This is a genomic window from Pseudomonas sp. P4_B4 (assembly GCF_056402255.1).
Genome location: NZ_JBFUHS010000007.1, coordinates 227175 through 273002 on the forward strand (window position 1 = coordinate 227175; position 45828 = coordinate 273002).

43 protein-coding genes and 2 pseudogenes are annotated in these 45828 nt (G+C 60.2%); 21 read left to right on the forward strand and 24 right to left on the reverse strand.

What is annotated here, in order from left to right; translation table 11 throughout:
• Positions 1-78: 78 nt before the first annotated feature.
• Together hutC and AC1DVE_RS11295 are read left to right on the forward strand one after the other, a co-directional pair.
• Positions 79-789 (forward strand): histidine utilization repressor, encoded by a 711-nt coding sequence (hutC, locus tag AC1DVE_RS11290; protein WP_173677901.1) that lies wholly within the window; start codon positions 79-81, stop codon positions 787-789.
• On the forward strand, positions 786-1355 hold the full coding sequence (locus AC1DVE_RS11295; protein WP_223457525.1) for a HutD/Ves family protein: 570 nt from the start codon (positions 786-788) through the stop codon (positions 1353-1355). Before hutC ends, AC1DVE_RS11295 begins: the two co-directional genes overlap by 4 nt.
• Before the next feature lie 218 nt (positions 1356-1573).
• Here AC1DVE_RS11295 and AC1DVE_RS11300 read toward each other — a convergent pair whose 3' ends face one another.
• The 4 genes from AC1DVE_RS11300 to AC1DVE_RS11315 form a co-directional block, all read right to left on the reverse strand.
• Entirely contained in the window at positions 1574-1858 is a 285-nt protein-coding gene (locus AC1DVE_RS11300) for a hypothetical protein (RefSeq protein ID WP_223457748.1), read from the reverse strand.
• Between the two features lie 347 nt (positions 1859-2205).
• A complete protein-coding gene (locus tag AC1DVE_RS11305) occupies positions 2206-2493 on the reverse strand; it encodes a hypothetical protein (protein ID WP_223457527.1) in 288 nt (95 codons plus the stop codon).
• Positions 2490-3215, reverse strand: coding sequence for an N-acetylmuramoyl-L-alanine amidase (locus tag AC1DVE_RS11310; RefSeq protein WP_223457537.1), 726 nt, complete (start codon positions 3213-3215; stop codon positions 2490-2492). Before AC1DVE_RS11310 ends, AC1DVE_RS11305 begins: the two co-directional genes overlap by 4 nt.
• Positions 3212-3760, reverse strand: a complete 549-nt coding sequence (locus AC1DVE_RS11315) for a PAAR domain-containing protein (protein WP_223457539.1) — start codon at positions 3758-3760, stop codon at positions 3212-3214. Before AC1DVE_RS11315 ends, AC1DVE_RS11310 begins: the two co-directional genes overlap by 4 nt.
• A 629-nt stretch (positions 3761-4389) precedes the next feature.
• Here AC1DVE_RS11315 and hutU point away from each other — a divergent pair.
• The 15 genes from hutU to mdoH all read left to right on the forward strand — a co-directional run bounded on the left by hutU (position 4390) and on the right by mdoH (position 24439).
• Positions 4390-6072 (forward strand): urocanate hydratase, encoded by a 1683-nt coding sequence (gene hutU, locus AC1DVE_RS11320; RefSeq protein ID WP_223457541.1) that lies wholly within the window; start codon positions 4390-4392, stop codon positions 6070-6072.
• Between the two features lie 233 nt (positions 6073-6305).
• Positions 6306-7274 carry an ABC transporter substrate-binding protein gene (locus AC1DVE_RS11325; protein ID WP_046039590.1) on the forward strand — a complete coding sequence of 323 codons (969 nt, stop codon included), beginning with the start codon at positions 6306-6308 and terminating at the stop codon, positions 7272-7274.
• Positions 7275-7344: 70 nt separating this feature from the next.
• Entirely contained in the window at positions 7345-8196 is an 852-nt protein-coding gene (locus tag AC1DVE_RS11330) for an ABC transporter permease (RefSeq protein WP_046039591.1), read from the forward strand.
• Complete coding sequence (locus AC1DVE_RS11335; protein WP_052960551.1) at positions 8193-9023, forward strand: quaternary amine ABC transporter ATP-binding protein; 831 nt, start codon at positions 8193-8195, stop codon at positions 9021-9023. Before AC1DVE_RS11330 ends, AC1DVE_RS11335 begins: the two co-directional genes overlap by 4 nt.
• 152 nt (positions 9024-9175) lie before the next feature.
• Positions 9176-10699 carry a histidine ammonia-lyase gene (gene hutH, locus AC1DVE_RS11340; RefSeq protein ID WP_223457543.1) on the forward strand — a complete coding sequence of 508 codons (1524 nt, stop codon included), beginning with the start codon at positions 9176-9178 and terminating at the stop codon, positions 10697-10699.
• A gap of 113 nt (positions 10700-10812) precedes the next feature.
• On the forward strand, positions 10813-12345 hold the full coding sequence (hutH, locus tag AC1DVE_RS11345; protein WP_223532763.1) for a histidine ammonia-lyase: 1533 nt from the start codon (positions 10813-10815) through the stop codon (positions 12343-12345).
• Between the two features lie 109 nt (positions 12346-12454).
• On the forward strand, positions 12455-13861 hold the full coding sequence (locus AC1DVE_RS11350; protein ID WP_223457546.1) for an amino acid permease: 1407 nt from the start codon (positions 12455-12457) through the stop codon (positions 13859-13861).
• Between the two features lie 17 nt (positions 13862-13878).
• Positions 13879-15084, forward strand: coding sequence for an imidazolonepropionase (hutI, locus tag AC1DVE_RS11355; protein ID WP_223457548.1), 1206 nt, complete (start codon positions 13879-13881; stop codon positions 15082-15084).
• Positions 15085-15094: 10 nt separating this feature from the next.
• Positions 15095-15898: an N-formylglutamate deformylase gene (gene hutG / locus AC1DVE_RS11360; protein WP_477783925.1), complete on the forward strand. Its 804-nt coding sequence runs from the start codon at positions 15095-15097 to the stop codon at positions 15896-15898.
• Between the two features lie 270 nt (positions 15899-16168).
• The gene (locus AC1DVE_RS11365; protein WP_223457552.1) at positions 16169-17125 is read left to right on the forward strand and encodes a choline ABC transporter substrate-binding protein; all 957 of its coding nucleotides are present in this window, start codon (positions 16169-16171) and stop codon (positions 17123-17125) included.
• 199 nt (positions 17126-17324) lie between these two features.
• The gene (locus AC1DVE_RS11370) at positions 17325-18230 is read left to right on the forward strand and encodes an alpha/beta hydrolase (RefSeq protein ID WP_223457554.1); all 906 of its coding nucleotides are present in this window, start codon (positions 17325-17327) and stop codon (positions 18228-18230) included.
• 104 nt (positions 18231-18334) lie between these two features.
• Positions 18335-19306, forward strand: coding sequence for a prolyl aminopeptidase (gene pip, locus AC1DVE_RS11375; protein WP_150726550.1), 972 nt, complete (start codon positions 18335-18337; stop codon positions 19304-19306).
• On the forward strand, positions 19303-19740 hold the full coding sequence (dtd, locus tag AC1DVE_RS11380; protein WP_223446469.1) for a D-aminoacyl-tRNA deacylase: 438 nt from the start codon (positions 19303-19305) through the stop codon (positions 19738-19740). Before pip ends, dtd begins: the two co-directional genes overlap by 4 nt.
• Before the next feature lie 321 nt (positions 19741-20061).
• The gene (locus tag AC1DVE_RS11385; protein ID WP_223457556.1) at positions 20062-21876 is read left to right on the forward strand and encodes a glucan biosynthesis protein G; all 1815 of its coding nucleotides are present in this window, start codon (positions 20062-20064) and stop codon (positions 21874-21876) included.
• A complete protein-coding gene (mdoH, locus tag AC1DVE_RS11390; RefSeq protein WP_223457558.1) occupies positions 21869-24439 on the forward strand; it encodes a glucans biosynthesis glucosyltransferase MdoH in 2571 nt (856 codons plus the stop codon). The genes AC1DVE_RS11385 and mdoH overlap by 8 nt, the downstream gene beginning before the upstream one ends.
• A 157-nt stretch (positions 24440-24596) precedes the next feature.
• Here the strand turns inward: mdoH and AC1DVE_RS11395 are convergent, their stop codons facing one another.
• From AC1DVE_RS11395 to ubiE, 11 genes and pseudogenes are all read right to left on the reverse strand, one after another.
• Entirely contained in the window at positions 24597-25469 is an 873-nt protein-coding gene (locus AC1DVE_RS11395; RefSeq protein WP_411741622.1) for a methyl-accepting chemotaxis protein, read from the reverse strand.
• A pseudogene (locus AC1DVE_RS11400) lies at positions 25452-26513 on the reverse strand (methyl-accepting chemotaxis protein); the annotation flags it as partial. The gene AC1DVE_RS11395 and the pseudogene AC1DVE_RS11400, both read right to left, overlap by 18 nt.
• A gap of 237 nt (positions 26514-26750) precedes the next feature.
• Positions 26751-27458: a 16S rRNA (uracil(1498)-N(3))-methyltransferase gene (locus tag AC1DVE_RS11405; protein WP_223457561.1), complete on the reverse strand. Its 708-nt coding sequence runs from the start codon at positions 27456-27458 to the stop codon at positions 26751-26753.
• The gene (tatC, locus tag AC1DVE_RS11410; RefSeq protein WP_046039611.1) at positions 27455-28249 is read right to left on the reverse strand and encodes a twin-arginine translocase subunit TatC; all 795 of its coding nucleotides are present in this window, start codon (positions 28247-28249) and stop codon (positions 27455-27457) included. Before tatC ends, AC1DVE_RS11405 begins: the two co-directional genes overlap by 4 nt.
• Positions 28246-28698, reverse strand: coding sequence for a Sec-independent protein translocase protein TatB (gene tatB, locus AC1DVE_RS11415; RefSeq protein WP_223457562.1), 453 nt, complete (start codon positions 28696-28698; stop codon positions 28246-28248). Before tatB ends, tatC begins: the two co-directional genes overlap by 4 nt.
• Positions 28699-28708: 10 nt before the next feature.
• On the reverse strand, positions 28709-28981 hold the full coding sequence (locus tag AC1DVE_RS11420) for a twin-arginine translocase TatA/TatE family subunit (RefSeq protein ID WP_223457564.1): 273 nt from the start codon (positions 28979-28981) through the stop codon (positions 28709-28711).
• Between the two features lie 25 nt (positions 28982-29006).
• Positions 29007-29339, reverse strand: coding sequence for a phosphoribosyl-ATP diphosphatase (locus AC1DVE_RS11425; protein WP_223534693.1), 333 nt, complete (start codon positions 29337-29339; stop codon positions 29007-29009).
• Positions 29332-29733, reverse strand: coding sequence for a phosphoribosyl-AMP cyclohydrolase (hisI, locus tag AC1DVE_RS11430; RefSeq protein WP_085725456.1), 402 nt, complete (start codon positions 29731-29733; stop codon positions 29332-29334). The genes AC1DVE_RS11425 and hisI overlap by 8 nt, the downstream gene beginning before the upstream one ends.
• A gap of 81 nt (positions 29734-29814) precedes the next feature.
• Positions 29815-31419, reverse strand: a complete 1605-nt coding sequence (ubiB, locus tag AC1DVE_RS11435; RefSeq protein ID WP_223457568.1) for a ubiquinone biosynthesis regulatory protein kinase UbiB — start codon at positions 31417-31419, stop codon at positions 29815-29817.
• Positions 31416-32039, reverse strand: coding sequence for a ubiquinone biosynthesis accessory factor UbiJ (locus AC1DVE_RS11440; RefSeq protein WP_223457570.1), 624 nt, complete (start codon positions 32037-32039; stop codon positions 31416-31418). The genes ubiB and AC1DVE_RS11440 overlap by 4 nt, the downstream gene beginning before the upstream one ends.
• Positions 32039-32809 (reverse strand): bifunctional demethylmenaquinone methyltransferase/2-methoxy-6-polyprenyl-1,4-benzoquinol methylase UbiE, encoded by a 771-nt coding sequence (gene ubiE / locus AC1DVE_RS11445; RefSeq protein WP_053153319.1) that lies wholly within the window; start codon positions 32807-32809, stop codon positions 32039-32041. Before ubiE ends, AC1DVE_RS11440 begins: the two co-directional genes overlap by 1 nt.
• A 155-nt stretch (positions 32810-32964) precedes the next feature.
• Here ubiE and AC1DVE_RS11450 point away from each other — a divergent pair, with 155 nt between their 5' ends.
• From AC1DVE_RS11450 to AC1DVE_RS11460, 3 genes are all read left to right on the forward strand, one after another.
• Complete coding sequence (locus AC1DVE_RS11450; RefSeq protein WP_223457572.1) at positions 32965-33240, forward strand: polyhydroxyalkanoic acid system family protein; 276 nt, start codon at positions 32965-32967, stop codon at positions 33238-33240.
• Between the two features lie 249 nt (positions 33241-33489).
• Positions 33490-33912 carry a phasin family protein gene (locus AC1DVE_RS11455; protein ID WP_223457574.1) on the forward strand — a complete coding sequence of 141 codons (423 nt, stop codon included), beginning with the start codon at positions 33490-33492 and terminating at the stop codon, positions 33910-33912.
• A 10-nt stretch (positions 33913-33922) separates the two neighbouring features.
• Positions 33923-34738: a phasin family protein gene (locus AC1DVE_RS11460; protein ID WP_223457576.1), complete on the forward strand. Its 816-nt coding sequence runs from the start codon at positions 33923-33925 to the stop codon at positions 34736-34738.
• A gap of 188 nt (positions 34739-34926) precedes the next feature.
• On the opposite strand, the gene AC1DVE_RS11465 is transcribed toward AC1DVE_RS11460, so the two are convergent.
• The 9 genes from AC1DVE_RS11465 to argS all read right to left on the reverse strand — a co-directional run bounded on the left by AC1DVE_RS11465 (position 34927) and on the right by argS (position 45366).
• Positions 34927-35547 (reverse strand): TetR/AcrR family transcriptional regulator, encoded by a 621-nt coding sequence (locus AC1DVE_RS11465; RefSeq protein ID WP_223447394.1) that lies wholly within the window; start codon positions 35545-35547, stop codon positions 34927-34929.
• A gap of 59 nt (positions 35548-35606) precedes the next feature.
• Positions 35607-37289: a class II poly(R)-hydroxyalkanoic acid synthase gene (gene phaC, locus AC1DVE_RS11470; protein ID WP_223457584.1), complete on the reverse strand. Its 1683-nt coding sequence runs from the start codon at positions 37287-37289 to the stop codon at positions 35607-35609.
• Between the two features lie 115 nt (positions 37290-37404).
• Entirely contained in the window at positions 37405-38259 is an 855-nt protein-coding gene (gene phaZ, locus AC1DVE_RS11475) for a poly(3-hydroxyalkanoate) depolymerase (protein ID WP_223457586.1), read from the reverse strand.
• Between the two features lie 66 nt (positions 38260-38325).
• Positions 38326-40005: a class II poly(R)-hydroxyalkanoic acid synthase gene (gene phaC, locus AC1DVE_RS11480; protein ID WP_223457588.1), complete on the reverse strand. Its 1680-nt coding sequence runs from the start codon at positions 40003-40005 to the stop codon at positions 38326-38328.
• Between the two features lie 259 nt (positions 40006-40264).
• The gene (locus AC1DVE_RS11485) at positions 40265-40636 is read right to left on the reverse strand and encodes a gamma-butyrobetaine hydroxylase family protein (RefSeq protein WP_223457590.1); all 372 of its coding nucleotides are present in this window, start codon (positions 40634-40636) and stop codon (positions 40265-40267) included.
• A gap of 79 nt (positions 40637-40715) precedes the next feature.
• Positions 40716-42053, reverse strand: a complete 1338-nt coding sequence (gene hslU, locus AC1DVE_RS11490; RefSeq protein ID WP_008047842.1) for an HslU--HslV peptidase ATPase subunit — start codon at positions 42051-42053, stop codon at positions 40716-40718.
• 54 nt (positions 42054-42107) lie between these two features.
• Positions 42108-42638 carry an ATP-dependent protease subunit HslV gene (gene hslV / locus AC1DVE_RS11495; protein ID WP_046031180.1) on the reverse strand — a complete coding sequence of 177 codons (531 nt, stop codon included), beginning with the start codon at positions 42636-42638 and terminating at the stop codon, positions 42108-42110.
• A 276-nt stretch (positions 42639-42914) separates the two neighbouring features.
• On the reverse strand, positions 42915-43628 hold the full coding sequence (locus tag AC1DVE_RS11500; protein WP_007975583.1) for an SPOR domain-containing protein: 714 nt from the start codon (positions 43626-43628) through the stop codon (positions 42915-42917).
• Position 43629: 1 nt separating this feature from the next.
• Entirely contained in the window at positions 43630-45366 is a 1737-nt protein-coding gene (gene argS / locus AC1DVE_RS11505) for an arginine--tRNA ligase (RefSeq protein ID WP_223457592.1), read from the reverse strand.
• A gap of 291 nt (positions 45367-45657) precedes the next feature.
• Here argS and AC1DVE_RS11510 point away from each other — a divergent pair.
• Positions 45658-45828, forward strand: a pseudogene (locus tag AC1DVE_RS11510) (IS110 family transposase); the annotation flags it as partial.

A 45828-nucleotide genomic window follows, 5' to 3' on the forward strand; every position in this document is an offset into this window, starting at 1 on the left:
ACGGGCCACGCACATCAACTAAATGACCAAGGATTAACCGTGCCGACTCCGCCTCCAGTCTCTCCGTTGGCCGCGAACATGGGCGACAGTCCGGCGCCCTTGTACGCCCGCGTCAAACAAATGATCACCCAGCAAATCGACAGTGGAAACTGGCCGCCGCACTACCGCGTTCCGTCGGAAAGCGAACTGGTCAGCCAGTTGGGCTTCAGCCGCATGACCATCAACCGCGCCCTGCGCGAGATGACTGCCGATGGCCTGCTGGTGCGCATGCAAGGCGTCGGCACGTTCGTCGCCGAGCCGAAAAGCCAGTCCGCCTTGTTCGAAGTCCACAACATCGCCGATGAAATCGCCTCTCGCGGCCATCGGCACACCTGCAAGGTCATCACCCTCGAAGAAGAGGCCGCCGGCTCCGAGCGCGCCCTGGCCTTGGACATGCGCGAAGGGCAGAAGGTGTTCCACTCGCTGATCGTGCATTTCGAAAACGATATTCCGGTGCAAATCGAAGACCGTTTCGTCAATGCGCTGGTGGCGCCGGACTACCTCAAACAGGACTTCACCCTGCAAACGCCATACGCCTACCTGAACCAGGTCGCGCCGCTGACCGAAGGCGAGCACGTGGTCGAGGCGATCCTGGCCGAGTCGTCCGAATGTAAATTGTTACAGATTGAAAAAGGCGAGCCGTGCCTGCTGATCCGTCGCCGCACCTGGTCCGGTCGTCAGCCAGTGACTGCTGCTCGCTTGATCCACCCAGGTTCCCGTCATCGTCTGGAAGGTCGGTTCCATAAATGAGTAACGCAAAGGTTTTACGCGCCAAAGACTACCCACGCATGCCATGGAAAAACGGCGGCGGCAGCACCGAAGAAATCACCCGTGATGCCGGCACCGGCCTGGATGGCTTTGGCTGGCGCCTGTCGATTGCCGACATTGGCGAATCGGGTGGTTTTTCCACCTTCGCCGGTTACGAGCGGGTGATCACCGTGCTGCAGGGTGATGGCATGACCTTGACGGTTGACGGGCAGGTGACGCGGCCGCTGTTACCCATCGATCCATTTGCCTTCAGCGGCGAGAGCCAGGTGTCCTGCACCTTGCTGGGTGGGCCGATCCGCGATTTCAACCTGATCTACGCGCCGAGGCGTTGCAGCGCGCGGTTGCAGTGGCTCGGGGGCGAACAGCGGTTTTTTAGCGAGGCAGGGACCGTGCTGGTGTTCAGTGTCAGCGATGCGCTGGAGGTGAAGGTCGGTAACAGTGCCCAGCAATTGGGTCGCCATGATTGCCTGCAACTGGACGGTAACACCAGCCTTCTCGAAATCTCCGTCAGCGGGCCATGCTGTGTGATTGAACTGACTGAACGTTGACTTACATGAAATCTTCGGCAGCTCCGACGTGTCGCAGCTTGCAACCGAAACGGTCTGCTCCCAGTCAATGTAACTTACGGCTTACATTGACTGGGAGCAGACGATCTGGCTCAGATCGGCAAGACTGATGCGAGCGCCTTGTCGTTTAGCCTGTTAGCCTCACTGCTTAGAAAAAAACCCTAAAGGGCTTTTTTATTTGACCTCGAATAACGCACCTACTAATTGGCGCACATCACAATGTCGGCCTGTGTTTTCACCTCTGTTTCTATACCCAATCGGTACTTGCAGTAGTCCTTGATCTTCTGCCGTCGCTCATCGCTCAATGTTTCTATTCGCCGATAGTCTCCGTCATTGGCATGAATGTTGAAAAACTTTACTCTTAATGTAGGCGTCTTTTTTACAAAGAAAATGGTATATATTTCATGCTCGGAGTGTTCCTCGTAATAGCCAACTTTTAGAATCGCCAGCAAGGCAAGCACACCCGCTAATATGAAGTACTTCATTCTGCGACGGCCCGAGGGGGTGGCAGTATCTGCGTTTGAGTACGAATATTTCTCACCAGTTTCATACCGATATTTCCAGGACAAATTTTTCCATCGTTGTCCTGACCTGGAAACTCTCGGTGCCCGCCAAATCGCTCGATGACAAAAACACTTTTCAAGGCTTCCACTAGGTGCAGCAGAGCATCGATTTGTGTGCCGGTTATCACGTTTGATGTGTTGTTGCCGTAGTACCCATGTGGTCGGCTTGAACGCCCTGCATTTGCTTGACTCCCCCTGGAGAGCACCTTGTCGCCTAACTCATCGGTGCGAGCCGTATCAAGCAAAACCACCCTTGGGCGAAAACTTTGCTACATTTTTGCGCATGTCTCCACATCGGATTGCGTTTTTACCTCTGTTTCAATGCCCAATCTGTATTTGCAATAATCAATTATGTCCTGTCGTAACTCGTTGCTTAGTTTGTCCACTTTGCGATACTCACCATCATTAGCGTGAATGTTGTAAAACTTTATCTGAAATGTCGGGTATTTCTTGATGAACAAAACGGTCTCAATATCGCCATCTTCAAGGGCTTCGTAGTAGCCGATGTAAAGCACAGCCAGCACAACCAGCACTGCCGCAGTCAATAATTTTTTCATTCTTGCGGCGCCGGTGGAGGCAATAGTTGGGTCTTGGCTCTAAGGTTTCTCACCAACTCCATCCCAATATTACCGGGGCAGATTTTTCCTTCGGAAGCCTGCCCTGGGTATTCCCTGTGACCACCAAAATGCTTGATAACGAAAACGCTTTTCAGTGATTTGATCAAGTGCATCAGCGCGACAATTTGAGCTGCCGGAATTACGCTTGTGGTGCTGTAGCCGATGCTGTCGAGGGCGACGCGCCCCTTGGCGACCCAGTCACCCCCCTCGTCCGGTGTTGTCAAATTTTCCAGTAGTACAATACCGATCAACCCAGTGTTGAACTTCAAAACGCTTGAACCCTGGAGTCGAATGTCGCGACCTTCGAAAATCTGTCCGGTGCAATCGATCCCGTAGTGATAGCCGATATCGTCATACTTCTGACTCAGATGGCTTTTTTGAACCTCCTGCATCTTTTCTGCACCGGGAGCGCAGCTATGGCTTCGTCCGGCATGGTGCAGGGCAATCATGGTGTAGTCCCAATCCATGACCATGTCTGGTTTTCCTTTCACAGCCCCCCAAGATGATCGCTCGACGAATATAGCGTCCATTGATCGCACCTTTTTAATGATTGCCTCGCGTGTAGCGGCGCGGTCGTTTACGGTGATAGAGACAGCGGTTACCGGCTGGCCGGGCTTCACTTCCTGTGCCTTGGCTGTTGTCGTGAAGGTTGTTCCGCTCATACGATTGCCTCCGAAAACTCAGCCAGATCACGAGCAGGCGCTTGGAAAATCACGTGAAGCTCGATCTCGGAGTCCGCTGTCGGTGCTTCGACGATCGCGACGCCATTGGCGTCAGTCAGCCCTACCTTTCGATGCCCATCCACCAGGGCAATGTATGCCCGACTGGCGAGTGGCTGCCCGGTGTGGCTATCAGTGACGACAAAAGATTTAGCGAAACCGGTCGAGCTTGAGGTGGCTTCGCTGAGGCTCGGAGTCTGGTCTGTGGCAGGCATCGAGCTAACTGCAGTAGCGGTGTATTGAGTGGTTGAGCCATAAACCACATGGTCAGGACATCCACAGAGCACTCGGTCACCCGTAGCAACAAAGGGCTGTTGTTCACACCAATCGAAAACTGTCCCAAAAATTGGAAACGCTCCTTGGCACTTGCGACATTGAGCGAGGTCGCCCGATTGAGCTATCGCTTTGTCGCCTTCAAACCATGTTGTCGAGGCCGTTATGATCTCACCGTATTTGGTTTTGTCTCCAAGACAGGCTAATGCTCTCAATCTGAGTCCCTCCGGGTGAAGTATTGAATCCATTTTTGACCAGGTGATCAGTCGATTTCGACAGTTCTGGGCCGTACGTAAACCACGGCGATTAAGTAAAAAAAACAGCCATTTGTTCGAACGATATCGCCTGGATCACCCAAAGTAAGTAGGACGCTTCTGAAACTGCCTGTTGGAATGCAGCGTCCACTCAATGTGCCGCCGAAGATCGGCTCGATATATGCACCTAGGCCGGTTTTTTCGCTTAGTCGTTGAGTCCGAGCGTTTCAAGGTCGCCGTGACCAGCGTTTCCCTGTGCGCACCACGTTGTTACCGAACGCCCCAGCGTGGCGCAAAACCACGCTCAAGTAACAAAACCCCCTCGCCACAAAAGTCCCCCCGAAAATTTTTCATCTTCGCCAGAACCCTTGTTCCAGGCGCTCTCCAGCCATTTCAGATTTTTTCTTGAATGCCCATCCAACAAGTTGGCCGCTTGATTGCATATGCTTGTATGTACAAGTAAAGACGTATGCGTATGAGTCACGAGGACTCAACCATCGTCCACTGATTCGCCGGTGTGCATTGATGCCCATTGGCTTGCTCGCCCACTGCCTGGGTTGGTTTGGATTGATTGCTGAGGAGTCTTTTTCGTGACTGACATTAAACCTACTAAGTTTCGTGACGTTGAAATCCGTGCCGCACGCGGTAACAAGCTGACCGCCAAGAGCTGGCTGACCGAAGCGCCGCTGCGTATGCTGATGAACAACCTCGACCCGGAAGTCGCCGAGAACCCAAAGGAACTGGTGGTTTACGGTGGTATCGGTCGCGCTGCACGTAACTGGGAATGCTACGACAAGATTGTCGAAAGCCTGACCAACCTGAACGACGACGAGACCCTGCTGGTGCAATCCGGCAAGCCGGTCGGCGTGTTCAAGACCCACAGCAACGCCCCGCGCGTGCTGATCGCCAACTCCAACCTGGTGCCACACTGGGCGAGCTGGGAACACTTCAACGAACTGGACGCCAAAGGCCTGGCCATGTACGGCCAGATGACCGCCGGCAGCTGGATCTACATCGGCAGCCAGGGCATCGTCCAGGGCACCTACGAAACCTTCGTCGAAGCCGGTCGCCAGCACTACAACGATGACCTGAAAGGTCGTTGGGTCCTGACTGCAGGCCTCGGTGGCATGGGCGGCGCTCAGCCTCTGGCCGCGACCCTGGCCGGCGCCTGCTCGCTGAACATCGAATGCCAACAGGTCAGCATCGATTTCCGTCTGAAAAGCCGCTATGTCGATGAGCAAGCTACCGACCTCGACGACGCTCTGGCCCGCATCGCCAAATACACCGCTGAAGGCAAGGCGATTTCCATCGCGCTGCTGGGCAACGCCGCTGAAATCCTACCGGAACTGGTCAAGCGCGGCGTGCGCCCGGACATGGTCACCGACCAGACCAGCGCCCACGACCCGCTCAACGGCTACCTGCCGGCCGGCTGGACCTGGGACCAGTACCGCGCTCGCGCCAAGACTGAACCTGCCGCTGTGATCAAGGCTGCCAAGCAATCGATGGCCGTGCACGTCAAAGCGATGCTCGACTTCCAGAAAATGGGCGTACCGACCTTCGACTACGGCAACAACATCCGTCAGATGGCGCAAGAAGAAGGCGTGGAAAACGCATTCGACTTCCCGGGCTTCGTACCGGCCTACATCCGTCCGCTGTTCTGCCGTGGCATCGGCCCGTTCCGTTGGGCTGCACTGTCGGGCAACGCTGAAGACATCTACAAGACCGACGCCAAGGTTAAAGAGCTGATCCCGGACGACGCCCACCTGCACAACTGGCTGGACATGGCCCGCGAGCGCATCAGCTTCCAGGGTCTGCCGGCACGTATCTGCTGGGTTGGCCTGGGTCTGCGCGCCAAGCTGGGCCTGGCGTTCAACGAAATGGTACGCAGCGGCGAGTTGTCCGCGCCAATCGTGATCGGTCGCGACCACCTGGACTCCGGTTCGGTATCGAGCCCGAACCGCGAAACCGAATCGATGCAGGACGGTTCCGATGCTGTCTCCGACTGGCCACTGCTCAACGCCCTGCTGAACACCGCGAGCGGCGCGACCTGGGTGTCCCTACACCACGGCGGCGGCGTTGGCATGGGCTTCTCCCAGCACTCGGGCATGGTGATTGTCTGCGACGGTACTGACGAAGCGGCCGAGCGTATCGCTCGCGTGCTGCACAACGACCCAGCCACTGGCGTCATGCGTCACGCCGATGCCGGTTACCAGATCGCCATCGACTGCGCCAAGGAACAAGGGTTGAACCTGCCGATGATTACCGGCAAGTAACGCCTGATTTGTGGGAGCTGCTTTTATGTGAGAGCGAGCCTGCTCGCTCTCACTGGCCACGCAGCGGCATTGCGCAATACCAGACCGTTTGATCCTGCCGCTTCGAGCAGGACGCTGTCACCGAACAAAAGCTGAATGTCGGTCGCGCTGCGGCGCAGGCCTGATTGGACGTGGACAGGGCTGGATGCCTCTTGACTGCCGTAAGCCAATTCATGATTAGGAGCGTCACAACAATGAAATCGAACAAGACCCTGCTGACCACATTGCTTTCCATGGGCCTGCTGGCCAGCGCTGGCGCCACTCAGGCGGCGAGTTGGTGCGAGTCGGGCAAACCGGTGAAATTCGCCGGTTTGAACTGGGAAAGCGCCATGCTGCTGACCGACGTGATGCAAGTCGTGCTGGAGAAAGGCTACGACTGCAAGACTGACAGCCTGCCAGGCAACTCCATCACCATGGAAAACGCCCTGAGCAGCAACGATATTCAAGTGTTTGCCGAAGAATGGGTCGGCCGTAGCGAAGTCTGGAACAAGGCCGAGAAGGCCGGCAAGGTCGTTGGTGTCGGCGCGCCGGTTGTTGGCGCGATCGAAGGCTGGTACGTGCCGCGCTACGTGATCGAAGGCGACGCCAAGCGCAAACTGGAAGCCAAGGCTCCGGACCTGAAAAACATTGCTGACCTGGGCAAATACTCGGCGATCTTCAAGGACGCCGAAGAGCCGTCCAAGGGCCGTTTCTACAACTGCCCGGCCGGTTGGACCTGCGAGCTGGACAACAGCGAAATGCTGAAGAGCTACGGCCTGGAAAGCACCTACACCAACTTCCGCCCAGGCACCGGCCCGGCGCTGGATGCCGCCGTGCTGTCGAGCTACAAGCGTGGCGAGCCGATCCTGTTCTACTACTGGTCGCCAACGCCGCTGATGGGCCAGATCGACGCGGTGAAACTCGAAGAGAAACCAGGCGTGAACAAGACCGTGGATATCAAGGTCGGCCTGTCCAAGACTTTCCACGACGAAGCGCCTGAATTGGTTGCCGTGCTGGAAAAGGTCAACGTGCCAATCGACCTGCTGAACCAGAACCTGGGGCGCATGACCAAAGAGCGGATCGAATCACCAAAACTGGCCAAGATCTTCCTGAAGGAACATCCTGAAGTCTGGCACGCATGGGTGAGCGAAGACGCAGCCAAGAAAATCGACGCGGCCTTGTAGGTTGAGCTTCTCCGGCTGTCGGCAACGGCAGTCGGATGCTTGATCGCAACCCCTTGATTGAGAGTCTCTTATGTTTCCCGAAAGCTTTACCTTTTCCATCGCCGACTGGGTCAACGGTTGGGTCGATTCGCTGGTCACCAACTACGGCGACGTGTTCCGGCACATCTCCGACACCCTGTTGTGGGCCATCGTCAATCTCGAAGGCCTGCTGCGCGCCGCACCCTGGTGGCTGATGCTGGCAATCGTGGCCGGTGTGGCCTGGCACGCGACCCGCAAGGTCGTGACCACTGCCGTCATCGTTGGTTTGCTGTTCCTGGTGGGTGCGGTTGGCCTCTGGGACAAACTGATGCAGACCCTGGCGCTGATGATGGTGGCGACGATCATCTCGGTGTTGATCGGCATTCCGCTGGGCATTCTCTCGGCGCGCAGCAACCGCCTGCGTTCGATACTGATGCCTTTGCTGGACATCATGCAGACCATGCCGAGCTTCGTGTACCTGATCCCGGTGCTGATGCTGTTTGGCCTGGGCAAGGTCCCGGCGATTTTCGCCACGGTGATCTACGCCGCGCCGCCGCTGATCCGCCTGACCGATCTGGGCATTCGCCAGGTCGACGGCGAAGTGATGGAAGCGATCAACGCCTTCGGTGCCAACCGCTGGCAGCAACTGTTCGGCGTGCAACTGCCGCTGGCCCTGCCGAGCATCATGGCCGGGATCAACCAGACCACCATGATGGCCCTGTCGATGGTGGTGATCGCCTCGATGATCGGTGCCCGTGGCTTGGGTGAAGACGTGCTGGTGGGGATTCAGACCCTCAACGTCGGACGTGGCCTTGAAGCCGGTCTGGCGATCGTGATTCTGGCTGTGGTGATCGACCGCATTACACAGGCGTACGGTCGCGCACGGCATGAGGTGAGCAAATGAACAACGCAACCGTGAGCAAGATCGAAGTCAAGAACGTCTTCAAGATTTTCGGCAACCGTGCCAAGGACGCGCTGGCCATGGTCGGCCAGGGCAAGACCAAGGACCAGGTGCTGGCCGAAACCGGCTGCGTGGTCGGCGTGAACGACCTGTCCCTGAGCATCGGCAGCGGCGAGATCTTCGTGATCATGGGCCTGTCGGGTTCCGGCAAGTCGACCCTGGTCCGCCACTTCAACCGCCTGATCGACCCGACCAGCGGCGCGATCCTGGTGGACGGCGTGGACATCCTGCAATACGACATGGAAGCCCTGCGCGAATTTCGTCGGCGCAAGATCAGCATGGTGTTCCAGAGCTTCGGCCTGCTGCCGCACAAGAGCGTGCTGGACAACGTCGCCTACGGCCTGAAAATCCGTGGCGAAACCAAAGCCATGTGCGCCGAGCGTGCGCTGCACTGGATCAACACCGTGGGCCTCAAGGGCTACGAAAACAAATACCCGCACCAGCTCTCCGGCGGCATGCGCCAGCGTGTGGGCCTGGCCCGCGCCTTGGCGGCGGACACCGACATCATCCTGATGGACGAAGCGTTCAGTGCCCTCGACCCGCTGATCCGCGCGGAGATGCAGGACCAGTTGCTGGAACTGCAAAAGACCCTGCACAAGACCATCGTCTTCATCACCCACGACCTCGACGAGGCCGTACGCATCGGCAACCGCATCGCAATCCTCAAGGACGGCCGCCTGATCCAGGTCGGTACGCCGAGAGAGATCCTGCATTCGCCGGCGGATGAGTATGTCGACCGCTTTGTGCAGCGTCGGGCGGCGGTGGTTTAAAAGGTTTGTGCCGGCTGTGCTGGCCCCATCGCGAGCAAGCTCGCTCCCACAGGGATTTTGTGAACACCGGAGATCCATTGTGGGAGCGAGCTTGCTCGCGATGAGGCGGGTGAAGCTGCATCAAAATTCAGGTTTGTACGCAGAGGTTGAAGATGTCCCAGGCTGAAAAAATCGTTATCACCGAGGCGCAGGTCAGTTGGCAGGACGTGGTCGCCGTTGCTCGTCATGGCGCACAGCTTGAGCTGTCGGCGCCGATCTGGGCGCGCATCGAAAACGCGCAGGCCATCGTCCAGCGCATCGTCACCAGCGGCGAACGCGCCTACGGCATCAACACCGGCCTGGGCGCGCTGTGCAACGTCTCGCTGCAGGACGAACAACTCAGCCAGTTGTCGCGCAACACCTTGCTCAGCCACGCTTGCGGCGTTGGCGCGCCACTGACCAACGAGCAGACCCGCTCGATCATGTGCGCCGCCATCGTCAACTACAGCCATGGTAATTCCGGCTTGCACCGTCAGGTCGTCGAAGCACTGCTGGCGCTGCTCAACCGTGGCATCACCCCGCAAGTGCCGTCCCAGGGTTCCGTGGGCTACCTGACCCACATGGCGCACATCGGCATCTCGCTGCTGGGTGTCGGTAATGTCAGCTATCGCGGCGAGGTCGTTTCCGCGCAGCAAGCGCTGGCCGAAGCAGGCCTGCAACCGGTCAAGCTCGGTGCCAAGGACGGTTTGTGCCTGGTCAACGGTACGCCGTGCATGACTGGCCTGAGCTGCCTGGCGATTGCCGATGCCACGCGCCTGCTGGAATGGGCTGACGTGATTGGTGCCATGAGCTTTGAAGCCCAGCGCGGGCAGATCGACGCGTTCGATGCCGAGATCATCGCGCTGAAGCCGCACCCGGGCATGCAACAGGTCGGGATCAACCTGCGGGCCTTGCTCGACGGCAGCGAAGTGATTGCCCAGAGCAAAGGGATTCGCACGCAAGATGCCCTGAGCATTCGCTCGATCCCGCAGGTGCACGGCGCCGCTCGCGACCAATTGGTACACGCGACCAGGCAGATCGAAACCGAACTCAACGGCACCACCGATAACCCGATGGTGCTGGGCACCGCTGACAATTACCGCGTGGTGTCCCAGGCCAACCCCCACGGCCAGTCCGTGGCAATGGCGGCGGACCTGCTGGCGATTGCCATGGCGGAAATCGGCTCCATCGCCGAGCGTCGCCTGGACCGATTGATCAACCCGCACGTCAGCGGTCTGCCGGCGTTCCTGGTGGCCAACCCGGGGGTGAACTCCGGGATGATGATCGTGCAATACGTCGCCGCTTCGCTGTGCGCGGAAAACCGCCAACTGGCACAACCGGCGGTGCTGGATAACTACGTAACATCGGGCCTGCAGGAAGATCACCTGAGCCTGGGCACCAACGCCGCGCTGAAGCTGCATCGCGCGCTGGAAAACTGCACGCAGATCCTCGCCATCGAGTATTTGCTGGCGGCCCAGGCGTTCGAGTTCCTCAAAGAACAACGCTTCGGCGCGGGCACCGATGTTGCCTGGCGTCTGCTGCGCGAGCACGTTGCCCCCTACGACCAGGATCGCTGGTTGGCACCGGACATCGCCGCCGCTGCCGCGGTATTGAAAGACCCGATTTTGCTGCACAACGCTTTTCCTAACCTGAACTGATTTCAACAACACCAGCGTGCCAAGGCGCGGCTCCCCAAAAGGCAGACGCGACGGACAACGGACATCTCCGGAGCGTCTGGTGAGTTAATAACAACTCTCAAAAGGAGCACAAAATGACTTCGCTAAACCTGATTCCCGGCCAACTGAGCCTCGCCCAACTGCGTGACGTCTATCAGCAGCCGGTGAAACTGACCCTCGACCACAGCGCCTCGGCCCAGATCGAAGCCAGCGTTGCCTGCGTGGAACAGATCCTCGCCGAGAACCGCACCGCTTATGGCATCAACACCGGTTTCGGCCTGCTGGCCTCGACCCGCATCGCCAGCGAAGACCTGGAAAACCTGCAGCGCTCGTTGGTGCTGTCCCACGCCGCCGGTGTCGGCCAGCCGATCAGCGATGAGCTGGTGCGGCTGATCATGGTGCTCAAGGTCAACAGCCTGAGCCGTGGTTTCTCTGGCATCCGCCGTGTGGTGATCGACGCGCTGATCGCCCTGGTCAACGCCGAGGTTTACCCGCACATTCCATTGAAAGGTTCGGTCGGTGCTTCCGGTGACCTGGCGCCTCTGGCCCACATGTCGCTGGTACTGCTGGGCGAGGGCAAGGCGCGCTACAAAGGCGAGTGGATGGAAGCCACCGAAGCGCTGAAAGTCGCAGGTCTGACCCCGCTGACCCTGGCCGCGAAAGAAGGCCTGGCGCTGCTCAACGGCACTCAGGTGTCTACCGCGTTTGCCCTGCGTGGCCTGTTCGAAGGTGAAGACCTGTTCGCTGGCGCTTTGGCCCTGGGCGGCCTGACCGTTGAAGCGGTCCTGGGCTCGCGTTCGCCGTTCGACGCCCGCATCCACGCTGCCCGTGGCCAGAAAGGCCAGATCGACGCCGCCGCCGCGTATCGCGACCTGCTGGGCGAGCGCAGCGAAGTCTCCGACTCCCACGAAAACTGCGAGAAGGTACAAGACCCGTACTCCCTGCGTTGCCAGCCACAAGTCATGGGCGCCTGCCTGACCCAGTTCCGTCAAGCAGCCGAAGTGCTGGCGATCGAAGCCAACGCTGTTTCCGACAACCCGTTGGTGTTCGCCGCTGAAGGTGACGTGATCTCCGGTGGCAACTTCCACGCCGAGCCGGTGGCCATGGCCGCTGACAACATGGCGCTGGCCATCGCTGAAATCGGTTCCCTGAGCGAGCGCCGTATCTCGCTGATGATGGACAAGCACATGTCGCAACTGCCGCCGTTCCTGGTGGCCAACGGTGGCGTGAACTCCGGCTTCATGATCGCCCAGGTGACCGCGGCCGCACTGGCCAGCGAGAACAAGGCGTTGTCCCATCCGCATTCGGTGGACAGCCTGCCGACTTCCGCCAACCAGGAAGACCACGTATCGATGGCTCCGGCGGCTGGCAAGCGTCTGTGGGAAATGGCCGAAAACACCCGTGGGATTCTCGCGGTGGAATGGCTGGCGGCGGTACAGGGCCTGGACCTGCGCAACGGCCTGAAAACCTCGCCGAAACTGGAAAAGGCTCGGGCCATCCTGCGTAACGACGTGCCTTTCTATGAGAAGGACCGCTTCTTCGCGCCGGACATCAATGCGGCGTCTGAGCTGTTGGCCTCGCGTTGCTTGAACGAGCTGGTGACGGCGAAGTTGCTGCCTAGCCTGTAATTGCCCCTTCGCGAGCAAGCCCGCTCCCACATGGATCACGCTGAACCTGTAGGAGCTGGCTTGCCAGCGATTCGATTTTGCGTCGAATAACAATAATTAGGGACGAGAAATGCAACAGCCAGAAAAAGGTTTGAAACGCGGGCTCTCTGCCCGACATATTCGCTTCATGGCGCTGGGGTCGGCGATCGGCACCGGGCTGTTTTATGGATCCGCCTCGGCCATTCAAATGGCCGGGCCTGCGGTACTGCTCGCTTACCTGATCGGTGGCGCGGCGGTGTTCATGGTCATGCGCGCCCTCGGTGAGATGGCGGTGCACAACCCGGTGGCCGGCTCTTTCGGCCAGTACGCCAGCACCTACCTGGGGCCGATGGCGGGCTTCATCCTCGGTTGGACCTACGCATTCGAAATGGTCATCGTCGGCATGGCCGACGTCACTGCATTCGGTATCTACATGGGCTTCTGGTTCCCGGAAGTCTCCCGCTGGATCTGGGTGTTGGGTGTCGTTTCCATCGTCGGCGGCCTGAACCTGTGCAACGTCAAAGTCTTCGGTGAAATGGAGTTCTGGCTCTCGCTGCTCAAGGTCGCGGCCATCGTCGCGATGATCCTGGGTGGTTTCGGCATCATGCTGTTCGGCATCAGCTCGGCCCCCGGCCAAGCGACCGACATCAGCAACCTCTGGACCCAGGGCGGCTTCATGCCCAATGGCATGGGCGGTCTGATTGCTTCTTTCGCGGTGGTGATGTTTGCGTTTGGCGGTATTGAAATCATCGGCGTAACGGCAGGTGAAGCCAAAGACCCGCAGCACGTGCTGCCCCGGGCGATCAATGCCGTACCGTTGCGGATCCTGCTGTTCTACGTGCTGACGATGCTGGTGCTGATGTCGATCTTTCCATGGCAGCAGATCGGCAGCCAGGGCAGCCCGTTCGTGCAGATTTTCGACAAGCTGGGGATCAGCTCGGCGGCCACCATCCTCAATATCGTGGTGATCACGGCGGCGATTTCGGCGATCAACAGTGACATCTTCGGCGCTGGCCGCATGATGTTCGGTCTGGCCCAGCAAGGGCATGCACCCAAGGGCTTCGCCCGTCTGTCGCGCAATGGCGTGCCATGGATGACGGTCGTGGTGATGAGTGCCGCGCTGTTGCTGGGCGTGTTGCTGAACTACCTGATCCCGGAAAACGTGTTCCTGCTGATTGCTTCCATCGCGACCTTTGCCACGGTGTGGGTCTGGCTGATGATTCTGGTGACCCAAGTGGCCATGCGCCGGTCCATGAGCGCCGAGCAGGTTGCACAACTGAAATTCCCGGTACCGCTCTGGCCCTATGCGCCGGCGGCGGCGATTGCATTCATGCTGTTCATCTTCGGCGTGCTGGGCTATTTCCCGGACACCCAGGCAGCGCTGATCGTCGGCGTGGTCTGGATCGTGTTGCTGGTGCTGGCTTACCTGACGTGGGTGAAACCGGCGGCGGGCCAGGCAGCCCTGGTGACGCAGGATCCTACTTTTTCTCATCGATAACCTAATGGAGGCCACGGATGAAAACTCTCTGGCAACACTGTCACGTCGCAACCATGGCACAAGGCGTCTACTCGATCATCGAGGACGCGGCCATCGTGACGTCAGGAGCGCACATTGAGTGGATCGGCCCGCGCGGTGAGTTGCCGGCGGGCGAGTACCCGGCCGTCAATGATTTGAACGGGGCCTGGGTCACACCGGGCCTGATCGACTGCCACACTCACACGGTGTTCGGCGGTAACCGCAGCGGCGAATTCGAACAGCGCCTGCAAGGCGTCAGCTACGCGGAAATCGCCGCCAGCGGTGGCGGCATCGCCAGCACCGTGCGCGCCACCCGCGCAGCCAGCGAAGATGAACTGTTCGCCAGTGCCGCCAAGCGCCTGAAAAGCCTGATGCGTGATGGTGTCACCAGCATCGAAATCAAGTCTGGCTACGGCCTGGACCTGGCCAACGAGCGCAAGATGCTACGCGTGGCCCGTCGCCTCGGCGCCGAACTGCCGGTCAGCGTGCGCAGCACCTGCCTGGCGGCTCATGCCCTGCCGCCAGAGTACAAGGACCGCGCTGACGACTATATCGATCACATCTGCGCCGACATGCTCCCGGCCTTGGCCGCCGAAGGTTTGGTGGACGCGGTGGATGCATTCTGCGAATACCTGGCGTTCTCGCCTGCGCAGGTTGAGCGTGTATTCATCACCGCTCAGAAGTTGGGTTTGCCAGTGAAGTTGCACGCCGAGCAATTGTCGTCGTTGCACGGCTCAAGCCTGGCGGCGCGTTATCACGCGTTGTCCGCCGATCACCTGGAGTTCATGACCGAGGACGACGCCATCGCCATGGCCAAGTCCGGTACGGTCGCGGTGCTGTTGCCCGGCGCCTTTTATTTCCTGCGCGAAACCCAATTGCCGCCAATGGAAGCCCTGCGCAAACATGGCGTGAAAATCGCCATCGCCAGCGACCTCAACCCCGGTACCTCGCCGGCACTGTCGTTGCGCCTGATGCTGAACATGGCTTGCACCTGCTTCCGCATGACCCCGGAAGAAGCCCTGGCCGGCGCGACGATCCACGCCGCCACCGCGCTGGGCATGGCCGACACCCATGGTTCGCTGGAAGCCGGCAAGGTCGCGGATTTCGTCGCCTGGCAAATCGATCGTCCGGCCGACCTGTGTTACTGGCTGGGCGGCGACCTGGAAAAACGCGTCGTGCGCCACGGCGTCGAATCAAGTCTGTAGGAGATCTGTTGTGGATAAGGTTCTGAACTTCAAACAAGGCCGCGTACCGCTGCTGATCAGCATGCCTCACGCTGGTGTACGCCTGACGCCTGCGGTCGAAGCCGGGTTGATCCCTGACTCGAAAAGCCTGCCGGACACCGACTGGCACATCCCGCAGCTTTACGATTTCGCTGCCGAACTGGGCGCCAGTACCCTGGCCGCCGAGTACTCGCGGTTCGTCATCGACCTGAACCGGCCGTCCGACGACAAGCCGCTGTACGTGGGCGCGACCACTGGTCTGTACCCGGCCACGTTGTTCGACGGCGTGCCATTGTTCCGTGAAGGGCTGGAGCCTTCGAAGGAAGAGCGGGCAACCTATCTTGAGCAAATCTGGACGCCATACCACAGCACACTGCAGCAGGAACTGGCGCGATTGAAGGCCGAGTTCGGCTATGCGCTTCTGTTCGATGCGCACTCGATCCGCTCGATCATCCCGCACCTGTTCGACGGCAAGTTGCCGGACTTCAACCTCGGCACCTTCAACGGCGCCAGTTGCGATCCACAGCTTGCGACCCAACTGGAAGCGATCTGCGCGCTTCACGACAATTACACCCACGTGCTGAACGGGCGCTTCAAGGGCGGGCACATCACCCGCCATTACGGCAATCCGGCCGAGAACATCCACGCGGTGCAGCTAGAGTTGGGGCAGTGCACGTACATGGAAGAATTCGAGCCGTTCCGCTATCGCCCGGATCTGGCAGAACCGACGCGGGTGGTGCTCAAGCAGTTGCTGCAAGGCTTGTTGGCCTGGGGCGGAAAGCACTACGGGCATTAAGGCTTGGTACGGTCTCTGTAGGAGCGAGCTTGCTCGCGAAAAACCAGAGAATGTCGCGGGGTGTCTGACTGGGCGCGTTACCGTTCTCGACCATCGTCGGAACGCCGCCCGGAGCAAGCTCGCTCCTACAGGTTAGGCTGACAGTCGCCACTGTGCAAAACACGGTCGCCACAGGTCGCTTTCACCACTCGTCTGCTGCGTAATGTTCTGGCCACGGTGCACAAAGACACCGCCCCGACAATAATCCGCTGCCGCACGAGAATGCTCTCTATGACAAGCCCCAAAGGTCTGTTCACCCGCTGTCTCTCAATCTTCTGCGGCACCGCTCTGCTGAGCGCCGGCGCCATGGCCGCGGACGATGCCTCCTGCAAAACCGTGCGCATGGGCGTGGTCAACTGGACCGACGTGATCGCCACCAGCGGCATGGCCGATGTGCTGCTCAACGGTCTGGGCTACGAAAGCAAGCAAACCAGCGCCGTGCAGCAAATCATCTTCGCCGGCATCCGCGACAAGCGCCTGGACATCTTCCTCGGTTACTGGAAACCGGCAATGGATAAAAACATCGCACCCTTCGTGGCCGCCAATCAGGTCAAGGTCATGGACAAGCCGAGCCTGGCCGATGCCCAGGCCACGCTCGCGGTCCCTGACTATGTGGCAGCGGCCGGTCTGAAAACCTTCGCCGACATCGCGAAGTTCAAGGATCAACTCGGCGGCAAGATCTACGGCATCGAGCCGGGCAGCGGCGCCAACACCACGATCAAGACCATGATCGAGACCAATCACTTTGGCCTGAAAGACTTCAAACTGATCGAGTCCGGTGAGGCCGGGATGCTGGCGGCCGTGCAGCGGGCGGTGAATCGCAAGGAGTTCGTGGTGTTTGTCGGCTGGACCCCGCACCCAATGAACATCAACATGAAGATCGACTACCTGACCGGCAGCGAAGACGTCTACGGGCCGAATGAAGGCGCCGCGACGGTCTCCAGCGTGACCGCGCCGGATTACGCCGAGCGCTGCCCGAACGTCAATCGGCTGTTGGAAAACCTGACGTTCACCGCCGCCCAGGAAAGTCAGTTGATGGTGCCGATCATGGAGCGCCAAACGGCTCAGGATGTCGCGAAAAAATGGCTGCGTGACCATCCCGAAGACTTGCAGCGCTGGCTGGCGGGTGTCAGCAGCTTTGATGGCAAGGATGGCGTGGCCACGGTTCAGGCCAGCCTGAAGAACTGACCCCCCGGTCTTTGTGATTTTGTGGCGAGGGAGCTTGCTCCCGTCCGAGTGCGCAGCACTCGCAAGCTCAGCGCCTCGGTGAGTCAGTTAAACAGCGAGTCGTGCAATATGGGGCTGCTTCGCAGCCCAACGGGAGCAAGCTCCCTCGCCACAGGGATCATTTCAATCCAAACCCTCTGAATCAACGGGCACCAGGCTCATGGCTCCTTACCCGCTTTCCAAACAGATGACAGCATTCGTCGACAAAACCCTGAGTTTCAACAGCACCGACAGCAGCATTACCGGGTTGCGCCAGGCCTACAGCGAGATGTGCCGGGCGTTTACTCCGGCACGCCCCGCCGGGTTGCATGTGGTCGATTTCGAGTTGGCCGGTGTTGCTGTTCGTTCCTATCAGCCACCGGTCAGCGGTGCGTCGTGCATCGTTTATCTGCATGGCGGCGGCTGGGTGGTGGGGGACCTCGACTCCCACGATTTCATCTGCGTCGAAGTGGCATCGACACTCGGTGTACGGGTGATCGCCGTCGATTACCGCCGGGCACCGGAGCATCCGTTTCCCGCCGCGTTCGATGACTGCCTTAAGGTCTGGCGAGCACTGCGCGCCGGACCGTTTCAAATCGACCCGGAGCGTACGCTGGTGGCCGGCGACAGTGCCGGTGGCAACCTCGCGGCGGCCTTGTGCCTGGCGCTGCGCGATGCCGGCGAACCGCTGCCGTGCGCGCAGGTGCTGATCTATCCGGGGTTGGGCGGCGATCACCGCCTGCCGTCGCGCAGTGAGTGCATCGACGCGCCATTACTCAGCAGCAGTGACGTTGATTGCTATCACGCGCTTTACCTGCAAGGCACCCGCCATCCGAACGCCTACGCCATGCCATTGCTCGCCACGGATTTCAGCGGACTGCCACCGGCATTGATCGCCGTGGCGCAATTCGACCCGCTGCGTGATGACGGCGTGCTGTATGCCGAGCGACTCAATGCCTCGGGCGTGGTTGCCACGCTGCATGTCGGCGAGGGTTTGGTCCATGGCTGTTTGCGGGCCCGAGGGCGGGTGGCCGAGGTGGATGCGCTGTACGAAACCTTGTTCGGATATCTGTCGGCAAAACTCTGACTCTGCACGGGCATGCTCATTGACGTAATTCGGGTTTATGATGCCGGACGGCAGAATAATAGAAGTCCCCCCAGGGATGACCTCGACCCCTTACGGAGTGCGCAATGCAGACTTTGTACCCGCAGATCAAACCCCACGCCCGGCACGATCTGGCCGTCGACGAAACCCACACGCTGTATGTCGACGAAAGCGGTTCACCGGAAGGTTTGCCGGTAGTGTTCATCCACGGCGGCCCCGGGGCCGGATGTGATGCCCAGAGTCGTTGCTTCTTCGATCCCAACCTCTATCGCATTGTCACTTTCGATCAGCGTGGCTGCGGTCGCTCCACGCCCCACGCCAGCCTGGAAAACAACACCACCTGGGACCTGGTCGCCGACCTCGAGCGGATTCGCCAGCACCTGGGCATCGACAAGTGGGTGCTGTTTGGCGGCTCCTGGGGTTCGACCCTGGCGCTGGCCTACGCGCAAACCCATCCTGAGCGGGTACACGGCCTGATCCTGCGCGGGATCTTTCTCTGCCGTCCGCAGGAAATCGAATGGTTCTACCAGGCCGGTGCCAGCCGCCTGTTCCCCGATTACTGGCAGGACTACATCGCGCCGATCCCACTGGACGAGCGAGACGACTTGCTTACCGCGTTCCACAAGCGTCTGGTCGGCAACGACCAGATTGCCCAGATGCACGCGGCCAAGGCCTGGTCCACCTGGGAGGGCCGCACCGCGACCCTGCGTCCCAACCCGCTGGTAGTCGATCGCTTCTCCGAACCACAACGTGCGTTGTCGATTGCCCGCATCGAATGCCACTACTTCAGCAACCACGCGTTCCTGGAGCAGAACCAGTTGATCCGCGACATGGGCAAGATCGCCCATTTGCCCGGCGTGATCATCCATGGTCGTTATGACGTGATCTGCCCGCTGGATAACGCCTGGGAATTGCATCAAGCCTGGCCGAACAGCGAACTGCAGGTCATCCGCGATGCCGGTCATGCCGCATCCGAGCCTGGCATCACTGACGCTCTGGTACGCGCCGCCAATCAGATGGCCCGGCGTCTGCTCGACCTGCCGCCTGAAGAAGCATGAAGGGCCTGCTGCAACGGGTGCGCGGCGCGCGAGTCGAGGTCGCGGGTGAGATCGTGGGTGCCGTCGATCAGGGATTGCTGGTCCTGGTAGCCGTCGAGCCCGACGATACGCGGGCCAGCGCCGACAAACTTCTTAATAAACTGCTTAACTATCGGGTATTCAGTGACGCTGAGGGCAAGATGAATCTGTCCCTGGCGGATGTGGGCGGCGGGCTGCTGCTGGTCTCTCAGTTCACCCTGGCTGCCGATACCAAAAGCGGGTTGCGTCCGGGTTTCTCGACTGCGGCCCCTCCGGCGCTGGGCGAGGAACTATTCGACTATCTATTGAACAAAGCGAAACAGGTGCATGGCACTGTGGCATCAGGTAGATTCGGCGCGGATATGCAGGTGCACCTGGTCAATGATGGCCCGGTAACCTTCCTGTTACAGACCTGAAAGCGTTTGAAACAAGTTTTTACGTTCATTTCGACTGAAAACAGGGCTTTTTCGCGATAAATACTTTGTTACCCCTGATGCGTTGTAACGCGGCCTACTAGATAATCCCGCGCTACGGGGATCAGCGTTCGTTGGTCCATTTTGACTTAGGTAGAGACTTGTCCTGATCCGATTGGGGAATCATTTCGCCCCAGCGGAGTCGGAACAATGCTCGCCAACTTGGCAAGAGTGGTTTGCAAGGGCGGTTTTTTCATACCGTACACCGTGCAGACCCTTTAACTGGCCGTTGGTTTTTTGATCTGTTTTCGGCGAGGGTTGCTCGTGATTGTTAGTCCCTGTAACGCACCAAAATTGTCTGCCAAACGGTTACGCAGCGCCCTGGTAGCGGGCTCTGCACTGCTCTGCCTGCTCAGCGCCGGTCAGCTTTGGGCATTCAGTCTGGATGATGTATCGGCCAAGGCAAAAGAGCTGGCCGCGCAGAAATACGAAGCGCCGCGCAGTAACCTGCCAAACGAGTTCCGCGACATGAAGTTCGCGGACTATCAGAAAATTCGTTTTCTGACGGAAAAAGCCGAGTGGGCTGATCAGAAGACGCCGTTCAAGCTGTCCTTCTATCACCAGGGCATGCATTTCGATACGCCGGTGAAAATCAACGAAATCACCGCGAACACCGTCGACGAGATCAAGTACGACCCGAGTCGTTTCGACTTCGGCGACATGCAGTTCGATCCCAAGGCCACCGAACAACTGGGTTATGCCGGTTTCCGTGTGCTGTACCCGATCAACAAGGCCGACAAGCAAGACGAAATCATGACCATGCTCGGCGCGAGCTACTTCCGCGTCGTCGGCAAGGGTCACGTCTATGGTTTGTCCGCTCGCGGCATGGCGCTGGATACCGCATTGCCGTCCGGCGAAGAATTCCCGCGTTTCCGCGAGTTCTGGATCCAGCAGCCCAAGCCAGGCGACAAGCACCTGGTGATCTTCGCCCTGCTGGATTCTCCTCGCGCCACCGGTGCCTATCGCCTGACCCTGCGTCCGGGCAGCGACACCATCGTCGACGTCAAGGCGCAGATGTTCCTGCGTGACAAGGTCGGCAAACTGGGTATCGCCCCGTTGACCAGCATGTACCTGTTCGGCGCCAACCAGCCGTCGAAAGTACTGAACTACCGTCGCGAGCTGCACGACTCCAGCGGTCTGGCGATCCATGCCGGCAACGGCGAGTGGATCTGGCGTCCGCTGAACAACCCGAAACACTTGGCCGTGAGCAACTTCAGCGTGGAAAACCCGCGCGGCTTTGGTCTGCTGCAACGTGGCCGCGACTTCAGCCACTATGAAGACCTCGACGACCGGTACGACAAGCGCCCAAGCGCCTGGATCGAGCCGAAGGGTGACTGGGGCAAGGGCACCGTCGACCTGGTCGAGATTCCGACCGCCGACGAAACCAACGACAACATCGTTGCCTTCTGGAACCCGGAAAAATTGCCGGAACCTGGCCAGCCGCTCGATGTCGCTTATCGTATGCACTGGACCATGGATGAAGACTCGATTCACGCGCCGGACAGCGCCTGGGTCAAACAGACCCTGCGTTCCACCGGTGACGTCAAACAGTCCAACCTGATTCGTCAGCCGGACGGCAGCGTTGCCTACCTGGTGGACTTCGAAGGCCCGTCCCTGGCGGCTTTGCCGGCCGATGCGGAAGTTCGCAGCCAGGTCAGCGTCGGTGACAACGCCGAGCTGGTGGAAAACAGCGTGCGCTACAACCCTGAAACCAAGGGCTGGCGCCTGACCCTGCGGATGAAGATCAAGGACCCGGGCAAGTCCACCGAGATGCGTGCCGCGCTGGTGCAGAACATCGTGCCTGCGGACCTGGCCAAGACTTCGCTTCCGTCGTCGAACTCGTCGGTTGCCAAGGCCGACAAGGTTGCCGCCAAGCAACAAGAGAAAGCGGACAAGGAAGCCAAGCAAGCGGAGGCCAAGCAGGCTGAAGCGAAGCCTGTTGCAGATGCCAAGGACAAGGCCAATAAAGACGCCAAGCAGCCTGCCGCTGCCGACGCGGCCCCAGCCACACCGGAATCGGCCCCGACTGAAGAAGTCCTGACCGAGACCTGGAGCTATCAGTTGCCTGCCGATGAGTAACTCACAAGTACGGCCAGAAACTCTTTCCGAGTATCTGGCGCATCTGCCGATGACCGACCAGCAGCGCGCGGAACTCGCGGGCTGCCAGTCTTTCAGCGAATTGCATGAACGCCTGTCATCGTCGACGTTCGACGCCCCGACCGAAGCCGCCCAGGCTTCGGTGGGCAAACGCCTGACCCTGAGCACCGCCGAAGAGCTGCAGGACGCGGAAATGCTGGCGCTCGACGCCAACGGCCGGGTCTGCCTCAAGGCGACCCCGCCGATCCGGCGGACCAAGGTCGTGCCGGAGCCGTGGCGCACCAACATTCTGGTGCGTGGCTGGCGCCGGATGACCGGTCGTACCAACCCGCCGAAGCCGCCGAAGGACGAACGTGTCCTGCCGGCCGCGCGCTGGCGCACCGTCGGATCGATCCGTCGCTACATTCTGTTGCTGCTGATGCTCGGCCAGACCATCGTCGCCGGCTGGTACATGAAAGGCATCATGCCGTACCAGGGCTGGTCGTTCGTCGACCTCAACGAAGTGCTGCACCAACCGCTGCTGCAAACTGCCACGCAAGTGCTGCCGTATGCCTTGCAGACCAGCATCCTGATCCTGTTCGGGATTCTGTTCTGCTGGGTATCGGCCGGTTTCTGGACCGCGCTGATGGGCTTCCTGGAATTGCTGACCGGTCACGATAAATACCGTATCTCCGGTAAAAGTGCCGGCAACGAGCCGATTCCAAAGGATGCGCGCACCGCACTGGTGATGCCGATCTGCAACGAAGACGTGCCACGGGTATTCGCCGGTCTGCGGGCGACCTTCGAGTCGGTTGCGGCCACGGGTGACCTGGACCGTTTCGACTTCTTCGTCCTCAGTGACAGTAACGACGCCGATATCTGTGTCGCCGAGCAACAGGCCTGGCTGGATGTCTGCCGCGAAGCCGGCGGCTTCGGCAAGATCTTTTATCGCCGCCGTCGTCGTCGCGTAAAACGTAAAAGCGGCAACCTCGACGACTTCTGCCGTCGTTGGGGTGGTGACTACAAGTACATGGTCGTACTCGATGCCGACTCCGTGATGAGCGGCGAGTGTCTGACCAGTCTGGTGCGCCTGATGGAAGCCACGCCGGACGCCGGGATCATCCAGACCGCGCCACGGGCGTCGGGCATGGACACCCTGTATGCGCGCATGCAGCAGTTCGCCACTCGTGTGTATGGCCCGTTGTTCACCGCCGGCCTGCACTTCTGGCAGCTGGGCGAGTCGCACTACTGGGGCCACAACGCGATCATCCGCATGAAGCCGTTCATCGACCACTGCGCCCTGGCGCCGTTGCCCGGTAAAGGCGCGTTCTCCGGCTCGATCCTGTCCCACGACTTCGTTGAAGCCGCGTTGATGCGCCGTGCCGGCTGGGGCGTGTGGATTGCCTACGACTTGCCGGGCAGCTACGAAGAACTGCCGCCAAACCTGCTGGACGAACTCAAGCGTGACCGTCGCTGGTGCCACGGTAACCTGATGAACTTCCGCCTGTTCCTGGTCAAGGGCATGCACCCGGTGCACCGCGCGGTGTTCCTGACTGGCGTGATGTCCTACCTGTCGGCGCCATTGTGGTTCTTCTTCCTGGTGCTGTCGACCGCGCTGCTGGCGGTCAACACGCTGATGGAGCCGCAGTACTTCCTCGAACCGCGTCAGCTCTATCCGCTGTGGCCTCAATGGCACCCGGACAAGGCGATTGCGCTGTTCTCGACCACCATCGTGCTGTTGTTCCTGCCGAAACTGTTGAGCATCATCCTGATCTGGGCCAAGGGCGCGAAAGAGTTCGGCGGCAAGTTCAAGGTGACCCTGTCGATGCTGCTGGAGATGCTGTTCTCCATGCTGCTGGCGCCGGTGCGGATGATCTTCCACACCCGTTTCGTCCTCGCCGCGTTCCTCGGCTGGGCCGCGACCTGGAACTCGCCGCAACGAGACGACGACTCCACGCCGTGGAGCGAAGCGGTCAAGCGTCACGGTCCGCAGACCTTGCTGGGCTTCTTCTGGGCCATGCTGGTGATCTGGCTGAACCCGAGCTTCCTGTGGTGGCTGGTGCCGATTGTCGGTTCGTTGATGCTGTCGATCCCGGTATCGGTGATCTCCAGCCGCGTCGGTCTGGGCCTGAAGTCCCGTGACGAGAGCCTGTTCCTGATTCCTGAGGAATACAATCCGCCGCAGGCCTTGCTGGCAACCGACCAGTACACCCACGAAAACCGCTGGCATGCGCTGAACGACGGCTTCGTCCGTTCGGTGGTCGATCCGCAGCAGAACGCCCTGGCGTGCTCGCTGGCGACCTCCCGGCACAATCAGGCCGAGCCGATTGAATGGTTGCGGATCGAGCGGGTTCGCCACGCGATGAAAGTCGGTCCTGAAGGTCTGACCAACAACGAGCGTGTGCAACTGTTGAGCGACCCGGTGGCATTGGCTCGCCTGCATGAGCAGGTCTGGAGCGAAGGCCACGCCGAGTGGCTGGGCGCATGGCGCAAATCGGTGAAGGCCGATCCGCACGCGCCGCTGCTACCGCTCAAACCAATGAGCGAACAGCCTCAGTTGGCATAATAAAAAACCCGCGAAAGCGGGTTTTTTTTGGGTTTCAAAGTTACACCGCGCCGTTCCAATCGCGAGCAGGCTCGCTCCCACAGGGCCGGTGCCTGGCACAGGCGTTGTGTTTGAGCCGGTCAGTGTGGGAGCGAGCCTGCTCGCGATGGGGTTTCACTCATACCTTGAACCTGCCCACGAGCATCTGCAAATGCGTCCCCAACTGCGCCAGCTCAACGCTGGACGCCGCCGTCTCTTCACTTGCCGCCGACGTCTGGTCCGACACATCTCGCACATTCAGCACGCTGCGATTGATCTCTTCCGCCACGGCGCTTTGCTGTTCAGCGGCTGCAGCAATCTGCTGGTTCATCGCCTGTATCGCCGAGACGGTGCGGGTGATGCTTTCCAGTGAGCCCCCGGCGCGGCGGGTCAGTTCGACACTGCTGTCGGTCAGGGTACGGCTGTTGTCCATAATGGTCGCGACTTGCTGGGTGCCGTTTTGAAGGCCGACGATCAGCTCTTCGATCTCTTCGGTGGACTTCTGGGTGCGCTGGGCCAGGCTGCGGACTTCGTCTGCGACCACGGCAAAACCACGCCCGGCTTCACCGGCACGGGCAGCCTCGATGGCCGCGTTGAGCGCCAGCAGGTTGGTTTGCTGGGCCACTGACTTGATCACGTCCAGCACGCTGCCGATCTTGTCGCTTTCACGCTGGAGTTCGCCCATGGCTTCGGTGGAGTGGCCGACTTCCTTGGCCAGGCGTTCGATCTGTGCGATGGCTTCGCCGACCACTTTGTCGCCCTCACGGGCCTGCTGGTCGGCGGCGACGGCGGCTTCGGAGGCTTCTTCGGCGTTGCGCGCAACTTCCTGCACGGTGGCGGCCATTTCGTTCATGGCAGTGGCGACCTGATCGGTCTCGACCTTCTGGCTGTTGACCCCGGCGCTGGTCTGCTCGGTGACCGCGGACAGTTCTTCAGCGGCGCTGGCGATCTGCGTAACGCCATCGCTGATGCCGCCGATCAGTTCGCGCAAGCCCTGGGTCATGCTCTGCATGGCACGCTGCAACTGGCCGAGTTCGTCGCGGCGCTGCGACGTCAGGTTGTGGGTCAGGTCGCCACTGGCGACGCGCTGTGCCACGACCAGGGTCTGGTTCAACGGAATGATGATCTGCCGGGTGATCGCCCAGGCGGCCAGCAGGCCGAAGGCGATGGCCAGAATGGTGGCGAGGGTCAGCATGTTTTTTGCGTGGGCGGCGTCGGTGTCACGCACGACGGTTTGCGAGACGGTGAGTTTCTGGCTCATGTCCACCAGGATGTCGCCTTGGGCAGACATGCGTGCCAGGGCCTTGGCGCTGGCCACCTGGGAGTCGCGGAACTGGCTGACGGCGGCGCGATAGGCCTTCAGCGAATCAGTGGCCTGTCGCAGGTTAGCGATGTGTTCTTCAGGCAGTTTGGCCGGCAGGCTCTCGAGGTTCTTCAGGGCGTTGTCGATTGCGTCGAGGGCTGGCTGTTCGGCTTCGCTCTTGCCGCTGTAGGTGTAGCCGCGAACCTGGAAACGCGCCTGCTGGATCAGCTTGCTCAGGTCGATCACGCCGTTGAACGCCGCCACGCTGTCACCTTGCAGCATGGTTTTTTCCACTTCGGCGACGCGGGCCACGGCATTGTCGGCGGTGGCGCCGAGTTTGCTGCGGGCGTCTTCACGCTGGGCGCCGGCCTGGGTCATGTCGTTGAAGGCACGACGGTATTCGGCGACAGCGGCCAGTTGTTGATCGACCATGGCCGTATTAGCCGGTTGCTCGATCAGGCCGCGGGCGGTCTGCAGGCCACTTTCGAGTTTGCCCAGCAGATCGTTGACGGCACCGGGACCTTGTTCGCCGCGACGCATCTCGTAATCCAGGCGTGCAATGCGCAGGTCCTTGGTCAGGTCGTTGAGGCTGGCGATGAACCCCAGTTTATCGCCACGGCTGGTCACGCCGCTCAGGCCGCTCCAGCCGGTGAAGGTGATCAGCAGGGTCAGTAACAGCACCAGACCGAAGCCGATCCCCAGCTTGCGTTTGACGCTGACGTTTCCCAGACTCTCGGCTAGCCATTGATACATGCTGAAACTCCCCGGACCACAATTTGGTTTTATGGGGGATGTATCGGCTGGACTGTGCAGATCTATAGGTGCTCAGGATTTTTCAGATGCGCGGTGATCTGTGGCGAGGGGGCTGGCCCCCGTTCGGGTGCGCAGCAGCCGTAAAAAAGTGCATGCGGTTTGGCTGGAACAAACAACAGTGGCCGCTTCGCGTCCAAACGGGGGCAAGCCCCCTCGCCACAGTGATCGCGTAGGGATTTAGAAAAGTCGTGCCAGCAACGCGGTCACGGCGGTTTCGACGCGCAGGATGCGCTCGCCCAGTTGCACCGGTTGCAGGCCGGACTTGCCCAGCAGGTCGATCTCGTAGGGAATCCAGCCACCCTCGGGGCCGATGGCCAGGGTCACCGGTTCGCTGAGTGCGCGAGGGCAGGGCGGGTAATTGCCCGGATGCCCCACCAGGCCGAGGGTGCCTTCGGTAATCGCCGGCAGACGGTCTTCGACGAACGGCTTGAAGCGCTTCTCGATCACGACTTCCGGCAGCACGCTGTCCCGGGCCTGTTCGAGGCCAAGGATCAACTGCTCGCGAATCGCCTCGGGCTCCAGGAATGGGGTCTGCCAGAAGCTCTTCTCGACGCGATAGCTGTTGACCAGCACGATCCGCGGCACACCCATGGCCGCCACGGTCTGAAACACCCTGCGCAGCATCTTGGGCCGTGGCAGAGCCAATACCAGGGTCAATGGCAGCTTGGCCGGTGGTGGCTGGTCGAGGGTGACGCGCAATTCCGCTTCGTCGGCGTCCAGGCGCAGCACTTCGGCCGAACCCATCAGCCCGCCGATCCGCCCGACGCGCATGCTGTCACCGACTTCACTGCGGTGGACTTCCTGCATGTGGGTCAACCGGCGATCACGCAGGACCGCCCGGTCGGCCGCAATGAAATCGGCCTCTTCAAGGAGCAGCAGGTTCACGCTTGGGTCGCTGGCGGCTGGTCGTTGTGATCGTCAGCCGGTTGGTCGTCCGGATGCTCGCCACGCTTGCTGATCAGGCTGCCAAACAGGATGCCGATCTCGAACAACAGCCACATCGGCACGGCCAGCAGGGTCTGCGAGAAGATGTCCGGCGGTGTCAGGATCATGCCGACTACGAAGCAGCCAATGACCACGTACGGGCGGATCTTCTTCAGGTATTTGACGTCGACCACGCCGATCCACACCAGCAGCACCACGGCCACCGGGATTTCGAACGCCACGCCGAAGGCGAAGAACAGCGTCATGACGAAATCGAGGTAGCTGGTGATGTCGGTCATCATTTCTACGCCGGCCGGGGTGGCGGCGGCGAAGAACTTGAAGATCAGCGGGAACACCAGGTAGTAGGCGAACGCCATGCCGGCATAGAACAACACGATGCTGGACATCAGCAATGGCACAGCAATGCGCTTTTCATGCTTGTACAGGCCCGGGGCGATGAAACCCCAGATCTGGTGCAGGATCACCGGGATGGCCAGGAACAGCGAGACCATCATCGTCAGCTTCAGTGGCGTCAGGAACGGCGACGACACGTCAGTGGCAATCATCGTGGCGCCGGCGGGCAGGTACGCGCGCAGCGGCGTGGAGACGAAGGTGTAGATCTGCTGGGTGAAGGCGAACAGCCCGGCAAAGATGATGAAGATCGCCGCTACGCAGCGCAGCAGACGGGTACGCAACTCGGTGAGGTGCGAAACCAGCGGCATGTGCTGGTCGTTTTCAGGAAGATCGCTCATGGGGCTCGCGGCGGCAGTGTTGGGTCATGAGGGGCCGGCGCAACGGGCGCAGCCGCCGGTGTAACGGGTTCAACCGGCGTGGCTGCAACAACAGGTGCAGGTTCGACAGGCGCTACAACGGGAGCAGGTGTCGGGTCGACGGTAGCGGCAGGCGCATGAATCGTCTGCTCGCCCACGTGTTCCACCGGCGTCGGCTCCTGCTGGGTCGGCGTGAAGATTTTCCGCGCCTCCTGCTCAAGCGACAGGATGTGCTCGTTGTGCAGTTGCCGACGGATTTCGTCAGCACCGATTTCACGTTCAACTTCCTGTTTGATTGCGTTGAAGCTGCGCTTCAGACGCCCGACCCACAGGCCAGCGGTGCGCGCAGCGCCCGGCAAGCGCTCGGGACCCAGCACCAGCAGGGCAACGAGGCCGACGAGCAGCAGTTCAGAGAAGCTGATACCAAACATTAGTCAGTGCTCACACGTCTTTGCGGATCGGCTCTTCGACTTTCTGTGCCTGCACATCGATGGTGTGCGGCTGGTTTACAGAGGCTTGGGGCTGTACCGGTGGAACCGGTTGGGACGGGGTCGCATTCGGGTCGGCCGGTTTTTCGTCGTCGTTCATGGCTTTCTTGAAGCCCTTGATCGACTCGCCGACGTCGGTGCCGAGGTTTTTCAGTTTCTTGGTGCCGAACACCAGTACCACGACAACCAGGATGACGATCCAGTGTTTCCAGTCAAAAATGCCCATGCTGCTGCTCCTCTCTAATAGTTATTCAGGCGGACGGGCGCGAGGCTTTCTCGGCGTGTCCGGAGAGACCGAAACGACGGTCCAGTTCATCGAGTACAGCCTGTGGATGCTGCCCCAATTGGGCGAGCATGACCATGCTGTGGAACCACAGATCGGCGGTTTCGTAGATCACATCGCTGCAGTCGCCGCTGACGGCGGCGTCCTTGGCGGCAATGATGGTTTCGACCGACTCTTCGCCGACTTTTTCCAGAATCTTGTTCAAGCCCTTGTGGTACAGGCTGGCGACATACGAGCTGTCGGCGGCAGCGCCTTTGCGCTCCTCCAGTACCTCGGCGAGGCGGGTGATAGTGTCACTCATGTGTGTGCCCTGCGGAATAGATGGCGTGCGGATCTTTCAGAACCGGGTCGACGGTTGTCCAGTCGCCGTTCTCATAGACGCGGTAGAAGCAGCTCTGGCGGCCGGTATGACAGGCGATGTCGCCGATCTGCTCGACCATCAGGATGATGACGTCGGCGTCGCAGTCCAGGCGCATCTCGTGCAGGGTTTGCACATGGCCGGACTCTTCGCCCTTGCGCCACAGCTTGCCACGGGAGCGCGACCAGTAAATGGCGCGGTTCTCGGCAGCGGTCAGTTCCAGTGCTTCGCGGTTCATCCAGGCCATCATCAGGACGCGCCCGGTCTTGTGATCCTGGGCAATGGCCGGCACCAGGCCGTCAGCGTCCCACTTGATCTCGTCCAGCCAGTTTTTCATCTTCGACTCCGACAGCGGGCTCGACACTTCAATAGCCGAGCTCAGGCGTTGAAACAGTGTGCCAGTCGTTCACACAACTGGCTATCGGCGCACGACCAGATACAAACCGACCGCCATCATGATGCCAGCTGGCCAATAGTCCAACTGATTCAGCGGTCCGCCAGCGGCAAGGATGGCGCCACCGGCCAGGTGCGCCGTGCCGAGCAGGCGCAGGAACCAGTCGTCACGGCGTCGGTGCCACGCAGGCGGCGGGTCATAGGCGTGGGGTTGGGACATGCGTTCGAGCAGATCGCGGGCCATGTTGGCCAGGTGCGGGATCTGTTCGAACTGGCTGTGCACGTTGCCGAGCAGGGCTTTGGGGCTGACCCGCTCGCGCATCCAGCGTTCGAGGAACGGCTGCGCGGTGTTCCACAGATCAAGGTCCGGGTACAGCTGACGGCCCAGGCCTTCGATGTTCAACAGGGTTTTTTGCAGCAGGACCAGTTGCGGCTGCACTTCCATGTTGAAGCGGCGCGCGGTCTGGAACAGGCGCATCAGCACCTGGCCGAAAGAAATATCTTTTAACGGTTTTTCGAAGATCGGCTCGCACACGGTACGGATCGCTGCTTCGAATTCGTTGAGTTTGGTTTCCGCCGGCACCCAGCCCGAATCGATGTGCAACTGCGCCACGCGACGGTAATCGCGCTTGAAGAAGGCGAACAGGTTGCGTGCCAGGTAATCCTGGTCTTCCGGGGTCAGGCTGCCGACGATGCCGCAGTCGATGGCAATGTATTGCGGGCTCCACGGATTCACGGTGCTGACGAAAATGTTGCCGGGGTGCATGTCGGCGTGGAAGAAGCTGTCGCGGAACACCTGGGTGAAGAAAATCTCCACGCCACGCTCGGCGAGCATTTTCATGTCGGTGCGCTGGTCGGCCAGGGTTGCCAGATCGGTGACCTGGATGCCGTAGATGCGCTCCATCACCAGCACTTTCGGCCGGCACCAGTCCCAATAGACTTGTGGCACGTACAGCAGCGGCGAGCCGTCGAAGTTGCGCTTCAACTGGCTGGCGTTGGCCGCCTCGCGCAGCAGGTCGAGTTCGTCGTAGATGGTTTTTTCATAATCACTGACCACGTCCACCGGATGCAGCAGGCGCGCATCGGCCGAGAGTTTTTCGGCGGCGCGGGCGAGGATGAACAGCCACGCCAGGTCCTGGGCGATCACTGGTTTGAGGCCCGGGCGGATCACCTTGACCACCACTTCCTCACCGGTTTTCAGTTGCGCGGCATGCACCTGCGCCACCGAGGCTGAGGCCAGCGGCTCGACATCGAAACGGCTGAACACATCGCTGATTTTCTTGCCGAGTTGTTCTTCGATCAGCTTGACCGACACTTGCGAGTCGAACGGCGGCACGCGGTCCTGCAGCTTCATAAGCTCATCGGCGATGTCTTCTGGCAGCAGGTCGCGACGGGTGGACAGGATCTGCCCGAACTTGATGAAGATCGGCCCCAGGTCCTGCAACGCCAGGCGCAAGCGCGCGCCACGGCTCAGGTCCAGGGTCTTGCGCGGGAACCAGCGCCACGGCAAGGCATAGCGCAGCGCCCGCAAGAACCAGGGCAGCGGCAGGGCGAACAGCAGGTCATCGAGGCGGTAGCGGATCACGACGCGCTGGATGCGCAACAAACGGCGGGCGGCAAGCAGCTTCATGCGTTATCGCTTGGGTCGAGGGATCGGGAAAGGCGCTCGAATCGCGCCTCGAGACGTTCCAGATCGAGCTTGATCTGGTCCAGTTCACTGAATCGGGCTTCGGCTTCGCGCTGACCGACGAGGGTGCGCGATTCTTCGGCCAGGTACTCGCCCAGGTTCTGGCCCAGGCTGGCAAAGCCTTGCTGATACCAGCGGGCGCGGCTGCGCAGGTGACCGCCGAGCAGTTGCGTGGCCACCGGGCCCAACCAGCGCGAGAGTTCGTACTCCCAGTCCAGCTCCAGGTCCTGGAGGATCGCCGCCAGCTCCAGCAGTACGCCGCTGTCGCCGTCGAGTTCGACTTCAGGGGCGTGCAGAACAGAAGTCTTGTCCTTGCTCATGGCCAGTTTCAGCAGGCTCGAGGCCGGTGCACGCAAGGTGCAGTCGGCGCCGGTTTCCCACTGGGAGGCGAGCATCAGGCCTTCGTCGCTGGGCAGGATGAACAGTTGCAGCGCCGGGCTGCGGCAGTCGACGGCAATCACTCTGCCGCTCAAATGCGCCAGCCGCGGCAGCGCCGTGCTGTCGAGACGCAGCACCCGGTTCAGGCCGAGTTCAACGCTGGCGAGCAGGCCGGCGAGCAGCATCAGGGCTTGATGCCGCGGTGCAGGGCAACGATGCCTGCGGTCATGTTGTGATAGGTCACGCGGTCGAAACCGGCCTCGACCATCATCGACTTCAGGGTTTCCTGGTTCGGGTGCATGCGGATCGATTCGGCCAGGTAGCGATAGCTTTCCGAGTCGTTGGTGATCAGCTTGCCCATCAGCGGCATGAAGGCGAACGAGTAGGCGTCGTAGGCCTTGGACATCAGCGCGTTGGTCGGCTTGGAGAATTCCAGCACCAGCAAACGGCCGCCAGGCTTGAGCACGCGCAGCATCGAGCGCAGGGCATCTTCCTTGTGGGTCACGTTGCGCAGGCCGAAGGCGATGGTCACGCAGTCGAAATGGTTGTCCGGGAACGGCAGCTTTTCCGCGTCGGCCTGGACGAATTCGACGTTGCCGGCCACACCGAGGTCCAGCAGGCGGTCACGACCGACCTTGAGCATGGATTCGTTGATGTCGGCCAATACGACCTGGCCGGTCGGGCCTACCAGGTGCGAGAATTTTTTGGTCAGGTCGCCAGTGCCGCCGGCGATGTCGAGCACGCGGTTACCGGCACGAACGCCCGACAGTTCGATCGCGAAACGCTTCCACAGACGGTGCATGCCGCCCGACAGAAGGTCGTTCATCAGGTCGTACTTGGCGGCTACCGAGTGGAAAACCTCAGCGACTTTTTCCGCTTTCTGGCTTTCCGGAACGTTTTTGAAGCCGAAGTGAGTGGTGGGTTCGGCATCGCTGCCTTTGCGCTGATCAGTCATATCGCTGTCACCAAAAGAGAATGCGCGACATTCTAATCCCCAAGGCATGCTTTGTCTTGGCAAGGCTGAAGGTAAGATGGGCAACCATCGGGACGTTTTGACGCAGCAGAGGTCAAGATGCCTCGGGAAAGCATCCATAAAGCAGGAGTCATTTGATGGCCCGTATTAGTGTTGAACGTGCCCATGGCCTGGGTAAGGCAGCGGCTCGCGAAAAGGCCGACAAGCTGGCGCAGAAACTTTCCGATCAGTATGGCCTGGAGCCGCAGTGGTCCGGCGATACCCTGAACCTCAAGCGCTCGGGTGTGAAGGGCGCGGTGCATGTCAGTGAAAATTCGATCAAGGTCGACGTGGAGCTGGGCCTGATGATGTCGGCCATGAGCGGCATGATCAAAGCGGAAATCGAAAAGGCGCTGGATAAAGCGTTGGTCTGACTCGGTTTCCGCGTGAACCGAGATCCCATGTGGGAGCGAGCCTGCTCGCGATGAGGGAGTGTCAGTCGACATTCATTTTGACTGATGAATCGCTATCGCGAGCAGGCTCGCTCCCACATTTGTTTTGTGGTGCACCTGACCTTTCATGTCAGTTGTTAGGGTGCCGTTTCTAATTTTTCTCCCTACTTTGTGCCAGAGCCCGACACTTATCCGGGCAGTTCCTCAAACCTTCTGCGCGTGAGGTGCACCATGGCCAAAGTTATTTTGAAGAAAAAAATCGACCCGTCGACCAGCACGCTGAGCGACGTCAAATCCTATGCCCGCAAGATCTGGCTGGCAGGCCTGGGTGCCTACACCAAGGTCGGCCAAGAGGGTAGCGAGTACTTTCAAGAGCTGATCAAAGCGGGTCAGGTTGTTGAAAAGAAAGGCAAAAAGGTAGTCGCTGAGAAACTTGAAGCGGCCAATGCCGAGATCGATGAAGCCAAGAGTGAAGTCAGCACTTTCAAAGGCCGCGTCGAAGTTCAACTCGACAAGGTCGAGAAGGCGTTTGACACGCGTGTCGCAAGTGCCTTGAATCGTATCGGTATTCCGTCTAAACATGACGTTGAGGCACTCTCTGCTAAGCTCGATGAGCTGACGGCATTGCTCGAACGTGTCGCGCGTAAATCTTAAGGAGAACGGGATGGCTGTTAAAAAGAACACCGAAAAAGAAGGCAGCTCGTGGATCGGGAAGGTTGAAGATTACTCCCGAAAAATCTGGCTGGCTGGTTTAGGCGTGTACTCGAAGATCGACACTGACGGCAGCAAACTCTTCGATGCATTGGTTAAGGACGGCGAGAAAGCCGAGAAGCTCACCAAGAGCGCTGTTGGCAAGACTGTCGACGCCGCCAAGGACTCCGCTTCTTCGGCCAAATCGCGTATCAGCGGCGTGAAAGATCGCGCACTGGGCAAGTGGGATGAGCTGGAAGGCGCTTTCGACAAGCGTCTGAACAGCGCCATTTCGCGTCTGGGCGTACCGAGCCGCAACGAAGTCAAGGCACTGCACAGCAAGGTCGATACCCTGACCAAGCAAATCGAAAAACTGACCGGTGCCAAGGTTGCGCCTGTTGCGGCGAAAACCGCGGCAGCCAAGCCGGCCGCCAAAACCGCAGCCAAGCCACTGGCAAAAGCAGCGGCTAAACCTGCTGCCAAACCTGCGGCTAAAACTGCAGCCGCCAAACCGGCCGCGGCCAAACCAGCCGCCGCCAAGCCTGCAGCGAAAACTGCAGCGGCCAAGCCGGCAGCCATCAAGCCAGCAGCCAAACCGGCCGCGGCGAAAAAACCAGCGGTGAAAAAGCCGGCCGCTCCAAAAGCTGCCGCGCCAAAACCAGCAGTGGCAGCTGCCAAACCGGCAACGCCGGCAGCTCCGGTCAGCGCATCGAACTCCGCTACCGCACCGACCCCTGCTGTCACCCCGACTGCCGCGCCAGCTCCATCGACGCCAACCAGTCAGTCCTGATTCTCAGGGCTCAAGAAAACGCCCGGCCTGTGAAGGTCGGGCGTTTTTGTTTGTGCGCGAATCTCTGAGCGACACAAGCCCACTGTAGGAGCGAGCTTGCTCGCGATGGTATTGCAGGCGCGAAGTAGCGTCGGCTGTACCTTTTTCGCGAGCAAGCTCGCTCCTACAGGGGGGCGTTGTGGTCAGGATTATTCGTGGTCTTCCAGATACTCCATCGCCATCTGCTCGGTCGCAGCCTTCATCGACGGCAGCAGGTGCGGTGCCACCAGCATCATGATCTGGTAAACCACCAATCGCACCTCGCCCTGACGATCAAGAATCCGCTGGTAATCCAGCGAGAACAGCAGCGTCATGGTGATCTGCTCCACCAGTTGCCCCAGTGCCTGGGTATCGCTGACCAGCAGCCCTTGCGCCTGCAATCGTGCCAGCAGCGATGCCAGTGTGCGCTTGAGTGCATTGAGCAGGTTGCGAATGCCCTTGGCCAGTTTCGGCAGGCGCCCGGCGAGGTTCGACAGGTCCTGGAACAGGAACCGGTAGTGGGACAGGCGTTCGACGATCAGGTGCAGGAACAGCCAGTATTCTTCGGGCGCCAGCTCGGCATCGGCCGGTGGGTCGAGCAAGGGCGCCAGTTCGCCCTGGAAGCGCTCGAACAGCCCGAGAATCAGCGGTTCCTTGCCGTGGAAGTGGTAGTAGAGGTTGCCCGGGCTGATGCCCATTTCATTGGCAACTTCCATGGTGGAGACATTCGGTTCGCCCTTTTGATTGAACAACTGCAGGGCACATTCGAGGATCCGGTCGCGGGTTTTCATCCAGTCTTCTTAATGATCGGGTCTTGCCACGGCCGGCAGAGGCCGTGGCTCGTTGAACGTCAGCGCACGCGTACGTAAGTACCGGGTGCTGCCTCCATCGGTGGATAGTTCTGATTGCCGAGCGCCATGTGGGTCTCCTTCTGCGCGCCGGAACGTTCCTGAATCCAGCTCAGCCATTGGGTCCACCAGCTGCCATCGACATGCTTGGCGTCGTAGTACCAGGCTCGGGGGTCGCTGCTCAGTTTGCCGTTCTCGACGTAGTTGGCTTTCGGGTTGCTCGGCGGGTTGAGGATGCTCTGCACATGACCGCTGTTGGACAGCACGAAGCGCCGCTCGCCACCGAGCAACAGCGTCGAGCGATACACCGCGTCCCACGGCGTGATGTGATCGTTGATGCCGGCGACGCTGAAGCTGTCGACAGTAACCTTCTGCAAGTCGATCGGCGTGCCACACACTTCCAGCCCGCCCGGGTGGGTCAGCGGGTTGTGCTTGAAGAAGTCCAGCAGGTCGCCATGTAGGGCGGCCGGCAGGCGCGTGTTGTCGTTGTTCCAGTAGAGAATGTCGAACGCCGGTGGCTCCTTGCCCAACAGGTAGTTGTTGACGAAGTAGCTCCAGATCAAATCGTTGGGGCGCATCCAGGCGAAGACCTTGGCCATGTCGCGGCCGTCCAGTACACCCCGCTGATAGGAGCGGCGCTTGGCAGCCTCCAGAGTCTGCTCGTCGGCGAACAGCGTCGCAGGGCTGTCCATCTGACTGTCGAGCAGGCTCACCAGGTAAGTCGCGCTGGACACCCTGCGCAGCTGCCGCTTGGCCTGCAAGTGACCTTGCAACGCGGCAATGGTCAGCCCGCCGGCGCAGGCGCCCATCAGGTTGACCTCGCGTGCACCGGTGATCGCCCGGCAGACATTCATGGCCTCTTCCACGGCTTCCACGTAGGTCGAAAGCCCCCATTCGCGATGGCGCACATCCGGGTTGCGCCAGCTGATCATGAAAGTTTGCAGGCCGTTTTTCAGGGCGTACTGGACGAAGCTGTTATGGGGGCTCAGATCGAAAATGTAGTACTTGTTGATTTGCGGCGGCACCACCAGCAGGGGCTTGGAATACTGCTTTTCGCTCATCGGCTTGTACTGGATCAACTCCAGCAGCTCGTTGCGAAACACCACGGCACCGGTGGTGGTGGCGACCGTCTTGCCGACCTCGAACGCTTGCTTGGTGACTTGCCGGGGCAGGCCATCGTTGTGCAGCAGATCGTCCACCAAATGGCCGATGCCACGCACCAGGCTGTTACCGCCGGAATTGAACAGTTCCTTGACCGCCAGTGGATTGAGCAGGGTGTTGGAGGGTGATACGGCGTCGTTCAGCAGGGCGAAAGCGAAGTGGGCGCGGGCGCGGTCGTCCGGGCTCATGTCGCTCTCGTCGATCCAGCTCTTGACCTGTTTCTGCCAGCTCAGATAGGCCTGCAGGCTACGGCGATAAAACGGGTTGAGGCTCCACGCCGGATCGGCGAAGCGAGCATCTTGCGGGTTGGTCGGGTGCAGGGTTTCGCCCAGCAGCACACGGCCAAGCTGACCGCCGAGTTTGAGGGCATGTCGGGCACTGTGTACCGGATTGCGCAAGCCATGGGCGGCCACACTGCGCAGGGTCGACAACAGATCCCGACCACGCAGGCCGGTAATCGCACTCTGTGCATTGATGAACGCGGCGGGAGTCGGTAGGGAATCCCTCGCTGGTTTCTCGCGCATGAGTCAACACTCCTTCGTCTTCAGGCCAAAAACAAATACACCGAACCAGAACACCATAGACGCTGTAACGGATTGTTGCGCGGCGTGGCGTCCTGCCGACCGCCGATGCAGCGGTTTAGCTGCCCAATGGCGCCGGACGCGGATGCATCACCGCGCGCTGGCGCTCCTCTTCCAGGAATTTCATGATGATCGGAGCCACCGCTTCGGCCCGGGTAATCAGGAACAGATGCCCGTCATCGATGATGTGCAACTGGGCGTTGGGAATCCGCCAGGCCAGCAAGCGCATATTGACCAACGGGATCAGTGGGTCATCGTCACCGGCCAGTACCAGGGTCGGCTGGCGGATCTTGTGCAACCAGTGGATGCTGGTCCAGCCGAGGCCGGCGAACAGCTGCCAGTAGTAACCGAGCTTGCCCGCTGAACGCACCTTGGCCGCATGGCTGGCGGCCAGCGTCGGGTCGCGACGGAACGCACCACCGTAGATCATCGGCGCAATGCGGATCACGTGGGACGGCTGGATGTAACGTCGCGGGCTGGCCATCATCCACAGCACTTTCGGTTTGCCCGGCACCATCACCGCACCCGCCGCCGTTGCGGCCAGCACGAGTTTCTTGCAGCGCTCCGGATAGTCATAAGCGAACTGTTGGGCCAGGGCGCCACCCCAGGACACGCCGATGACGTTGATTTGCCCATAGTCGAGATAGTCGAGCATCCGCGCCGTGAGTTTCGCCAGGCTCGGAAAACGATACGGCCGGTTCGGTGTCGACGAACCGCCGACGCCGGGTACGTCGAAGGCGATGACTTCCAGGTCCGGGTCCAGCGCCGCGATGAACGGGAACACCAGCTCCAGGTTGGCGCCGATGCCGTTGAAAATCAGCAGGGGCGTCAAGTGAGGCTTGCCGGGGCGTACCGCCGTGCGGAGCGTCTGGCCATCCAGATCGACGGTACGGAATATGAAGGGTTGCGGCATGCTTCTGGCCCTGTGGGTCGCTCTCTTGAATTCTTCCCCATCCCCTGTGGGAGCGAGGTGTGTCAGTTACCGCTCATGCACATAGGTGCCTGGCGCGGCTTCACCCGCTGGATAGGCCTTGTTGCCCAATTTCAACGGTGCTTTTTTCAGGTTGCCCGCACGCTGTGCCTGCCACGCCTGCCAGTGCAGCCACCAGGAGTCGGCGTGCTTGGTCGACTCTTCTTGCCAGTCATCGGCATTGGCGGGCATTTCGGTGCTGGTCATGTAGCGCGATTTCGGATTGCCCGGCGGGTTCAGAATGCTCTGGATGTGCCCGCTGCTGGACAGCACGAATTCAACGTTGCCGCCGAACAATTGCGCCGACTTGTAGCAGGAACGCCACGGGGTGATGTGATCGTTGGTGCCGGCCAGCGAGAAGATGTCGGCGGTGACCTTCTTCAGATCGATCGGAGTGCCGCACACTTCCAGTGCATCGGCACGGGTCAGCGGGTTACTTTTGAACATCTCGATCAGGTCGCCATGGAACGCAGCGGGCAACCGGGTGGTGTCGTTGTTCCAGAACAGAATGTCGAATACCGGCGGTTCGTTGCCCAACAGGTAGTTGTTGACCCAGTAGTTCCAGATCAGGTCGTTGGGGCGCATCCAGGCGAAGACTTTCGCCATGTCGCGGCCTTCGAGAACACCGGCCTGGTAGGAGTGGCGCTTGGCGGCTTCGAGGGTTTGCTCGTCGACGAACAGGGCCACGTCGCTGTCCAGGGTAGTGTCGAGCACGCTGACCAGCAGGGTCAGGGCGTTGACCTTGTTCTCGCCGATTGCCGCGTAGTGGCCCAACAGCGCGGTGCAGGTGATGCCGCCGGAGCAGGCACCGAGCATGTTCACGTCTTTGCTGCCGGTGATCGAGGTGACCACATCAACCGCTTCCTTGAGCGCTTCGATGTAGGTCGACAGGCCCCACTCGCGCTGCTCCTTGGTCGGGTTGCGCCAGCTGACGATGAAGGTCTGCACGTTGTTGCGCAGGCAGAACCGCGCCAGGCTCTTTTCCGGACTCAGGTCGAAAACGTAGAACTTGTTGATCTGCGGCGGTACCACCAGCAGTGGGCGTTCATGCACCTGTTCGGTGATCGGCTTGTACTGGATCAGCTCCAGCACGTCGTTGCGAAAGACCACTGCACCCTCGGTCACGCCAAGGGTCTTGCCGACCTCGAATGCGCCCATGTTGACCTGGCTCGGCATGCCGCCGTTATGCACCAGGTCCTTGGCCAGATGCGAGAGGCCATCGAGCAGGCTTTTACCACCGGTTTCGAAGAAGCGCTTGACCGCCGCCGGGTTGGCCGCCGTGTTGGTCGGGGCGAAGGCTTCGGTCATCAGGTTGATCACAAAGTGCCCACGGCTGACGTCCTTGGGCGGCAGGTTGCTGTCGCCGATCCAGTCGTGGAGTTCCTTGCGCCACGCCAGGTAGGTTTGCAGATAACGTTTGTAGAGCGGGTTCTGGCTCCAGGCCGGATCCGCAAAGCGACGGTCATCGCTACCCGGTTGCAGCTCGGATTTACCGAACAGCACGTTCTTGAGTTCAAGGCCGAAATGCGCGACATGTTTGGCGCTGTGAATCGGTTGTTTGATGGCCTGCCTGAGCACCATTCGAGCAGAAGCCAGTAGATCCTTTCCACGCAGTCCAACGACAGGATTCAGCCCCAAGGTGTTTTCCGAGGCTTGACTCTTCAAGTCATCGTTATTCTTGTTACTCATCTACGACGCTCCATTGTCCTGAGACGAGTACCGGGTCCTGCTGTGTAGTCACACAGCCAATGCCAGGTACTACTGCTCGGGGTGACCGTTAATACTGCATCGCTGCTTTTTTAATGCAGAGAGCACTGCAGGGAACTTGCCAGTTCCATTGGTTACCCGAGTTTAATTTTTTTCGCAAGCAGGCCAATCGGCGGCCCTGAAGCGGAGCATTCAAACAGATGAAATTAGAAAATGCCCTCTAAAGAGCGAGAGGCTCGGATTAGAGCATCAGTTTGACGATGGATTCGTTCGGATCGCGGGTTTTTCCGGCGGCTTTGAGCTCGGCCAGATAATCTTCCCAGAGTGCGTCATAACGTCGCCCCAGCTCGTACAGATATTCCCAGGTGAACAGACCACTGTCGTGACCATCATCGAAGGTCAGTTTCAGTGCGTACTGACCGGCCGGTTCTACCTTGGTCAGGCTGACGTTGATCTTGCCGAATTGCAGGATGGGTTTGCCGTGGCCCTGGACCTCGGCGGAAGGAGAGTGCACGCGCAGGAACTCGGCGGGCAGGGTGTATTCCTCGCCGGACGCGTATTTCAGCGACAGGGTTTTCGAGGCTTTGTGCAGCTTGATGTCGGTGGGAAGCATAGAAAGAGCCTTGGGTGGCGAGCTACAAGCTTCAAGCTTAACTCCATCAGCTTGACGCTTGTAGCTTGCAACTTGAAGCTTACAAAATATAACGGGACAGGTCTTCGTTCTGCGCCAATTCGCCCAGGTGGCTGTTGACGTAGTCGGCGTCGATCTGGATCACCTTGCCGTCATGAACGCTGGCCAGGTCGCCGGCGCTGAACGACACCTCTTCGAGCAGGCGCTCAAGCAGGGTGTGCAGGCGACGGGCACCGATGTTTTCGGTTTTCTCGTTGACCTGCCAGGCGATCTCCGCGATGCGCTTGATGCCGCTCGGCTGGAACTCGATGCCCAGGCCTTCGGTTTTCAGCAGTGCGCAATATTGCTCGGTGAGCGAAGCGTGAGGCTCGCTGAGGATGCGTTCGAAATCCTCAGGGCTCAGGGCCTTGAGTTCGACACGGATCGGCAGGCGGCCTTGCAGCTCGGGCACCAGGTCGCTCGGCTTGCTCAAGTGGAAGGCACCGGAGGCGATGAACAGGATGTGGTCGGTCTTGACCATGCCCAGCTTGGTGTTGACGGTGCAGCCTTCGATCAGCGGCAGCAGGTCGCGCTGCACGCCTTCGCGGGACACATCGACGCCACCGGAATTGCCACGCTTGGCGACCTTGTCGATTTCGTCGATGAACACGATGCCGTGCTGCTCGACCGCTTCCAGGGCCTTGGCCTTCAACTCTTCATCGTTGACCAGGCGGCTGGCTTCTTCGTCACGCACCAGCTTGAGCGCTTCCTTGACTTTGAGCTTGCGGGCTTTCTTCTTGCCCTTGCCCATGTTGGCAAACAGGCTTTGCAGCTGGTTGGTCATTTCTTCCATGCCCGGTGGCGCGGAGATATCGACGCCGGCCATTTCGGCGACTTCGATTTCGATCTCCTTGTCATCCAGCTGACCTTCGCGCAGGCGCTTGCGGAACAACTGGCGGGTGTTGGAATCGGCAGTCGGGGCGTCGTCGTTGCTGAAGCCCATGCGTGCCGGTGGCAGCAGGGCGTCGAGGATGCGCTCTTCAGCGGCGTCTTCGGCGCGGTGGCGAACCTTGACGATTTCCTGTTCGCGCAGCAGCTTGATCGCGGCATCGGCGAGGTCACGAATGATCGATTCGACGTCGCGGCCGACATAGCCGACTTCGGTGAACTTGGTCGCTTCGACCTTGATGAACGGCGCATTGGCCAGTTTTGCCAGGCGACGGGCGATCTCGGTTTTACCGACACCGGTCGGGCCGATCATCAGGATATTCTTGGGTGTTACTTCAACGCGCAGCTCTTCTGGCAGCTGCATGCGCCGCCAGCGGTTGCGCAGGGCAATGGCGACGGCGCGCTTGGCATCGTCCTGGCCGATGATGTGGCGGTTGAGTTCGTGGACGATTTCACGGGGAGTCATGGACATAATATTCAATGGACCTCAAGCAAGAATGAGCCGTGGTGCGATGGCTGCACGGGCTTACTCGGCGCAGTCCTGCTCCTCAATGGTCTGGGTGTGGTTGGTGAATACACAGATGTCGGCGGCGATGCCGAGGGCGGTTTCGACGATTTCCCGGGCCGACAGATCGGTTTTCTTCAGCAGCGCGCTGGCAGCGGCCTGGGCGTAACCGCCGCCGGAACCCATGGCGATCAGGCCTTCTTCGGGCTCAACCACATCGCCGTTGCCGGTGATGATCAGGGAGGCGTCTTTGTTGGCGACGGCGAGCATGGCTTCGAGGCGGCTCAGGGAGCGGTCGGTGCGCCATTCTTTGGCGAGTTCGACGGCGGCGCGCACTAGGTGACCCTGGTGTTTTTCAAGCTGGCCTTCGAAGCGTTCGAAGAGGGTAAAGGCGTCAGCGGTGGCGCCGGCAAAACCGGCGATGACCTGACCGTGGTACAGGCGACGAACTTTTTTCGCGTTACCTTTCATCACGGTATTACCAAGGGAAACCTGGCCGTCGCCGCCCATGACGACTTTGCCGTGGCGGCGAACTGAAACGATGGTGGTCAAGGGAAGAGTCTCCACGCAGCTGGGCGAAAATGCCTTATGCAAACTCATATGGGGGTGGTGGAGCGTTTTTCAACTGTAGGACGGGAGAGGGGACGAGTGGTGTGTTGTGATGGTGATGGGTTGTCGCTGAAACAATTGTGGCGAGGGAGCTTGCTCCCGCTTGGCTGCGAAGCAGCCACAAACCCGGTCTATGCGGTCTACCTGATGGACCGCAAATGCAGGTTTTGGGAGTGCTGCGCACTCCAGCGGGAGCAAGCTCCCTCGCCACAGGGGGCGTTATCGGCTTTGGCGTTGTTGTAACAGCAAGTTGCTAAAGCCTGCGCCGGCCAATTGTTTCTGCGCCGTGGTCAGTTGTTCGCGGTTGCTGAACGGTCCGACCAGCACCCGATACCAGGTTTCGTCCTTCACCGTGCCGGACTCAACCGCCACGGCCTGGCCCAACAGAATGATCTGCGCCCGAACCTTGTCCGCATCAGTCTCTTTGCGGAACGAGCCAGCCTGCAGGAAAAACTTCGTCACAGGCGCAGCCTTGACCGGTGGCGCAGGAGGCGGAGTAATCCCGGCCAAAGCAGCCTGGGCGCGCGCGGTGTCGATCTTCGCCGCTTCGGCCGGGGTGACCGGCGTGGTCGGGATGGCCGGCACTTGCGGCGTCGGCAGGGTTTTTTCCGGCACGGCATCCGGCGGCACGATGACTTCCGATTCCGGCAGCAAGGTGTAGAAGTCGTACTTCGGCTTCACCGGTTGCGTCGGGCTCGGCGGGGTCTTGTTGGCCTCGGCGATCTTGCTGGCTTTCTGCTGTTGCTGTTGCTCGACTTTTTCACGCTTGACCGTGTCGCTGCCCTTGCCCGGTTCCAGCTTCATCAGGAATACGATGAAAGCGCCGACCGTCAGGCCGATGGCCATCCACAGCCAGCCCGGGATCGGTTGCTTTGCAGGAGCTTGGTAACGGCTGGCGCCACGCTTGGGTGCAGGTTTTTTCTTGGCAGCCAACTTACATACGCTCCAGAGTTTCCAGGCCCAAGAGTTCCAGGCCTTGCTTGAGAGTGCGTCCGGTCAGCGCGGCGAGGCGCAGGCGGCTCTGCATTTGTGCCGGGGTATCGGCGGCGAGGATCGGGCAGTTCTCGTAGAAGCTGGAGAACAGGCCTGCGACGTCGTACAGGTAAGTGCAAAGGATGTGCGGGGTGCCTTTTTCGGACACGTTGTTCAGGATCTCGCCAAACTGCGCGAGCTTCGCCGCCAGTTCGTGTTCGTGCGCCGCTTCGAGGACGATCTGGCCGTCGACTTCGCTGAAGTCCTTGCCGAGCTTGCGGAACACGCCGGCCACGCGGGTGTAGGCGTACAGCAGGTACGGTGCGGTGTTGCCTTCGAAATTGAGCATCAGGTCGAAGTTGAAGCTGTAGTCGCTGGTGCGGTGCTTGGACAGGTCAGCGTATTTCACTGCTCCGATGCCCACCACCTTGGCGATGTTGCGCAGCTCAGTCTCGGCCAGTTCAGGGTTCTTGTCCTTGACCAGGGTGTAGGCGCGCTCCTGGGCTTCGGTCAGCAGGTCGATCAGCTTCACGGTGCCGCCATCACGGGTCTTGAACGGACGACCGTCAGCGCCGTTCATGGTGCCGAAGCCCATGTGTTCCATTTCCATTGGATGGGTCACGAAACCGGCCTTGCGCGCCACGGCGAACACTTGCTGGAAGTGCAGGGCCTGACGCTGGTCGACGAAGTACAGCGCACGGTCGGCCTTGAGCTTGCCGCTGCGGTAGCGCACGGCCGCCAGGTCGGTGGTGGCGTAGAGGTAGCCGCCGTCAGCCTTGACGATGATCACCGGCAGCGGGTCGCCGTCGGCGTTCTTGAACTCGTCGAGGAACACGCACTGGGCGCCGTTGCTCTCGACCAGCATGCCTGCGGCCTTCAAGTCGTTGACCACGTTGATCAGGTCGTCGTTGTAGGCGCTTTCGCCCATCACGTCGGCCATGGTCAGTTTGACGTTGAGCAGTTCGTAGATCTTCTGGCAGTGGGACAGCGAGATGTCCTTGAACTTGGTCCACAGCGCCAGGCAATCGGCGTCGCCGGCCTGCAACTTGACCACCAGGCCACGGGCGCGGTCGGCGAACTCTGCGGATTCGTCGAAGCGTTGCTTGGCGGCGCGGTAGAAGTTCTCCAGGTCCGACAGCTCGTCGCTGGTGATCGGGTTTTCCTGCAGGTAAGCCATCAGCATGCCGAACTGGGTGCCCCAGTCGCCGACGTGGTTCTGACGGATCACGGTGTCGCCGAGGAATTCCAGCACGCGGGCCACGCCGTCGCCGATGATGGTCGAGCGCAGGTGGCCGACGTGCATCTCTTTGGCCAGGTTCGGTGCCGACAGGTCAACCACGGTGCGCTGCACCGGGCCAGCCTTGCGCACGCCGATGTGGGCGTCGGCCAGGGCGGCGTCCAGGCGGGTCGCCAGGGCGTCGGTGTTCTGGAAGAAGTTCAGGAAGCCAGGGCCGGCGATTTCGGTCTTGGCGACATTTTCGTCAGCCGGCAGCGCGGCAATGATTTTTTCCGCCAGATCGCGGGGCTTCATGCCGGCCGGCTTGGCCAGCATCATGGCGATGTTGCTGGCGAAGTCGCCGTTCTTCTTGTCGCGGGAGTTTTCCACCTGGATCGCCGGCGACAGGCCTTCAGGCAACACACCTTCGTTGACGAGTTGGGTGATGGCTTGTTGGATCAGCTGGCGAATGGTGTCTTTCATGGTCTTCTCTTTCGACCGCAGGCGCGGCGGCGCATCATGCGCTGGTGGAAAAACTGGGCATTATCCGTTGCGAAGACGGGCTTGCCAACCTTAGCAGGCAGGATATGGATGTGTGGTGACAATTAGGGCCTCTTCGCGAGCAAGTCGAATTGTCGCACCGCCGCTCCCACAGGTTTTGAGGTGGATACAAAATGTAGTTCCACCCGAGAACCACTAATGAAATGGCTACCCCCGCTGCCCCCTGTGATCGCCCACTAAGCTTTCGCAGGGGGCTCATCGGAGATCGTTGCCATGAACAAAGTAGCTATTGCCGCCATCGACTTGGGAAAACACACCTTTCATCTACATGCACAGGATGATCGTGGTCACGAGCTGTACCGAAAAAAATTCAATCGGGTAACGCTCATGCAGCACCTGGCAAATCTCGAGCCCTGCACCATCGTGATGGAAGCCTGTGGCGGC

What these genes read in the sequence shown, in the direction of transcription:
- hutC (WP_173677901.1), top strand. Translation starts at nt 79, where the DNA reads ATGGGCGACAGTCCGGCGCCCTTGTACGCCCGCGTCAAACAAATGATC.
- AC1DVE_RS11295 (WP_223457525.1), top strand. Translation starts at nt 786, where the DNA reads ATGAGTAACGCAAAGGTTTTACGCGCCAAAGACTACCCACGCATGCCA.
- AC1DVE_RS11300 (WP_223457748.1), bottom strand. Translation starts at nt 1,858, where the DNA reads ATGAAGTACTTCATATTAGCGGGTGTGCTTGCCTTGCTGGCGATTCTA.
- AC1DVE_RS11305 (WP_223457527.1), bottom strand. Translation starts at nt 2,493, where the DNA reads ATGAAAAAATTATTGACTGCGGCAGTGCTGGTTGTGCTGGCTGTGCTT.
- AC1DVE_RS11310 (WP_223457537.1), bottom strand. Translation starts at nt 3,215, where the DNA reads ATGAGCGGAACAACCTTCACGACAACAGCCAAGGCACAGGAAGTGAAG.
- AC1DVE_RS11325 (WP_046039590.1), top strand. Translation starts at nt 6,306, where the DNA reads ATGAAATCGAACAAGACCCTGCTGACCACATTGCTTTCCATGGGCCTG.
- AC1DVE_RS11330 (WP_046039591.1), top strand. Translation starts at nt 7,345, where the DNA reads ATGTTTCCCGAAAGCTTTACCTTTTCCATCGCCGACTGGGTCAACGGT.
- AC1DVE_RS11335 (WP_052960551.1), top strand. Translation starts at nt 8,193, where the DNA reads ATGAACAACGCAACCGTGAGCAAGATCGAAGTCAAGAACGTCTTCAAG.
- hutH (WP_223457543.1), top strand. Translation starts at nt 9,176, where the DNA reads ATGTCCCAGGCTGAAAAAATCGTTATCACCGAGGCGCAGGTCAGTTGG.
- hutH (WP_223532763.1), top strand. Translation starts at nt 10,813, where the DNA reads ATGACTTCGCTAAACCTGATTCCCGGCCAACTGAGCCTCGCCCAACTG.
- AC1DVE_RS11350 (WP_223457546.1), top strand. Translation starts at nt 12,455, where the DNA reads ATGCAACAGCCAGAAAAAGGTTTGAAACGCGGGCTCTCTGCCCGACAT.
- hutI (WP_223457548.1), top strand. Translation starts at nt 13,879, where the DNA reads ATGAAAACTCTCTGGCAACACTGTCACGTCGCAACCATGGCACAAGGC.
- AC1DVE_RS11365 (WP_223457552.1), top strand. Translation starts at nt 16,169, where the DNA reads ATGACAAGCCCCAAAGGTCTGTTCACCCGCTGTCTCTCAATCTTCTGC.
- AC1DVE_RS11370 (WP_223457554.1), top strand. Translation starts at nt 17,325, where the DNA reads ATGGCTCCTTACCCGCTTTCCAAACAGATGACAGCATTCGTCGACAAA.
- pip (WP_150726550.1), top strand. Translation starts at nt 18,335, where the DNA reads ATGCAGACTTTGTACCCGCAGATCAAACCCCACGCCCGGCACGATCTG.
- dtd (WP_223446469.1), top strand. Translation starts at nt 19,303, where the DNA reads ATGAAGGGCCTGCTGCAACGGGTGCGCGGCGCGCGAGTCGAGGTCGCG.
- mdoH (WP_223457558.1), top strand. Translation starts at nt 21,869, where the DNA reads ATGAGTAACTCACAAGTACGGCCAGAAACTCTTTCCGAGTATCTGGCG.
- AC1DVE_RS11395 (WP_411741622.1), bottom strand. Translation starts at nt 25,469, where the DNA reads ATGCAGAGCATGACCCAGGGCTTGCGCGAACTGATCGGCGGCATCAGC.
- tatC (WP_046039611.1), bottom strand. Translation starts at nt 28,249, where the DNA reads ATGAGCGATCTTCCTGAAAACGACCAGCACATGCCGCTGGTTTCGCAC.
- tatB (WP_223457562.1), bottom strand. Translation starts at nt 28,698, where the DNA reads ATGTTTGGTATCAGCTTCTCTGAACTGCTGCTCGTCGGCCTCGTTGCC.
- AC1DVE_RS11420 (WP_223457564.1), bottom strand. Translation starts at nt 28,981, where the DNA reads ATGGGCATTTTTGACTGGAAACACTGGATCGTCATCCTGGTTGTCGTG.
- AC1DVE_RS11425 (WP_223534693.1), bottom strand. Translation starts at nt 29,339, where the DNA reads ATGAGTGACACTATCACCCGCCTCGCCGAGGTACTGGAGGAGCGCAAA.
- hisI (WP_085725456.1), bottom strand. Translation starts at nt 29,733, where the DNA reads ATGAAAAACTGGCTGGACGAGATCAAGTGGGACGCTGACGGCCTGGTG.
- ubiB (WP_223457568.1), bottom strand. Translation starts at nt 31,419, where the DNA reads ATGAAGCTGCTTGCCGCCCGCCGTTTGTTGCGCATCCAGCGCGTCGTG.
- AC1DVE_RS11440 (WP_223457570.1), bottom strand. Translation starts at nt 32,039, where the DNA reads ATGCTGCTCGCCGGCCTGCTCGCCAGCGTTGAACTCGGCCTGAACCGG.
- ubiE (WP_053153319.1), bottom strand. Translation starts at nt 32,809, where the DNA reads ATGACTGATCAGCGCAAAGGCAGCGATGCCGAACCCACCACTCACTTC.
- AC1DVE_RS11450 (WP_223457572.1), top strand. Translation starts at nt 32,965, where the DNA reads ATGGCCCGTATTAGTGTTGAACGTGCCCATGGCCTGGGTAAGGCAGCG.
- AC1DVE_RS11455 (WP_223457574.1), top strand. Translation starts at nt 33,490, where the DNA reads ATGGCCAAAGTTATTTTGAAGAAAAAAATCGACCCGTCGACCAGCACG.
- AC1DVE_RS11460 (WP_223457576.1), top strand. Translation starts at nt 33,923, where the DNA reads ATGGCTGTTAAAAAGAACACCGAAAAAGAAGGCAGCTCGTGGATCGGG.
- AC1DVE_RS11465 (WP_223447394.1), bottom strand. Translation starts at nt 35,547, where the DNA reads ATGAAAACCCGCGACCGGATCCTCGAATGTGCCCTGCAGTTGTTCAAT.
- phaC (WP_223457584.1), bottom strand. Translation starts at nt 37,289, where the DNA reads ATGCGCGAGAAACCAGCGAGGGATTCCCTACCGACTCCCGCCGCGTTC.
- phaZ (WP_223457586.1), bottom strand. Translation starts at nt 38,259, where the DNA reads ATGCCGCAACCCTTCATATTCCGTACCGTCGATCTGGATGGCCAGACG.
- phaC (WP_223457588.1), bottom strand. Translation starts at nt 40,005, where the DNA reads ATGAGTAACAAGAATAACGATGACTTGAAGAGTCAAGCCTCGGAAAAC.
- AC1DVE_RS11485 (WP_223457590.1), bottom strand. Translation starts at nt 40,636, where the DNA reads ATGCTTCCCACCGACATCAAGCTGCACAAAGCCTCGAAAACCCTGTCG.
- hslU (WP_008047842.1), bottom strand. Translation starts at nt 42,053, where the DNA reads ATGTCCATGACTCCCCGTGAAATCGTCCACGAACTCAACCGCCACATC.
- argS (WP_223457592.1), bottom strand. Translation starts at nt 45,366, where the DNA reads ATGAAAGACACCATTCGCCAGCTGATCCAACAAGCCATCACCCAACTC.